At 58.6% G+C, this 51,241-nt stretch carries 74 protein-coding genes (1 of these 74 cut by a window edge); 56 read left to right on the forward strand and 18 right to left on the reverse strand.

The window, feature by feature from the left end; all coding sequences use genetic code 11:
- Positions 1–37 precede the first annotated feature (37 nt).
- Positions 38–685 (reverse strand): hypothetical protein, encoded by a 648-nt coding sequence (locus ACQ5BM_RS29750; protein WP_429819039.1) that lies wholly within the window; start codon positions 683–685, stop codon positions 38–40.
- A 452-nt stretch (positions 686–1,137) separates the two neighbouring features.
- Between ACQ5BM_RS29750 and ACQ5BM_RS29755 the strand changes: the two genes are divergently transcribed.
- From ACQ5BM_RS29755 to ACQ5BM_RS29815, 13 genes are all read left to right on the forward strand, one after another.
- A complete protein-coding gene (locus ACQ5BM_RS29755) occupies positions 1,138–1,941 on the forward strand; it encodes a hypothetical protein (RefSeq protein ID WP_429819041.1) in 804 nt (267 codons plus the stop codon).
- 4 nt (positions 1,942–1,945) lie between these two features.
- The gene (locus tag ACQ5BM_RS29760) at positions 1,946–4,432 is read left to right on the forward strand and encodes a type IV secretory system conjugative DNA transfer family protein (RefSeq protein ID WP_429819043.1); all 2,487 of its coding nucleotides are present in this window, start codon (positions 1,946–1,948) and stop codon (positions 4,430–4,432) included.
- Between the two features lie 378 nt (positions 4,433–4,810).
- Positions 4,811–5,629 carry a hypothetical protein gene (locus tag ACQ5BM_RS29765; RefSeq protein ID WP_429819045.1) on the forward strand — a complete coding sequence of 273 codons (819 nt, stop codon included), beginning with the start codon at positions 4,811–4,813 and terminating at the stop codon, positions 5,627–5,629.
- A 169-nt stretch (positions 5,630–5,798) separates the two neighbouring features.
- A complete protein-coding gene (locus ACQ5BM_RS29770; protein ID WP_429819047.1) occupies positions 5,799–8,021 on the forward strand; it encodes a hypothetical protein in 2,223 nt (740 codons plus the stop codon).
- Complete coding sequence (locus ACQ5BM_RS29775; RefSeq protein ID WP_429819049.1) at positions 8,018–8,413, forward strand: hypothetical protein; 396 nt, start codon at positions 8,018–8,020, stop codon at positions 8,411–8,413. Before ACQ5BM_RS29770 ends, ACQ5BM_RS29775 begins: the two co-directional genes overlap by 4 nt.
- A gap of 2 nt (positions 8,414–8,415) precedes the next feature.
- Complete coding sequence (locus ACQ5BM_RS29780) at positions 8,416–9,828, forward strand: hypothetical protein (protein WP_429819051.1); 1,413 nt, start codon at positions 8,416–8,418, stop codon at positions 9,826–9,828.
- Positions 9,829–10,133: 305 nt separating this feature from the next.
- On the forward strand, positions 10,134–10,433 hold the full coding sequence (locus ACQ5BM_RS29785) for a hypothetical protein (RefSeq protein ID WP_429819053.1): 300 nt from the start codon (positions 10,134–10,136) through the stop codon (positions 10,431–10,433).
- A 4-nt stretch (positions 10,434–10,437) separates the two neighbouring features.
- Positions 10,438–10,710 carry a hypothetical protein gene (locus ACQ5BM_RS29790; RefSeq protein WP_429819055.1) on the forward strand — a complete coding sequence of 91 codons (273 nt, stop codon included), beginning with the start codon at positions 10,438–10,440 and terminating at the stop codon, positions 10,708–10,710.
- Positions 10,711–10,855: 145 nt separating this feature from the next.
- Entirely contained in the window at positions 10,856–11,059 is a 204-nt protein-coding gene (locus tag ACQ5BM_RS29795) for a hypothetical protein (RefSeq protein ID WP_429819057.1), read from the forward strand.
- Positions 11,060–11,067: 8 nt separating this feature from the next.
- Positions 11,068–11,751 (forward strand): hypothetical protein, encoded by a 684-nt coding sequence (locus ACQ5BM_RS29800; RefSeq protein ID WP_429819059.1) that lies wholly within the window; start codon positions 11,068–11,070, stop codon positions 11,749–11,751.
- Positions 11,752–11,761: 10 nt separating this feature from the next.
- A complete protein-coding gene (locus tag ACQ5BM_RS29805; protein WP_429819061.1) occupies positions 11,762–11,959 on the forward strand; it encodes a hypothetical protein in 198 nt (65 codons plus the stop codon).
- Between the two features lies 1 nt (position 11,960).
- On the forward strand, positions 11,961–12,794 hold the full coding sequence (locus ACQ5BM_RS29810; RefSeq protein WP_429819064.1) for a metallophosphoesterase: 834 nt from the start codon (positions 11,961–11,963) through the stop codon (positions 12,792–12,794).
- Entirely contained in the window at positions 12,791–13,384 is a 594-nt protein-coding gene (locus ACQ5BM_RS29815; RefSeq protein ID WP_429819066.1) for a hypothetical protein, read from the forward strand. The genes ACQ5BM_RS29810 and ACQ5BM_RS29815 overlap by 4 nt, the downstream gene beginning before the upstream one ends.
- Before the next feature lie 62 nt (positions 13,385–13,446).
- Here ACQ5BM_RS29815 and ACQ5BM_RS29820 read toward each other — a convergent pair whose 3' ends face one another.
- Positions 13,447–13,800, reverse strand: a complete 354-nt coding sequence (locus ACQ5BM_RS29820; RefSeq protein ID WP_429819068.1) for a hypothetical protein — start codon at positions 13,798–13,800, stop codon at positions 13,447–13,449.
- Between the two features lie 728 nt (positions 13,801–14,528).
- Here ACQ5BM_RS29820 and ACQ5BM_RS29825 point away from each other — a divergent pair.
- The 7 genes from ACQ5BM_RS29825 (at position 14,529) to ACQ5BM_RS29855 (ending at position 21,115) form a co-directional block, all read left to right on the forward strand.
- Positions 14,529–15,332, forward strand: a complete 804-nt coding sequence (locus ACQ5BM_RS29825; protein WP_429819071.1) for a hypothetical protein — start codon at positions 14,529–14,531, stop codon at positions 15,330–15,332.
- A gap of 54 nt (positions 15,333–15,386) precedes the next feature.
- Positions 15,387–15,647 carry a hypothetical protein gene (locus ACQ5BM_RS29830; protein WP_429819073.1) on the forward strand — a complete coding sequence of 87 codons (261 nt, stop codon included), beginning with the start codon at positions 15,387–15,389 and terminating at the stop codon, positions 15,645–15,647.
- Between the two features lie 55 nt (positions 15,648–15,702).
- On the forward strand, positions 15,703–16,422 hold the full coding sequence (locus tag ACQ5BM_RS29835) for a hypothetical protein (protein ID WP_429819076.1): 720 nt from the start codon (positions 15,703–15,705) through the stop codon (positions 16,420–16,422).
- Positions 16,423–16,496: 74 nt separating this feature from the next.
- Positions 16,497–18,350, forward strand: a complete 1,854-nt coding sequence (locus ACQ5BM_RS29840) for a DUF4209 domain-containing protein (protein ID WP_429819078.1) — start codon at positions 16,497–16,499, stop codon at positions 18,348–18,350.
- Positions 18,347–19,195: a hypothetical protein gene (locus ACQ5BM_RS29845; protein ID WP_429819080.1), complete on the forward strand. Its 849-nt coding sequence runs from the start codon at positions 18,347–18,349 to the stop codon at positions 19,193–19,195. Before ACQ5BM_RS29840 ends, ACQ5BM_RS29845 begins: the two co-directional genes overlap by 4 nt.
- Before the next feature lie 199 nt (positions 19,196–19,394).
- Positions 19,395–19,835, forward strand: coding sequence for a LexA family protein (locus ACQ5BM_RS29850; RefSeq protein WP_429819082.1), 441 nt, complete (start codon positions 19,395–19,397; stop codon positions 19,833–19,835).
- The gene (locus tag ACQ5BM_RS29855; RefSeq protein WP_429819084.1) at positions 19,727–21,115 is read left to right on the forward strand and encodes a Y-family DNA polymerase; all 1,389 of its coding nucleotides are present in this window, start codon (positions 19,727–19,729) and stop codon (positions 21,113–21,115) included. The genes ACQ5BM_RS29850 and ACQ5BM_RS29855 overlap by 109 nt, the downstream gene beginning before the upstream one ends.
- Before the next feature lie 10 nt (positions 21,116–21,125).
- Here ACQ5BM_RS29855 and ACQ5BM_RS29860 read toward each other — a convergent pair whose 3' ends face one another.
- From ACQ5BM_RS29860 to ACQ5BM_RS29880, 5 genes are read right to left on the reverse strand one after another with little or no spacing between them, the layout of a single operon-like run.
- Complete coding sequence (locus tag ACQ5BM_RS29860; protein ID WP_429819086.1) at positions 21,126–21,305, reverse strand: hypothetical protein; 180 nt, start codon at positions 21,303–21,305, stop codon at positions 21,126–21,128.
- Between the two features lie 3 nt (positions 21,306–21,308).
- On the reverse strand, positions 21,309–21,710 hold the full coding sequence (locus ACQ5BM_RS29865; RefSeq protein ID WP_429819087.1) for a thermonuclease family protein: 402 nt from the start codon (positions 21,708–21,710) through the stop codon (positions 21,309–21,311).
- Entirely contained in the window at positions 21,710–22,339 is a 630-nt protein-coding gene (locus tag ACQ5BM_RS29870; protein ID WP_429819089.1) for a hypothetical protein, read from the reverse strand. The genes ACQ5BM_RS29865 and ACQ5BM_RS29870 overlap by 1 nt, the downstream gene beginning before the upstream one ends.
- Entirely contained in the window at positions 22,339–22,824 is a 486-nt protein-coding gene (locus ACQ5BM_RS29875) for a hypothetical protein (RefSeq protein ID WP_429819091.1), read from the reverse strand. Before ACQ5BM_RS29875 ends, ACQ5BM_RS29870 begins: the two co-directional genes overlap by 1 nt.
- Positions 22,824–23,459, reverse strand: coding sequence for a hypothetical protein (locus ACQ5BM_RS29880; RefSeq protein WP_429819093.1), 636 nt, complete (start codon positions 23,457–23,459; stop codon positions 22,824–22,826). The genes ACQ5BM_RS29875 and ACQ5BM_RS29880 overlap by 1 nt, the downstream gene beginning before the upstream one ends.
- Before the next feature lie 317 nt (positions 23,460–23,776).
- Here ACQ5BM_RS29880 and ACQ5BM_RS29885 point away from each other — a divergent pair, with 317 nt between their 5' ends.
- The 9 genes from ACQ5BM_RS29885 to ACQ5BM_RS29925 all read left to right on the forward strand — a co-directional run bounded on the left by ACQ5BM_RS29885 (position 23,777) and on the right by ACQ5BM_RS29925 (position 27,529).
- The gene (locus tag ACQ5BM_RS29885; RefSeq protein ID WP_429819095.1) at positions 23,777–24,667 is read left to right on the forward strand and encodes an ArdC family protein; all 891 of its coding nucleotides are present in this window, start codon (positions 23,777–23,779) and stop codon (positions 24,665–24,667) included.
- A 75-nt stretch (positions 24,668–24,742) separates the two neighbouring features.
- Positions 24,743–25,015 (forward strand): hypothetical protein, encoded by a 273-nt coding sequence (locus ACQ5BM_RS29890; protein WP_429819097.1) that lies wholly within the window; start codon positions 24,743–24,745, stop codon positions 25,013–25,015.
- A 44-nt stretch (positions 25,016–25,059) separates the two neighbouring features.
- Positions 25,060–25,356: a hypothetical protein gene (locus tag ACQ5BM_RS29895; RefSeq protein ID WP_429819099.1), complete on the forward strand. Its 297-nt coding sequence runs from the start codon at positions 25,060–25,062 to the stop codon at positions 25,354–25,356.
- Positions 25,353–25,739, forward strand: coding sequence for a hypothetical protein (locus tag ACQ5BM_RS29900; protein ID WP_429819102.1), 387 nt, complete (start codon positions 25,353–25,355; stop codon positions 25,737–25,739). The genes ACQ5BM_RS29895 and ACQ5BM_RS29900 overlap by 4 nt, the downstream gene beginning before the upstream one ends.
- A gap of 2 nt (positions 25,740–25,741) precedes the next feature.
- Positions 25,742–25,987, forward strand: coding sequence for a hypothetical protein (locus ACQ5BM_RS29905; RefSeq protein ID WP_429819104.1), 246 nt, complete (start codon positions 25,742–25,744; stop codon positions 25,985–25,987).
- Positions 25,953–26,324, forward strand: coding sequence for a hypothetical protein (locus ACQ5BM_RS29910; RefSeq protein WP_429819106.1), 372 nt, complete (start codon positions 25,953–25,955; stop codon positions 26,322–26,324). The genes ACQ5BM_RS29905 and ACQ5BM_RS29910 overlap by 35 nt, the downstream gene beginning before the upstream one ends.
- Complete coding sequence (locus ACQ5BM_RS29915) at positions 26,321–26,608, forward strand: hypothetical protein (protein WP_429819108.1); 288 nt, start codon at positions 26,321–26,323, stop codon at positions 26,606–26,608. Before ACQ5BM_RS29910 ends, ACQ5BM_RS29915 begins: the two co-directional genes overlap by 4 nt.
- A 139-nt stretch (positions 26,609–26,747) precedes the next feature.
- Positions 26,748–27,164, forward strand: coding sequence for a hypothetical protein (locus ACQ5BM_RS29920; protein ID WP_429819110.1), 417 nt, complete (start codon positions 26,748–26,750; stop codon positions 27,162–27,164).
- Between the two features lie 140 nt (positions 27,165–27,304).
- Complete coding sequence (locus ACQ5BM_RS29925) at positions 27,305–27,529, forward strand: hypothetical protein (protein WP_429819112.1); 225 nt, start codon at positions 27,305–27,307, stop codon at positions 27,527–27,529.
- Here ACQ5BM_RS29925 and ACQ5BM_RS29930 read toward each other — a convergent pair.
- Genes ACQ5BM_RS29930 through ACQ5BM_RS29940 form a run of 3 tightly spaced genes read right to left on the reverse strand, consistent with a single transcriptional unit; the run spans position 27,504 to position 29,517 of the window.
- Entirely contained in the window at positions 27,504–28,193 is a 690-nt protein-coding gene (locus ACQ5BM_RS29930) for a hypothetical protein (RefSeq protein ID WP_429819114.1), read from the reverse strand. The genes ACQ5BM_RS29925 and ACQ5BM_RS29930 overlap by 26 nt on opposite strands.
- 20 nt (positions 28,194–28,213) lie before the next feature.
- Positions 28,214–29,182, reverse strand: coding sequence for a hypothetical protein (locus ACQ5BM_RS29935; RefSeq protein WP_429819116.1), 969 nt, complete (start codon positions 29,180–29,182; stop codon positions 28,214–28,216).
- Positions 29,179–29,517, reverse strand: coding sequence for a hypothetical protein (locus ACQ5BM_RS29940; RefSeq protein ID WP_429819118.1), 339 nt, complete (start codon positions 29,515–29,517; stop codon positions 29,179–29,181). Before ACQ5BM_RS29940 ends, ACQ5BM_RS29935 begins: the two co-directional genes overlap by 4 nt.
- A 511-nt stretch (positions 29,518–30,028) precedes the next feature.
- On the opposite strand from ACQ5BM_RS29940, the gene ACQ5BM_RS29945 reads away from it, so the two are divergent.
- Positions 30,029–30,697, forward strand: a complete 669-nt coding sequence (locus tag ACQ5BM_RS29945; RefSeq protein WP_429819120.1) for a hypothetical protein — start codon at positions 30,029–30,031, stop codon at positions 30,695–30,697.
- A gap of 12 nt (positions 30,698–30,709) precedes the next feature.
- Here the strand turns inward: ACQ5BM_RS29945 and ligD are convergent, their stop codons facing one another.
- From ligD to ACQ5BM_RS29985, 8 genes are all read right to left on the reverse strand, one after another.
- A complete protein-coding gene (gene ligD, locus ACQ5BM_RS29950) occupies positions 30,710–31,777 on the reverse strand; it encodes a non-homologous end-joining DNA ligase (RefSeq protein WP_429819122.1) in 1,068 nt (355 codons plus the stop codon).
- Between the two features lie 62 nt (positions 31,778–31,839).
- Positions 31,840–32,184 (reverse strand): DUF3768 domain-containing protein, encoded by a 345-nt coding sequence (locus ACQ5BM_RS29955; RefSeq protein ID WP_429819124.1) that lies wholly within the window; start codon positions 32,182–32,184, stop codon positions 31,840–31,842.
- Positions 32,185–32,257: 73 nt separating this feature from the next.
- Positions 32,258–32,452, reverse strand: coding sequence for a hypothetical protein (locus ACQ5BM_RS29960; RefSeq protein ID WP_429819126.1), 195 nt, complete (start codon positions 32,450–32,452; stop codon positions 32,258–32,260).
- A gap of 29 nt (positions 32,453–32,481) precedes the next feature.
- Complete coding sequence (locus ACQ5BM_RS29965) at positions 32,482–32,754, reverse strand: hypothetical protein (RefSeq protein WP_429819128.1); 273 nt, start codon at positions 32,752–32,754, stop codon at positions 32,482–32,484.
- Between the two features lie 16 nt (positions 32,755–32,770).
- Positions 32,771–33,007, reverse strand: coding sequence for a hypothetical protein (locus tag ACQ5BM_RS29970; RefSeq protein WP_429819129.1), 237 nt, complete (start codon positions 33,005–33,007; stop codon positions 32,771–32,773).
- Positions 33,008–33,036: 29 nt separating this feature from the next.
- Positions 33,037–33,267: a hypothetical protein gene (locus tag ACQ5BM_RS29975; RefSeq protein WP_429819131.1), complete on the reverse strand. Its 231-nt coding sequence runs from the start codon at positions 33,265–33,267 to the stop codon at positions 33,037–33,039.
- Complete coding sequence (locus ACQ5BM_RS29980) at positions 33,267–33,497, reverse strand: hypothetical protein (RefSeq protein ID WP_429819133.1); 231 nt, start codon at positions 33,495–33,497, stop codon at positions 33,267–33,269. The genes ACQ5BM_RS29975 and ACQ5BM_RS29980 overlap by 1 nt, the downstream gene beginning before the upstream one ends.
- Positions 33,497–33,730, reverse strand: coding sequence for a hypothetical protein (locus tag ACQ5BM_RS29985; RefSeq protein ID WP_429819135.1), 234 nt, complete (start codon positions 33,728–33,730; stop codon positions 33,497–33,499). Before ACQ5BM_RS29985 ends, ACQ5BM_RS29980 begins: the two co-directional genes overlap by 1 nt.
- A gap of 280 nt (positions 33,731–34,010) precedes the next feature.
- On the opposite strand from ACQ5BM_RS29985, the gene ACQ5BM_RS29990 reads away from it, so the two are divergent.
- From ACQ5BM_RS29990 to repC, 26 genes are all read left to right on the forward strand, one after another.
- The gene (locus tag ACQ5BM_RS29990; protein WP_429819136.1) at positions 34,011–34,310 is read left to right on the forward strand and encodes a hypothetical protein; all 300 of its coding nucleotides are present in this window, start codon (positions 34,011–34,013) and stop codon (positions 34,308–34,310) included.
- A 13-nt stretch (positions 34,311–34,323) separates the two neighbouring features.
- Positions 34,324–34,686 carry a hypothetical protein gene (locus ACQ5BM_RS29995; protein WP_429819138.1) on the forward strand — a complete coding sequence of 121 codons (363 nt, stop codon included), beginning with the start codon at positions 34,324–34,326 and terminating at the stop codon, positions 34,684–34,686.
- 10 nt (positions 34,687–34,696) lie between these two features.
- Positions 34,697–35,023: a hypothetical protein gene (locus ACQ5BM_RS30000; protein WP_429819140.1), complete on the forward strand. Its 327-nt coding sequence runs from the start codon at positions 34,697–34,699 to the stop codon at positions 35,021–35,023.
- A 465-nt stretch (positions 35,024–35,488) separates the two neighbouring features.
- Positions 35,489–35,971: a hypothetical protein gene (locus ACQ5BM_RS30005; protein ID WP_429819142.1), complete on the forward strand. Its 483-nt coding sequence runs from the start codon at positions 35,489–35,491 to the stop codon at positions 35,969–35,971.
- Between the two features lie 76 nt (positions 35,972–36,047).
- Entirely contained in the window at positions 36,048–36,266 is a 219-nt protein-coding gene (locus ACQ5BM_RS30010; protein ID WP_429819144.1) for a hypothetical protein, read from the forward strand.
- 30 nt (positions 36,267–36,296) lie between these two features.
- Positions 36,297–36,761 (forward strand): hypothetical protein, encoded by a 465-nt coding sequence (locus ACQ5BM_RS30015; RefSeq protein ID WP_429819146.1) that lies wholly within the window; start codon positions 36,297–36,299, stop codon positions 36,759–36,761.
- A gap of 279 nt (positions 36,762–37,040) precedes the next feature.
- Positions 37,041–37,748, forward strand: a complete 708-nt coding sequence (locus tag ACQ5BM_RS30020; RefSeq protein ID WP_429819148.1) for a hypothetical protein — start codon at positions 37,041–37,043, stop codon at positions 37,746–37,748.
- A gap of 94 nt (positions 37,749–37,842) precedes the next feature.
- Entirely contained in the window at positions 37,843–38,361 is a 519-nt protein-coding gene (locus ACQ5BM_RS30025) for a hypothetical protein (protein WP_429819150.1), read from the forward strand.
- A 258-nt stretch (positions 38,362–38,619) separates the two neighbouring features.
- Entirely contained in the window at positions 38,620–39,039 is a 420-nt protein-coding gene (locus tag ACQ5BM_RS30030; RefSeq protein ID WP_429819152.1) for a hypothetical protein, read from the forward strand.
- 81 nt (positions 39,040–39,120) lie between these two features.
- Positions 39,121–39,522 carry a hypothetical protein gene (locus ACQ5BM_RS30035; RefSeq protein ID WP_429819154.1) on the forward strand — a complete coding sequence of 134 codons (402 nt, stop codon included), beginning with the start codon at positions 39,121–39,123 and terminating at the stop codon, positions 39,520–39,522.
- Positions 39,523–39,594: 72 nt separating this feature from the next.
- Positions 39,595–39,906, forward strand: coding sequence for a hypothetical protein (locus tag ACQ5BM_RS30040; RefSeq protein ID WP_429819156.1), 312 nt, complete (start codon positions 39,595–39,597; stop codon positions 39,904–39,906).
- A 349-nt stretch (positions 39,907–40,255) separates the two neighbouring features.
- Entirely contained in the window at positions 40,256–41,125 is an 870-nt protein-coding gene (locus tag ACQ5BM_RS30045) for a hypothetical protein (protein ID WP_429819157.1), read from the forward strand.
- 229 nt (positions 41,126–41,354) lie between these two features.
- Positions 41,355–41,684, forward strand: coding sequence for a hypothetical protein (locus ACQ5BM_RS30050; RefSeq protein ID WP_429819159.1), 330 nt, complete (start codon positions 41,355–41,357; stop codon positions 41,682–41,684).
- Between the two features lie 56 nt (positions 41,685–41,740).
- The gene (locus ACQ5BM_RS30055) at positions 41,741–42,205 is read left to right on the forward strand and encodes a hypothetical protein (RefSeq protein WP_429819160.1); all 465 of its coding nucleotides are present in this window, start codon (positions 41,741–41,743) and stop codon (positions 42,203–42,205) included.
- Between the two features lie 221 nt (positions 42,206–42,426).
- Positions 42,427–43,146, forward strand: a complete 720-nt coding sequence (locus tag ACQ5BM_RS30060; RefSeq protein ID WP_429819162.1) for a hypothetical protein — start codon at positions 42,427–42,429, stop codon at positions 43,144–43,146.
- Complete coding sequence (locus ACQ5BM_RS30065; protein WP_429819164.1) at positions 43,139–43,405, forward strand: hypothetical protein; 267 nt, start codon at positions 43,139–43,141, stop codon at positions 43,403–43,405. Before ACQ5BM_RS30060 ends, ACQ5BM_RS30065 begins: the two co-directional genes overlap by 8 nt.
- Before the next feature lie 241 nt (positions 43,406–43,646).
- On the forward strand, positions 43,647–44,030 hold the full coding sequence (locus tag ACQ5BM_RS30070) for a hypothetical protein (protein WP_429819166.1): 384 nt from the start codon (positions 43,647–43,649) through the stop codon (positions 44,028–44,030).
- Between the two features lie 10 nt (positions 44,031–44,040).
- Positions 44,041–44,343: a hypothetical protein gene (locus tag ACQ5BM_RS30075; RefSeq protein WP_429819168.1), complete on the forward strand. Its 303-nt coding sequence runs from the start codon at positions 44,041–44,043 to the stop codon at positions 44,341–44,343.
- A 69-nt stretch (positions 44,344–44,412) separates the two neighbouring features.
- Entirely contained in the window at positions 44,413–45,057 is a 645-nt protein-coding gene (locus ACQ5BM_RS30080; protein WP_429819170.1) for a hypothetical protein, read from the forward strand.
- Between the two features lie 211 nt (positions 45,058–45,268).
- A complete protein-coding gene (locus tag ACQ5BM_RS30085; protein WP_429819172.1) occupies positions 45,269–45,790 on the forward strand; it encodes a hypothetical protein in 522 nt (173 codons plus the stop codon).
- Positions 45,791–45,864: 74 nt separating this feature from the next.
- Positions 45,865–46,338 carry a hypothetical protein gene (locus ACQ5BM_RS30090; RefSeq protein WP_429819174.1) on the forward strand — a complete coding sequence of 158 codons (474 nt, stop codon included), beginning with the start codon at positions 45,865–45,867 and terminating at the stop codon, positions 46,336–46,338.
- Positions 46,335–46,763 carry a hypothetical protein gene (locus ACQ5BM_RS30095; protein ID WP_429819176.1) on the forward strand — a complete coding sequence of 143 codons (429 nt, stop codon included), beginning with the start codon at positions 46,335–46,337 and terminating at the stop codon, positions 46,761–46,763. The genes ACQ5BM_RS30090 and ACQ5BM_RS30095 overlap by 4 nt, the downstream gene beginning before the upstream one ends.
- A gap of 18 nt (positions 46,764–46,781) precedes the next feature.
- Positions 46,782–47,582 (forward strand): hypothetical protein, encoded by an 801-nt coding sequence (locus tag ACQ5BM_RS30100; protein ID WP_429819178.1) that lies wholly within the window; start codon positions 46,782–46,784, stop codon positions 47,580–47,582.
- 284 nt (positions 47,583–47,866) lie between these two features.
- Positions 47,867–49,063, forward strand: a complete 1,197-nt coding sequence (gene repA / locus ACQ5BM_RS30105) for a plasmid partitioning protein RepA (RefSeq protein ID WP_429819180.1) — start codon at positions 47,867–47,869, stop codon at positions 49,061–49,063.
- 77 nt (positions 49,064–49,140) lie between these two features.
- The gene (gene repB, locus ACQ5BM_RS30110) at positions 49,141–50,121 is read left to right on the forward strand and encodes a plasmid partitioning protein RepB (protein WP_429819182.1); all 981 of its coding nucleotides are present in this window, start codon (positions 49,141–49,143) and stop codon (positions 50,119–50,121) included.
- Between the two features lie 155 nt (positions 50,122–50,276).
- Positions 50,277–51,241, forward strand: the 5' portion of a protein-coding gene (repC, locus tag ACQ5BM_RS30115) for a plasmid replication protein RepC (protein WP_429819184.1). The gene runs 352 nt beyond the window's last position; 965 of the gene's 1,317 nt are visible here — the first part of the coding sequence; it begins with the start codon at positions 50,277–50,279; the stop codon falls past the right edge of the window.

Consider the following 51,241-nt stretch of genomic DNA (forward strand, 5'->3'; position numbering starts at 1 on the left):
GCAAGCGGCCCTGAGATTTACTCACAATGTTCGCGGCTCAATCCAGATAGTAGACCTTCGTGCGTTCCGGCTTATTGGCCTTGAGGCCATCCAGCTCGCAGCTGAAGACGGCTGCATATTGCCGGACCGAGAAGCCATCCTCCGCTCCTTCGACAACGAAGGAGATCGTTGTGATCGGATATTCCTTGTTGCTGATGCGGTCGAGGTTCCACGCCGTCGCATCGAAGTCGTAGTTGTCGAGAGCCGCGCTTGGATACCCACCCAACGGCATGTTGAGGGCGGTTCCCATGCCTGCGAACTTCTCGAGTTCGGTGGGCGAATAGTAGGGAAAGTTGCTGGCGAACGCGCTCTTCGATCGGATGTCCATCAGCTGGTCCTTGCAGGAATCGACCAGCTTCCGAAGCGTTTCCCGATCTGCGTTTTTGATCTGCTGACGTTTCTCGTCCGCGATCTTTTGTTGCTTGGCCTCTTGCGCGGCCCAATAGGCGGCAATCTCGTCTTGCCGTTTCTTCTCGGCTGCGATCTGACGCTCGCGGATCGCGCCGTAGAGTTTGGTTCCGCCGTAGCCGAGCGCCCCGAGCACGATCAGAGTGGTTATGATCGCTACAGCACCAGGCCCTTTCTCAGGCTCCTTGGACTGCTTTTCCTTGTTCTTGAGGAACTCTTCAACGCTGCTGTCAGTCACGGCAAGTTCTCGTTGTCGTTATGGAATGATTGTCATCTATTGGTGTTCGGGAATTCCGGCAAGTCGCCCAGACGACTGTGCATGCGACAGCACGCGAAATCTCTGAAATCCCAGCGCTCTTTACGATTGTTTCACTTTGAATCAAGGCCGCCCGACCCCGTTAAGGACCGAATAACTGCGTTCGGGCTCTTGTGGCATCGTGGGGATTGAGCTACTTCCAAAGTAGCCCATTGGGTCCCTATGTTGGCGGGGTAACAACTTACCAACGGGAAGCAAACAATGACGACAAGCCTTGTTTTGAAGCCCGATCAAGCCCGCCTCCTAAAGCAAGTTGCCGCCGCCCGCATGATGCGGGGAACGATGCAGACAGCATCGGTTTCGGAAGTCATCCGACAGCTCATCAATCAGAACGAACAGGCTTTGCGGGCAGAGATCGCAGGGAGCATAGACGGATGACTAAACACGAACGAAATCTACTGCCAGCCGGGGATGTCCCGGCACTCGATGGCGCGACGGCCGAAGCAATAACGCCCGCGGCGACAGACAGCCAGGTGCAGCAGCCCGAGGAATATCCGGGTGGCATCAATCCCCGGTGGGATGTGGCCCAAATTGCCACGCGCGGGCATGTGCTGGTCGGCCGCCTGGAATACATCTTCGAGAACCTGCGGGCCTTTATGCTGTGGCTCTGGCTGGTGTTTCTGGTCTTGCTGTGGCTGACGTTCAAGCAAGGCGAGGTCTGGGGACCGAATATCTTCGGCGCACTACAGCGTCCCCTCGCGGCAGCCCTTACCTTTGAGCCTGACGACTACTTCGACATTGGCGGCGGCCTCAAGAGTGGCCCCGAGATCGCTTGGCTCGGAGATTATGCCCCTACTCCCGAAAGCCTTTCTCTCGCGGACTACGAGGCACTGATCGTCGCCGTCGGCGCGGATAGCGCCAAATACGGCACGAACGTCGATGGGTGGGAGCATGTCGGCCCCCTGAAAGTCCAACCTCGTATCACGCGCCCGGCAAAAGTGTTCGACGACAAGGCGTCCGAACTCCGAAACGGTGTTGTCGCCGTTCCGGAAGAGGGCAGGGACATCATCATCGTGGCCTATGTCGAAGCCAAGTGGGCCTTTGCTATCGTTCGCAGCGGCCAGTGCGCTACGTTCGTCGGCCCCGCCGTGAAGGCTTGCAGCGACCAGACCCGCGACAACGGGCGATGGGACAGCATGGCCGTCGAATACATCAACGCCCTCAAGCCGAAGGAGTAGAACGATGGTCAAGACCGTTCTCACGTTGGTCATCTTTGCCTTTGCATACCCTATCCAAATGGTCTTCACGACCGTTCGCCGGGTGCTGAATTTCGTTCTCACGATCATTGCCCGCGCCCTGTTCCTCGATCGGATCGTGAACAAGCTGGCAGCATGGCTCGTCCGCCGTTCGGACCTCTTCTTTTCCCGCCACGGCGACCCGCTGCTGCGCGGCGATCTGCTGGCCTATGCCGAAGATGAATATCCCCGCGACCGTTTTCCGACGGCTTGGGAGGACATTCCCGACGATGTTCGCCACGAGCTCGTTTGGGACGGACGCTTGCTTAATGGCCGTCGCGTGGCCGAGCTGGCGAAGGCGAAAATTACCGATGAAGTCGTGGGGCAGGCGTTGGTCCGCTCCGGTATCCACGCGCTCGCGCTCACCTTCATCATCGCAGGCTTGCCGATGTATCTCTACGCAATCGACAGCGGCCAGGGGATAATGGGCCTCTTCGCAGGCAGGACCCCGTTCCCGTCGTGGGCTTGGGACAACGGCGCTATCGTGCCTGTCCTCGCGTGGGGTCTTCTGACCTTCCTCGAGCGCATTCTGTTCGTCATGCAGCTGTCGATCACGACTGGCTTGCTGTTCCTCGCCTTCCCGTTGTTCTGGTTTTTCGCCTTCGCGGCGGCCATGAATAGCGCTTGGGAGACGGCTTCGGCCAGCTATCGTGTGGCGACCCGAGATTCCGAGGTGTTCTGGAAGTCGAACATTCTCACCCGCCAAAACCAGTATAAGGCCTATTGCCGCGAGGTGGAAAACGCCTGCCACCGCCTCAAGGACCAGCCGATCATCCCAGTTGGCGAGGCCACGGGCCTGATCCGTGGACGCGGTGACATGGAAGCGCCAGATCGCGGCACCATCGTTTGCTACGACGGCGAAAGCATCCGACAGCATACCTTGATCCTCGGTGGCACGGGATCGGGTAAGACCCGCCTTGTGATCCGGCCGCTGTTCGAGCGCCTGATGAATGCCGCTTGGGGCGAGGGGCATCGCATCGGTGCCTACATCACCGACGGCAAAGGCACCCTTTGGAAAACACTCGCACCCGTGGTCGCCCATCGCAAAAAAGACATCGCGATCCTCGGCACGGCAGAGGGTCAGTCTGGTCTTGACCTCTGCCAAGGCATGACGCCGCTCGAAATCTCCACGACGTTCAAGGCCGTGGCGGGACAGATCAACGGAGAGAGAGAGGACAGCTTCTGGCCGGAATCTGCATCGCTCCTGCTAATGCACTCCGCCGCCGTTGCCCGCGCTCTCCATGTCCATAAGCCGACGCTCGAGGAATGGAAGCTCCGCCGTGGTCACGCTCCGTATTCCTTGATCGGTATTGCCCGCTTGGCGTCTGAAGAGCCATCTATGAAGGGTGCATTCGAACTGATCGGTGAATTCATCGACGCCGAACCCGACGGCTACTTCTCACCGGAAGAGCAGGCAATCCTTCTTTCGGCAAGGGAATCGAAAGAGTGGTTGGAGAATTCCCACTTCAAGCTTGGTGACATCACGAAGGGTTCGATCATCGCGAACGTGTCCTCCGTTCTCGGCAAGCTGTCTGGCGCTCCTGACGTTTCCATGCGGTTCTGCTCTGGGGCATTCGATCCCGAGATGACAGTGGACGTGGACCACGCTTTGAAGGGCGGCATTTTGTTTGTTGCCATCGGGGAAACGGAGCACGGCATGGCAGGCAAGGTCGTGAACTGCTGGCTCAAGACCCGCCTGTACATCCTGGCTAAGCGCCGCCTGCAGACGAACCCGGAAGGATGCCGGAACACCTCGTGCGCTCTCGTAGCCGACGAGTTCCAGATGCTCGCCACGGTCGGCCCTGACACCGACACCACTTTCTGGAACATCGCCCGCGAAACCGGGGTGTTCATGGTGGCAGCTACCCAGTCGGTCGCCGCGCTAAATCAGGCCATCGGAAAGGATGCCACAAGCAACCTGATGAACCTGCTGCGCTCGAAGATCGTCCTGAAAACGGAGGAAACCGAGACGCTGCAATATGTGAAGCAGCTGGCAGGCGAAGTTGCCCGAGGTTGGGAATACGAACCGAAGTTCTACGCGACACAGGCCATTCGCCAACTCGAGATCGGCAATGGCGGCCAGCCGACCATTTCCGTCGGTGGGTTTCAGGGCTTGTTTCCGACCCACTTCGAAGCCCTGACATATCAGGAGGAACCCTATTCGGCTGCCCACATCGGGGCCGTATGGGAAGCGGCTTCAAATCCCGTCGGCAATGGTACGGTTGACACCGGGGATGGAGGGGCGAGCCAAAACTTGCAACAAATGATGATGCGCGAGGAAGACCAGAACCGCCAGAGCTTCATCGGCTCGCTGCAAATGCGGCCCAAGATCGACACGGACGAACTTCTTGTCGGCTCGGGCATGGCATTCGCCATCATCCAGCGGGCAGGCGGCGATCGGATGGACATCATCGATCTCGATATTGCCGCCTGATCAGCGGTATCACCTAGACGACAAGAGAGGGGGCTTTGCGGCCCCCTTTTCAATGCTCGGGAATAGGGCCAAATGGCGTGGGCGGAAGGTCGAAATACGATTAACAAATTCACACCCGAATACGTCCAATTTTACTGCCCGCGTAAGAGCGGTTTTAACATCTGATCTTTTGGCGAAATATCTGATTTTAAAGCATTATTTTGTTTACATACGGACCCATTGGGCTATATATTATAGGGCGAAAAAACGTGTCTCTCAGGAGAGCAGAAAGACCCGCCTTAGGCAGCCAGAACGCAAACATTTGTTCACCGTATGCGTTAGCTGCTTCTTCCGATCCCTCCACTACGAATTGCGGAACAATCAAGGGAGTTCAGACAGATGAGAATGCCTATTGTGGTCGGCCGCTTCGACAACGACGCCCAGCGCAACAACGAACACGAGCAGCAAATCGAACATCAGCAGTCGGCTGCAGTGAGGCGCGGAAGCTTGAATCATACACTGGAAATGAAAGGCACTGCATTCCTCGGTGGCCAGTCCCAGCAGTCGGATATTCAGCAGGCCGAGGCTCATGCCGACAAATACGCTCATACTGTTCCGCAGGAAAGCAAGTCAGAGCGCGAACGTCGCGAGGGGTGGACCTCAAAGGCACAGGAACAGGGCAATCCCAGTCAGCAGAACGGCAACCAGGTATCGCAAGAGCAGCCCCGCCAGCAGGAGCCGCAAGCGCAGGAACGTGAGGGCCGCTTTCCTCATCAAAGTCCAGAGTACCTTCAGCGCGAAAGCGATTTTGCGGCCCGCGTTCGCGGTCGCATGGACGCCTTCGAGCGGATGGGGAAGGAACAGTTTGGAGAGCGCATGGGTTTCGATAACCAGCGCCAGTTCGACATTGCCAGCAAGTCCTACCATCAAACCAAGCAGGATTTGGCGACCGAGTTCAAGGCAGCTGGAACCAAACCCCGTGAAGGCCAGACCGTCGTGGAAGCACTCCGCGAGCGCCAGGCAGCGGGCAACTTCAAACCCATCGTGGACCCCAACGGCAACCAATACACCCTGCGCGATGACAAGCTCATTAAGTCCGACCGCAACGGCAAGGAATTGAGCGCGATGCCCGCCGAAGAAGTCCACCAGTGGGAAGCCAAAGCCAACAGGGCGAAGGCCCAGCAGGCCAATCAGGGTCACGGGATCGGCTCGTCCTGAGCCGCCCGTTTTCAGACAATGCCGCCGACCGCTCGGCCGACGGCCCCAAATGAAGTCCTCGATGCTGAGGCTACTTACTCCCCACGCCATGACGGCGGACAGTTCAGGATGACGGCTCCGATAAGTCCATCATCCCTATTCCCCGTATTGCGTAGCAGGAGAAACTATCATGTCCCAAGACAAGTCCGCGCAGGCTCGCCAGATTGCCGAACGTGTTGTCGATGAAGCTCTTTCCTCGGAACTCATCATCTGCGTCAGTAATGGTGGTCAGGAACCGAAATTACACGGCAGCACTGACAAAGCCAAAATCATGAACGCCCTGTTCGAAACGGACCTTAGCGTTCTTACGATCAGTATGCCGGACGGCGAAGAATATGGTGACGTGTTTATCAGGGAGAGCCTCGGTCATCAGGCAATTGTGGATTACAGAGGTCGCCACTATGGCGCGATCGAGGACATTGTCGCGCCCGCCGTTGAGCTTGCTAAGCAACTCGGGGCCGCCGAAGCCGAGCAGGTTGCAACCAAATCCCTCTACCAAATGATCGACGCTGGCGAAGAGCGTCCCGCCCATGTCTCCGTGGAAGACTGGAAGGCTGCCACGCGCGACTATTCCCACCAAATGACGCTCGAAAACACCCCGCAATGGTATATCAACGGTGGCTCGCCGGAAGACGAACGCTTTTATGAGGCGATGGAAAGCGGCGTCTCCTACGAAAGCCGCGAAGAGATTGTCGCCGCTTTGAGAGAGCTTAAAGCGAAGGGCGAACACCCGGAAGTCATTCAGGGCTGGAACACCTATACCTTGCAGGGCGACGAGGTTTTTCAAGAAAACCACGAATCCCATCCTGATCGTGGGGGGGAATGGGAGCGTTGGGATGCCAACAATCCAGAGAGGACTATCGATTCCCATTGGCTGGCTGATCAGCGGAATGAAGAGCGCGACAACGCCGAATGGGACGTTGCAGTCGAAGTTGCTTCCTACGAACAGCTGCATGGAGCGGAGCTGATCGCCACCCTTCGTGAAAAGGGTGGCCCGATCGAACACAACGGCTCCAGCTACAGCCTTGCTGAAAATATGGATTACTTCATCAAGACGGAGCTGGATGGCACCAGTCAGCAGTTTTCCTGCCGTAGTGTAGCGTTCGACGCAGCGGGAATCCGCGAGGATCAGGCAGCCGCGCAATCCGCTTCCGCGCCCGTCTCCGACGCCCAACTAGATGAAGTCTTCGAGCAATTTGCCGACGATCATATGCGCTCGGTCCACGGGATCGGCACGGGCGACGAACGTCCGACGCTGACGGCCGAGCAGACCAAGGCGATCCTTGCCAACAAGGAGATGGACGACTTCCAGAAGACCTTGCAGCTCGTGGAAGAGATCGAGAACGGTTTTCCGAACCAAGACCCGCTGTTCTCCGAACTGCACGCTGACATGGAAATCCAGCGCCGGATTTTCGGCGCGCCCTGGTCTCCGTCTTCGTCTACCTCGGTGAAGGTGAGCGAGATCGCCAAGCAGCCTGACCAGTCGAACGTCGTCAGCATCAAGGAAATGGCCGCATCCTTCCGCACCGTCGGGCAGGCCGAAACCTCCGAGAAGCCGAAGGCCGCCGGACAGGCTACCGACGTTTTCGCGGGCATGAGCGGAATGTCCGACACGCAGCGCCAAATCCTCGGAACTGACGCCGCGCCGTCTATTCCGGCAGCTCAGGGCAAGCCCGCTGTCGCCGCTCAATCGACCGAGCAGCCGTCGGCCCCTTCCTTCATGAAGGCCCGCCGTCCGGACTTTTCTACCACGCCGCCCAAGGCCGCCGCACAGGCCACGACGGCTCCCAAGCTGACGAGCGAGAGCCGGATTGTTCGTCTCGAGGACCGCGATGCCAAGCCGAAGCTGGCCTCCGACGAGTTGATGAAGCAGGGAGCAGGTGTTTCCGTCGAGCGCAAGGCCTTCACCCTCAGCGGCAAGGAGATCGTTGCCAGCTACGAAATGACGAAGGGCGGCAATGTCGTCTACACGGACTATGACGGCTCGAAGACGGAGATGTCCTTCGAACGGGCGAAGCGTCATGAGATCGCGCACCTCGCACAGCTCAACGCGAACGCCCTGATCGCGATCAACATGATGGCGACCGATCCCAAGTTCACCCTCCGCCAGGGCGATGCCACGTATTCCGTCCAAAACGGCTTCTTCTGCCAGCGGCTGGATAACGGCTCGTTCAAGAAGGAACCGCTTGCCCGAACGCAACAGCGTTGGATGGAGCGTGGTCGCGAGATAGAAGCCATGATGCCCGCGAAGTCCAGGGTGACTTCGGAACTGGCAGCATCCTTCCGATCCGTCACGCCGCCCCAGGGCGGCAATTCGAAGACCAAGTCCGTAGAGCAGGGGATGACGCAATGAAGGGCGATGCGGAACTCGCAGCCAGCGCCATCGGGGCCGAAGGCATCAACCAGTCAGCCTATGGCATCACGATCAGCGCTCCTGGCGCAGCGTCAGGTGGCGGCGCGGCCGGGACGGCCAAGGCTCCTGAAGGCAAGATGACCCGCCTCGGTGACATCAGCGCCGACGGGAAGGTGACCGTCGCCTCGGGTGGCGGTGGCACAGCCGAAGTCACGCCGGAAAACACGGTGGAGAAGGGCCTCAGGGCGGAGGCGGCAGCCGCGAGAACCCTCAAGCAGGAGGCCGCCGCAAGGTCGCAGCAAATCTTCTCCGCTATGGGCTCGTCGCAGTCATGGAGGGCGGCGGCACAGCCTGTAGCCCGTAAATCCCAATCATCCGGCAGGGAAATGTGATCATGAAGAAGACCATCACCACGACCATCGCAGCCCTGCTTATTTCGACCTCGGTTGTCGGCCCCGCAGCTGCCAACGATGACCTGATCCGTCTCGGTATCGGCCTCGGGGCGACCCTCCTTGGTGAGGCCATGAAGGGCGGCGGAAACAGCCAGGCGCGGCCCCGTAATGGCGACAAGCTCGAGGGCCGCGTAGACGGCAAGCCGATCCGTCAGGGATCGAACCAGACGGCCAAAACCAAGAAGCAGAGGGAGGAAGCCGAGAAAGCCGAATGGGCTGCGCGTTTCCCTGTTCCTAATGTCGGCCCTGTCCCGGAGGCGAAGCCAACGCCAGAACAGATGACGGCATGGCTCGCAGCGGCTCCCGAGCGTGAAGCACAGGATGCAGCGGCCGAAGCTGAAATGGCGGCTGGTCCGGTTGTCGCGACCGACGCCACCACCACGGCTGCCGTCGAAACCACGCAGGCCAGCCAGCTTGAGGAAGCCACGGTCGAGCTGTTCGACAACACAAACCAGTCATGGGGCAAGGTAACACCGACCCAAGCCGCCAAGGCGGACGAGTTCGCCCGCCTTGGAATGTCGCGTGCGGACAGCTACCGCGCTATCGGACGTCGCGGACCGATGGCCGCTTACCCCGAGTGGGACGGCAAACGCGAATTGCGCGACGAGAACGGCCGCGTATGGGGTCGCGTTGACGTCGATGTTATGGAACGCGTGGCCAAGGCCGTTGAAATGGGTATGCCCGCGTCCAAGGCCATTCCCGCGATCGCCAACCTTGTTGACCCCGATGTGATCGCGGCTAAGGCGAAGGCAGAGGCCGAGGCTTCCGACGCGACCAAGGCCGAGTGCCTTGAACGAGCAAAGAACGGCGACCTCCTTCATGCGGGCATTCGCCATTTGAAATGCGGGGAGTTTCAGGCAGAGATTGCGGAGATCGAGGCGCAGGTTAAGGCCGAGGAAACGGCCGACCAAATGGCAGATGGTGACGAGCAGCTTGCCGCCTGTATTGATAAGCGCATCAATCCCCGCACGAAGGATGAGCGCTTCAAGGAGTGCGAGCCGTTCGAAGCGGAAGTAGCTCATGCCATCGAGGAAGAAGAGCGGTGGAAAGGCATGACGCCGACGCAGGCCTTCAACGCATCCAAAGATATGGCGAGAGCCGACAAGGAAAAGCAATGGCGTGAAACAGCCAAAGACAAGCGGGAAGCGGCTGTTCTGGCTGCGAAGGAGCGGGAAGAACTGGACGCCGTCCTCGGGACCGCACCATCAACGGAGAACCAGACCACCGCGGCTCCGATCGACAAAGGCGACAAGCCAGCGATCGACGAGGCGAACAAGACCGGAGCGATCGAGGCCGATCCCAAGCCTGCCGAACAGCAGCCCGCGAAGATCAAGCCCAAGAAGCTCGACCTCTGATCCGGCTTTTCATCGACAACGGAAGGCGGCTCGCGAGGCCGCCTTTTCTATGCCGTCGCCTCAATCTGTTCTGCCGAATCCGGAACAATTGTGCCCGTTTTCGGAAACATCTTTCCGAGGTTTCACGCTTCGATCCTCTTGCGTTCACGGCACGGAAAGAGAGGGCGGGGACTAGGGCCGAGGCTAATTAAAATTGCCCGGATTTCGAGCGACAAATAATTAAGGAAACCGTTGAGATTCAATAGTAATTCATTGACGTAGTAACCCATTGGGTCCTATAAAGAAGTGAGTGAAAACGGAGTGCGATGATGCCCGAGAAATCCATGCCGTTCCCGCAGTTCGATCCCCTTGCCCGCTTTCCGGTGGCCGAGCGTCCCCGCGAGCTTGCCAAGGCGAAGTTCAATGCAGCCACGGCCTTCGAAATCGCGCTCCAGGTATGCCCGTATCCGGCCGAGGCCATCGCCGTGCAGGCGAATATCGACCCAGATGCCATCCAGCGGATCAAGGACGACTGCCTGTCGGTTGATCTCGACACCATCCAGAAGGCGCTCGAAGCCGTCCGCTGGATCAATGACACGCAGGAGGCGAGCCGTGCCGGAGGATGAGGATATGCAGTTCATCGAATTCGATCACCTCGCTCGCTTCGTGACCGAGGACCAGCCCCGCGAGCTTGTGCGGGCAAAGTTTCTTGCATCTGGCGAGTTGGCGCAGCTGCTCGAGGAAAACCCGTATTCCGTGGAAGCTGTCGCAGCACATGCGAACATCGACCCGGAAACCATCGAGCGTCTGCTGCTGGAAAGCGCCCTTGATGTCGATCTCGAAATCATCCAGCGGGCCGTCGCCGCCGTCCGCTTCATGAACGACGCCGCGCCCAAGGAGTGAGCATGTCCCGTAGCTCGAACCAGACCGCCGCAAGCCTGCTCGTGATCGGACTTGTCGCCGCCGCCTTCCATATTGCTCGAGGCGGGCATGAGGAAGGGGCGAGGACCGTCATTTGCGAAGATCGGATTTCGACAAAGGAGCCTTCATGAGCAAGGAAGCGAAAGAAGCCATCCGTCAGCACTACATCGACCGCCAGGCCGCCCGCGAAGCTGCCCGTTTGGCCGAGTGCGCGGCCGAGATCGAAGATGCAATCGCGAACACCGTCGTTGAGACGCGGATGCCGATCGAGGAAGGTTTGGCCTTCCTTCGTGCTGGCGGCGAGCGCCACGACGTCTTCCGCAAGCACTAGGAGCCGACATGAGCAACGTCGTTCAGTTTCCCTCGCTCGATGATGAGCGGCCCAAGGCACACCAGGTCGATGTCGCCGCCCTTATCCGCGAGGTCGAAGGTGAGCAGCCGTGCGCAGAGGATCAGTTGACCGACCTGTTGGAGAGCCTGAACGAGCTCGACTTCTCGGAAGCCCGCAAGCAGCGGATTGACCTCGATTACGCAGCCCGCGAACGCTTTCCCGGTGAAGCGGACGAGCCGCCGTTTTGGGCCGAGCAGTTCCGTGCCGCCGGTTCGGAGATCGAGGAAGCCGCCGACCTGATCAGGAGGGCAAAGACACGCCTTGCGTTCACCCTCTGGCACGCGTTCCCCATCTCGAAGCCTATTAAGGCCGACTGGATGGATGCCCATGTTGGCGCAGCCCACAAGGCGATCATGTTCCAGACCTTCTGGACCCGCGAGGGCGACTACTTCGCATCCGCCTGCAAGCTGTATGATGGCCGCTGGATCGAATACTCGGACGCCGACATGGCGCTGATCGGCCTCGTTCTCAAAGACAACGGCTTCCAGCGCTACGATAGCGACGGCGAGAACGGTCCCCAATGGTTTATCCGGGGCGAGATCAGCGATGCCCTCAAGGAGAAGATCATCAAGGACCTCGAGCAATTCGACTTCCTTGCGATCACCTGGGAAGACGTAACAGGTCGATATTAGGAGATCACCGATGCGCTATTGGGAAGCCGTTGAGGCGAACGTGACGGCGGCCGAGGCCTTTGCCGAGTGCAAACGCCATGAGATCGCCGCCCACGTTCGCGAGGCGGATCACGCCCTCGTAGACACTGAAACAGGCGACTTGATTGCCACTCCCGACGACGCCGGCGAATATTGCGGCGGCGATGTCATCGGCTTCTTGGGATACTAAGATGGGCACCCTGAAAGCCGCCGTCTTCTCGGACCTGCATCTAAAATATAATCGGGTGCTCGATTTCGAACTCGAGGTCCCGAATGATGTCGATGTCATTATAGTCGCGGGCGACATTTCCTCGCCCGTAGCTCACAGCCTTTGGTGGCTAGATGATCTGTTTCCAGAGCGGGAGGTCGTCTTCGTGGCCGGAAACCACGAACACTATGGCGAGGTCTACGAGGAGAGCATGGCGGAAGGGATGCATGAGCGAAGCAGGTATCCGCACATCCATTTCCTCGAAAACGAAGCCGTCGTCATCAAGGGCGTCCGGTTTCTCGGTGCGACCCTGTGGACGGACTTCGAGCTGTTCGGTGATCCATCGGCCGCTATGGTCACGGCCTTCGAGGTGATGAATGATTACAAGGTCGTTCAGACCACCAAGGACGGCAAGTTCTACCGTTTCCGGCCGACGCAGACCAAGGCATTCCACGCCGAGAGCCGCGAATGGCTGCGGGCTGCCCTTGCGGTCCCACATGATGGCCCTACCGTCGTGGTGACGCACACCGCGCCGCATCCCCTGTCGGTCAGCCCGGAATACGCCACCGATCCGCTGACGCCCGCCTTCGTGTCGGACCTGTCGGCCGAGATCGCGGATTTCCAGCCCGAGCTATGGGTGCATGGACACACGCACTCGAGCTTCGATTACGTGGTGCCAGGAACGCACACCCGTGTCGTCTGCAATCCGCTCGGCTACATCGAAGGCGGTTACATCGGGAACCGCCGATACGAGAACACCCAGTTCGACCGATCGATGATCGTTGAAATCCCGCTCACGTCTACGAGGGAACCATGACTACCTTTGCCGAGATCAAAGCAGCCCATCCGTCCCTATTCCCGGAATCCGCCCGCGTGGAGTGCGGGGAGGGCTGGGCCGGGATCGTCGGCCGCCTGCTGGACGACATCGCCTCGGTCCGCAACCTTGCGGAGATGAGCCGCTTCCGCATTCTGTCCGTCAGGCAGGACTTGGGCTTCATGAAGATCGACGCCGGATACGACGGCTTCTACGAGGACGGTTTCCGGCCATCCCTGCTGCTTGCCGAGTTCAGATCGCGGGTTACCTGCGAAGAATGCGGCCGACCTGGACACATGCGGACGTCCGACGGCTGGAAGCGTTGCCGCTGCGACGAGCATTGCACGCTCGAGGAACGGGCGCAGCCACCACGGCCAGCATGGACCCTCGGCCGCGAAACCCTGCGCGGCTACCTCTGGTATGATCCAGCCGCCGACGAGGTGCGGATCGTCGAAGACCTCGCCAGTATCGGGATGCCCGCCGACCACATCGAGCGGATCATGAAGAACCGGGACTACCAGCCCGAGGCCGCGGAGGTTTTGAAGGACATGCCGCCGCCGAGGAAGCGGCCCGACGGCTTCGATACGGAATAATTCGAGGGACTAGATAGCTGCGCTTCGTCTGGGCGCAGCTATCGCCTCGGGAGCCACAGGGTTTAATCCAGTGGCATCTTTTCGCGATTAACGCCGCCCGCCTTTTCCCATGCCTTGAAGCGGTGGTCAGCAGCCCCGAAGCTAATGTCCATAAGCTCTTTCACTGCATACCGCGTCTTGCCCGCATCAAAGAGGCGATAGCAAATCTCAATGCCGCGATCCGTCAGCTTCATGAGCCCTCCGATTTCATACTTGTTCCGAGGGTCTTTAGGATCGAAGTCCGATTCTTGCTTCTTATCATCCGGGGAGAAGAGCGAGCGAAGCGTCGTGATCCCGGCCAGCGCACGCTCCAGCGCAGAAGCGATGTCGTCCAGCGCCTTGCAGACCTGAGCGGTTTCAGTGGTGGTTGTGGTCATCTTGAGTGGCCTCTTTCTGGTCTCCTTAACCAATTTAAGGAGAGAGCCTATCTATAACCACGTTAGGGATATGACGTCAAGCCCTCCTTAACCACATTAGTAATAGGGGCGAGAGAGGTTCTCGGAGCCGCCGCGGATATGATGGCTTCTATGAGGGCGGTTTCGGGCCGTCCCTTCTCCTAGCCGAGTTCAGATCGCGGGTTACCTGCCAAAAAGTGTGGCGCACCCGGACACATGCGGACGACGAACGGCTGGAAGCGTTGCCGCTGCGACGAACATTCGACGCCCGAAGAGCGGACGCAGCCACCGAGGCCCGCACGGACGCTCGGCCGGGAAACCTCGAAGGGTTTCCTTTGGTATGATCAGACGGACGATACCCTGCGGCTCGTGGACGACCTGGCCGAGATCGGGATGCCCCGCCGACCACATCGAGCGGATCAGGAAGAACCGGGATTATCAGCCCGAGGCCGCCGAAGTCCCCAAGGACATGCCGCCGAGAGCCTTCTCATTGTGGGGTCTACCGTGCTGATCGCTGGGCTCCCAGCTTTCTCACGACCGAGGCTTGTGTTGCCCCGAATCTTTCCCTTAGATTGAAACGAAAAAAGACGCCCCGAAGAGCGCCTTTTTCCATTTTTGGGAAGTCGAGGATTCGTAATGCCCGAGGGCAAACTGCCAATCTGATCTCGACTTTTCGAGGCTGAATATAGGTATTTATTACGGGAGCGTCAATGCCGATTGAGGATGCCGATCTCGCGGAGATCACCAAACTTCTATCGCCCGAGAGACTGGGCAAGCTGCACGAGCTGACTGGCAACTCCCGGGCCGCGATCGAGTTTCATCAAAAGACGCTGCGCCTCGGCGCTGACTTGATGAACATCATCGCCGTGATCGAGATCGCGTTGCGGAACTCGATCTGCGACAATCTCGGACAGCATTTTGGCCAGCCCGGATGGCTTCTGGACCCACCCGCGCCCTTCAGATGGAAGGACAGCGAGGAGAGCAAGATCGCGCAGGCTCTCGATAGTGCCCGTCGAGCCGAATACTCCAAGCTCGCGCAGGCCGACAAACACGCGCTCGACGCGCACGCGTTTCCCAATGGTCGCCCCGCCAACCTGCCGCATACGCGACGTTCAAAGCTACGCCGCGCGCATCTCCAGGTCACCGATGGCAAAATCATCGCCGAGCTGACCTTTTACATCTGGAAGCGTTTATGCGGCCCGGATTACGAACACACGCTTTGGCGGCCGACCCTCAAGAAGGTGTTCCCCAATAAGCGGGTGAAGCGCTCGGACGTGGCCGACAATCTCGAGATCGTCTACCAGTCGCGCAACCGCCTCGCGCACCACGAACCCGTTCTGCACAATCGGTTTGAGGAAACCATCGCGGCGATCAAGTATGTCGCGCAGCACCTTGAGGCGCGCACCCCCGGCGACCAGACCCCGCTCTATCGGTTAATCGCTGACGACATCGCCGCCATCGAGGCGAGTGCCGCGACGCTGCATGCGGAACTCGACGCCTACAGGACGCCTTAGGCGCATCTCGCGCCTTATCGACCCACCACACAACTTTGACGGCGCGAGGGACCAATGATCGTCATTATTTTTTGGACCGTTTATGTAGTGGCGGCATTTGCGGGTCCTCCGACGGTGATGCGGATACTCCTACAGGATCATGGCAAGATGGGAGATTTCGCTGAGATCGGGACAGCAATCTACATATTCGTGCTGCTGTTTGTCGGCGCTGTGCTGAACGCAGGTGCAATCTTGGTCGCTTTCATCACCTTTGCTGTCGGCACGCTGCTCTGGATCGTCAGCCTACGCTACAACTGGGACCTCGAGAATCGGTGAGAATTCAAGACCGACGACGGGAAAGGTGAGCGTTCATCGTCACCCTAGACAGCATTTGAGCCTTCAACTTGACGGCGAGGCCGTGGTCGCGCTCATTGGGCCAGAAAACCGCACGGATTCGCCCATGACCCTTAAAGCTGTCTCCGAAATAATTTCCGAATGGCAAACGCTCATCAGCGCTGTCCTCGCGCTGGGTGCAGCCTTGTGGACCGTCCACGAGATGCGCAAGCAGACCCGTGGAGACGAGACGCGTCACCAGAATGAGCTGCTTCGCAAGAAGTTGGCGGCCCGAGCGCAAATGCCCGACGCCCTGAGCGAAATGAGCAAATACGTCCGCGAATCTTGCAGCCATCTCGTATCCAGCGAGGACAAGCCCACCGCGCCCGTCGGTGCGACCAACACGCTCAAGGCCGTCATCGAACATATCGACACCAAGGAGGCCGAAAAGACCTTCGACCTTGTTTCCTGGTATCAAGTGCAGCATGCGCGTCTCATAGGGGCCAAGAAGCCCAAGCCGATCGAGACGGCCGAGATGCTCTATGACGCCGCGCTTCTGCAGGCGAAGGTAAACCGCCTTTTCGATTACGCCCGCAACGAGCCGGAGGAAGTGAGACCCGAAGAGCCGTCGCAAGAGGAAATGATCGGCAGCCTCAAGAATGCCGTGACGGTCGAAGTCTGGGCAATGAAGAACGGCGACTTCTCGGAGGTCGTGAGTATCATCAAAAGGCGGCACGTGTCTGAAAAAGAAAAATCGGCGGCACTGCCTGCTGGTTGATGATTTATACGGCCGAGACCGCCGAGGTCCGCAAACTACACATAAACCCGAGGGGCTGAGGACGGAGACAGAGGATGCAGGTGCCGGAAAGTATCGAAGTGGTCATCGTCGAGTTCGATCAGCAGATGGAACCACTTGACACCCACACGGTGCAGGCGGCGCTCTCCAGCGCTCGCACCAAGCTTGAAGAGAAGACGCCTAGCGGGGACGCTTGGGCTGATCTCGTAGCGTTCGCTCTCCAGGCAGAGCAGGAAGACCACCTGCCTTGGAATACCTATTTTGGCCCGATGGGCTCGTGGAAGTACAAAGATGGGAATGTCTCTTACTCGCCTGACCCCAGAGACATCACGCCCGACATCGTCGATCACTGGGAACAGCGTGCCGACAACCTGACGAACCCCGTATTGAAGGCCCGCTATGCGGACCTAGTCTGGGACCTGAGCCGCAAGGCAGCCGATCGGCGTGCGGACATTCGCTTCGCTCACATCGCCATCGACAGCTATCTCGCCAGTGTTTCTGATCGTCGCAACGCAGATGATCACGATGACGTCGAGGCGCTGAAGCGTGCGCTTCAACTGTCTACGTCGATCCGCGACAATGATAGGACTGCGACTGCCAAAGGAATGATGATCGAGCGCTTCCATGTGGAAGTCGATCAGGATGGGTGGTGGATTCAACTTTACGAAGCACTCACCACCAATCGGAAATGCGGTCTAACGGGCGACGATAAAAACGGGATGATCGCAGGGCTGGAGAAGCTCTTCGCTCGGTGCACCGCCGAGGAGACGCTCGATCCGCACAGCGCGGAACGGGTCGCGTGCCGCCTTCTGCCATTTTATTCATCAGGTGAGGATTTTGGCAGCGTAAAACGCGTTGGGATCGCGGTCAGCGAAGCTTTCGAGAAGATTGCGAGCACCGGGTCGCGTATGCAGGCCATGGCTTGGTTGCAGACTGCCGCCGAGTTCGCTCGGCGCGCGGGCGAAGCTGACCGCCTGAATAGATTAAAGGTGGAGCGTGAGGAAGCCATCCGGGACTCCGCATCCGAGATGAAGTCCTTCAGCTTTTCGCACGAATTCAAAAAGTCGGAGGTTAAGGAATACGTCGAGGCAATTCTCGACGAAGCAAACTGGCAGCAGTCCCTCTTCAACATAGCCGCCCATTTTATAGTCCCGAAACAGGAGCTGAGGCACCAAGCCGAGCGAAGCGCTGAGACATCGCCGCTCATGGCGGCAATCATGATGTCGGTCATCGCAGACGATCACGTCGCGGCTCAAGTCGGCGGTGACGACGACGCAGACGGGCCACTCTATCGTCACGCCGACTTTTCGCGGCAATTCAACAGGCTGCACCTTTGCAAAGCATTGGAAGAAGCCGTCGAAAGACATTCTCTTTCTGCAGAGGAAATCGCCGCCTTCATGCAGCGGTCATCCCTTTTCTCCGACTTCCCTCTATTGGTTGCGGGCGTGAAAGCTTGGCTCGATGGCGATTACGTGAAGAGCATCTTCGTTCTGGTCCCGCAGGTCGAAGACGCCTTTCGAAATGTCGCGCGGAGACTCGGCGAGTCCGTGACCAAGGAAAAGCGTGGACAGTCGGGCTGGGAAGTCTCCATGAACCTCGGCGATCTACTCTCCATGGAGAAGGTGAGGGCCGAAGTGGGCGAGGATATCCATTTCTGGATACGCGCGATCTTCGCGGATGCGCGCGGCATGAACCTTCGCAACCAGATCGCGCATGGTCTGGTGGGTCGTGAGGCTGCAACATACTACAACTGCGAAATGGTTATCCATTGCATGTTGATCCTCGGGGCATACAAAGATGTAGCGATCGCCTGCGCTCGAAGAGCAGAAGCTATGGAAGGAAAACGGGAACCAGCGGTCGCTGATTCTCCCTTGTCGTCTGCCTCACACCGATACCGTTCTTCGTCATGACGATAACGATTGCATGGGAGCGAAGACTACCGAGCGGCTCAGAACTTGTATTCTGTTCCGATAGCCGCCTTTCCGGGGGAGGCAACATCGACGTCTGCCAAAAAGTCTTCCCGCTTCCACGAGAAGATGCTGCAGTCGGCTTTTGCGGTAGCACCCTCTTAGCTTACCCGATCATTCATCAGTTTGTCGGCTATGTGCGCCAATACAAGAAGAATATCGATCGAGCCATTGACGGGTCAGAGTTGCCGCGGCGTTTCGCAGCGCTAACGAACCGCTTTCTTGAAGCCTACATCAATCCAGTCGATCTTCGAAACGAACTGATGGAAACGTCGTTTTTGATCGGTGCTTACTCCTGGATTCTCAAACGCCCAGTGATTAGCCGCATCAAATATGATGGCGGTGCTAAGGGCTTTGTAGCGGCGTCGGCCCGCTTCCCTAAGAAATACAGTCCTAGCCTACATAGAGCAGGTCAATTCGCAATCATCGGTGATCTGCGGCCCCAATTCTTTGAACGCCTCTCCAATTTCATCGACTACGGTGGCGCGGAACGGTTTGACATGCAGCCTTTCAGCGCGCTTGCGAGCATGCTCGGCGACCATTCATTCACAGATCGTCATGGAATATTCAAAGGCCCAATAGGTGGAGCACCGCAACTCTTAAAAATTTACCCATTTTTTAGAACGCTGGAGTTTGGAGTTTTCTGGCCAAACCGTAAGATGGGGGCGCTGCATCTAAATGGCAGGGCACTTTTCGATTACGAACAGCTCGTCCTCCCGCAGATTGACGGCGAAACCCTCGAAACGTTTTATCCGCTGGCCGACCTTAACAAGGTCGACGCTTGGTGACCGTTGCCGTGAAGTCAATCACCGCGATGGCCTGTCGCATGATGCTTGGATGCACTGCCTGGCGCAACGTCGGCCTCAGGCGGGGCGTTTCGCTGCTTTGGCAATCTCCCTAGCTTATGGCGGTGGAGAGTCCTGTTGACTCGGTAGCGGGCGAGAACATAATGAGAACAAAAATAGCTTCCTAACGCCGAGCCGTCCAATGACATATGCCCTGTCGGCAGTCGAACCTGTATCCGTCGATTACATCATGCGCGAAGTGCGGACGGCCGGATTACGCATATCAGCAGGCTTTCCCTCTCCTGCAGGCGATGACCTCGAAGACCCGATAGACCTGATTGCTTGGATGGTGCGCCACGAGACGGCGACATTTTGGTATCGAGTTTCCGGCAACTCCTTGAATCGCGCAGGCATCCTCGACGGCGATTTCGTCGCCATAGATCGGGCCGGAAAGGTAGTGCCAGGTCGCACCGTTCTTGCCCTCCATAACGGCGAGATGACCCTGAAAGTGCTCACCCGCCGCGAGGGGCGTCTATGGCTCGAGGCGCGATCCGACGAAAACTATCCGCCGATCCCCGTTCTCGAAAGCACCGAGATTTGGGGCGTCGTCGCCGGGATCGCCCGCCGCTATCCCGTGGAATAGCCATGGCCGAGCCAATTGCCCTTATCGACTGCAACAATTTTTACGTCAGTTGCGAGCAGCTTTTCGACCCGCGCCTACGGGGCAAGCCTGTCGTCGTCCTCAGCAACAACGACGGCTGCGCTGTGGCCCGCAGCCCGGAGGCGAAAGCCCTTGGGATCGGCATGGGCGAGCCTGCTCACCACTTCAAGGACAAAACTCGAGAGCATGGCATTCGGCTGTTCTCTTCGAATTATTCCCTATACGGCGACATCTCCCGGCGCGTGGCTGCCACCATTGCCGACTTCTCCCCACGAACGGAAATCTACTCGATCGATGAGACGTTCGTTGACCTGTCCGGCTTTGGCGGCCGGATGCTCGACCACGCGGCCGAGATGCGGGCGACGGTGCGCAGGAATGTCGGCATCCCGACCTGCGTTGGGATCGGGCCGACAAAGACCATGGCGAAGTTCGCCAACTTCATTGCGAAGAAAAACCCCGTCTTCAACGGCGTGGCCGACCTGATGAACACGGAGATCGCTGCCTACTGCATGGCCCGCACCGATGTTTCCGAGGTTTGGGGCGTTGGATCGAGGACGACGGCCAAGCTACGCGAGATCGGCATCAATACCGTGGCGCAGCTGCGGGACATGCCCCTGCCGCTTGCACGGAAGATCGGAACTGTTGTGCTCGAGCGCACCGTGTCCGAGTTGAACGGCTTGCGCTGCATCGAGCTCGTGGACGTGGAGCCTACTCGGAAGGGCATGGCCGTCACCAGATCGGCAGGAGCGCCGATGACGACCCTTGCCGTCCTTCAGCAGGCGGTCACGGCCCACGCGACGAGGGCGGCCGAGAAGCTGCGCAACCATGGCCTTGTCGCCAGCCACATGACCGTCTTTTTCCACACCAATCCGTTCAACAACACGCCTCGGGACAGTGCCTCGAGGACGGCCAGATTGTCCCCGCCGTCGAACTCTACGATGGCTCTTGTTCAGGCCGCGCTCGCCTGTGCGGCGAAAGCGTGGAAGGGTGATAGGGACGGCAATGGTTTTGCCTACACGAAATCCGGCGTGATCCTTGACGACCTAGTGCCGCAGGAGCTTGCCCCTGTGGACCTGTTCGCCCACGAGCAAGAGCGTTCCGGCAGGCTGTCGGCCGCGCTGGATGCCGTGAACGATCGATGGGGGAGGAAGACGCTCATTCTCGCGTCAGAAGGCTTCAAGCGCCCCTTCGAGACGAAAGCCAGCATGAGATCGCCTCGATATACGACACGGCTAGCCGATTTGCCGATCGTTCACGCATGAAATACCGAGCTTAGGGCTTGCCGCCGTCGGTTTTCGCCAGCTCCTTGTCGAAGTCCTGCCAGCGCTGCACGAATGCCTCCACGGCCATGGACGTCTCGCCGTCGAAATGGGCCTCACCCTTGACGACCGCATCCAGTTGCCCGTGAGCCAGGTCCATCAGTTCCTCGAGCGAGAGCTTCTTGTCAGTCATCATTTAGTTCCACGCTTTCAGGGCTTGGCCCACATCAGCCTGACACCATGGCTCCTGCTGGCCGTTGTAATGCTGCACCCATTTTCGGGCGAGGCCTTCACGCATGAGGACATCACCCACGGCCGAGCCGCCGACGGTGACAGAGGCAAGTGTCCGACGGTATCGGTCGGAGCCGTTGCGCTCGATGTCGATCTTGGCCGCCTCGATCAATTCCATGAGACGGGAACGAGCTCGGCGGGCGAGGACGCTTTCCTCGTGGCACTTGCCCTTGAGTTCCGGCGCATTGATGCCCTCGATACGGATACGCTCCCCCCGCACGATGATCGTGTCACCGTCCACGACGACAACCTTCTGCGGCATGCAGGCGAAGGCCGAAAAACAAACGATGGCTGCGACAGTCGGCATTATTCAGTTCCCTCGCCATAGCGCCCTTGTCGGCCGTCTTTGTAGATCGGCCCACCAGTCGGAGGCAGATCGATGATTTCCCCGTCGGTATCCCGGAAGGGAGCCGCGAGGTGGGCATGTCGGTCGCACGTCGTCTTTGCAATCGAGACGCCCATTCGCAGGCGGCCGCGATCGCCGCATTCTTCGCAGAACCTGAGGGACTGCTTGCGGGCGGCCTCAACCAGCACCCGGACATCCTCGCGCTGATCGTCCTCGCAGCTGACGAAGGCGATAAACGAGCCGAACTTCTCCTTGCCGCCCGAAAAACGCGGAGGCGGGCCGGGGATCGCACTCAATTCCGTGGCCAGTTTGCGGATCACGCGCTCCCAACCCTTGCCGCAGGCAAACTTGGCATCGGTCGGGACGACAAAGCCGTGTTGCTCGAATACATGATGGAAGCGGCGCTCCCTGATCTCGGCCGCAAAGGCTTCGAGATCGGATTCCGAAAACTGGATTTCCGTTTCCTTGTGCCACAGCTCGCCCTCGTGGAGCCGAAGGACCGACGGCACCACATCGCCAACGTCGATGATCTTCCGCAGGTAGAGCGCAGACACACCGAGGCGTTCGGCAGCAGCTTCAATATCGATCATCACCAACCCTCCGGGGGATCGCACGGCACGAAAGCGTCCGTTTCGAAGTCATATCGACGCCAACCGCCGCTCTTGCCGCCGATCCTCGAAAAGCTTTCCGGCTCGATTGGGATTGCCAGGCGGCCATCTTCGTCGGCATGTTCTTCGCAGACGACGGTATAGTAGCCGCCACGATTGCTCATGCGGCCACGCTTTCCGCAGGTTTCGCAGATATGCTCGCTGCGGGCTTCTGCGCGAAGATTGGCTTCCCCGACTTCTGCCCAAACATCGTCCGGAACAACACTGTCGATGCCATAATAAATCCGCAGACCACCGAACTTCTCCTTTACTTGCTGGAGCCGAAAGGAGGCATCGGCCGGGAGGACGCGATCCACGACGCGAAGGAAGTCCTCGATCAGCTCGAGCCATCCTGCCTTGCATTCAAAGACGAAGGGATCGGGGACAAGGCGGGGATACTTCGCTCTCAAGTCGCTTGCGTCCATCATCATTCCGCTCCCTTGATGGCGGCCAGAACCACCCGCAGCGTGCCGATCTCGACCGTCTGAACGTCGGTATCGAGAAGGCGATCCAGCTCGGCTTCCGACATCCGGCAGAGGCGGGCGAGGGCGGGGCGCTCAATCGACTTGTCTTCCATCAGCACGGCGATCTCGTTGCTGATCAGGTGTTTCTCACGGCCCTCGAGTTCCATCATCCCCTTGATCAGCTGCTCGAAGCGACGAGGCCCGAAATTCATATCCGGGCAGTCGATCCCGACATCACGGGAGCGGCCGACATTCGGGATCGCCCCGTGGCTATGCCCGTAGAAGTGAAAGCTGCCGTAGTGCCCGGCAGGCCAGACGCGGTGGGCGTAGTGGCTCATATACAGCCGCTGACCGCCGTCCTTCGTCTCGATCGCATGAACGGGCGGCACGTCCCACGGCAGGCCCGCGAGGGCAGCCTTCAAGCTCCCCTTCTTATCGAGGTCGTGGTTGCCGAGGATCAACACCTTCCGACCGCGCAGCGAGTGGAAGACATGGGCGACATACTCGGGATCGTTCGACACGGCGAAGTCCCCGAGGATGAAGAGCAGATCGCTCTCAGCGACGCGCTCGTTGACCCGATCGATGATGGCCTTGTCCATCTCTTCCGTCGATCCGAAATGCCGCGGAGTGTTTTCCCAATGCAGGGCAGCGTCATGGCCGAAGTGAGGATCGGCCATATACCATTTCGATGTGAAACCCATGCGCTGCGCTCCTGGTATGCGTCGGTATTAGGGATAAGCTGTGCCGGGCTCGATTCCGGCCGTCAATAGCCCAGCAGCCTAATAATTCACTGGCTAATCAGTCTGTTAACCAAGCGATCGAAGATACTTTTCAGGTAATCTAAAAACGTTGACAAGGGACCCAATGGGTCCTATTTTATAGCGGCATTCGAAATATCTGTTCGGAGTTACCGCGCATGAGCAACGGCTTCAAATCACCCTACCAACTCATCACAGACCGCATCCTTGCCGACCTCGCGCGCGGTGTGGCCGCATGGGCGAAGCCGTGGAATTCCGATGCTCCTGCCGTGGCATCGCGGCCGATGAACTTCTCCAACTCCGCCGTCTACCGGGGCGTCAATACGATCATGCTGCACATCGCTTGCGTGGAGCGTGGCTGGCCCGTTCCGGCGTTCGCCACCTTCAATCAGGTGCGGAAGCTGAAAGGCTCGATCATCAAGGGCAGCAAGGGCGAGCATGTGTTCTTCAAGTCGCAGGTCGAAGCCAATCCCAAGACGGCCGAGGAAGAGGGCAGGGCCAACGCCGACGGCAAGATCAAGCGCACAGTGTTGAAGGGCTACACGGTTTTCAATCTGGCTCAGGTCGAAGGCATCGAGATCGATCTGCCGGGGCTGGCGAAGCCGTCGGAAATCCCGAGCGAGATTGTCGATCTCGCGCAGCTCGTCGGCGTGACGCTGCGCCACGGAGGCGACAAGGCGATCTATCGTCCGGACATCGACGCAGTGACGATGCCCGTCCCCGAATCTTTCGAGAGTCTGGCGCATTACAAGGCGACGGCGTTTCACGAGATCGGCGGCCACGGCACGGGCCACGAGAGCCGACTTAACCGCCAGTTCGGCCGGAAGTTCGGAGACGATGCTTACATTTTCGAAGAGATGATTGCCGAGCTTTGCGCAGCCTTCCTCGCACTGGAATTCGGCGTGCAAGGCGACCTTCGTCATCCGGAATATATCGCCTCGTGGATCAAGGTTTTGAAGTCGGACAACCGGGCTTTCTACCGTGCGGCGGCCGAGGCGCAGCGGGCCATGGACTGGATCAGAGAGCGGGCAGGCGGGCCGTCACCCTAGTCGGCATTTGAGCTTCCCCGTTTCCAGCCCCGAAAGACCTTCTCCCCTAATACCGAGAACAGAGGACAGCAGAGCATGACGACGACGAAGTTCCCCCGGCAGCACATCGCAGAACAGCTTTCCGACCTTCGCCAGATGCGCGGCGCGATGGCCGACATCATCAGCACGGCTTGCGGACTGCTTTCGCAGGCACAGGCGGCCGACGTTCCCGAAACTGTCCGCCTCGAGCTGCTGGCCGCGCTGTCCCACGCCGAGAAAGCCGACCAGATCGCAAAGGATCGCATGCGCGAGCTTTACGGAGTGCCGAAGCAGAACGCCGCCAACGATGACACGGACGCGGCGGCTTAGGCCGTCCCACGTCAACACACCGATAATCAGGCAGGAGCCACGAAATGACGAACAACCCTTTCCGCCAGATCAAAGAGTATCCGGCGCTTGTCGAAAGGGCCGCGGGTGCGGCTACGCAGCTGGAAGAGCTTGCGGTTCAGCTCAAGCAGGAGCAGGCCGTTAGCGCGGCGTTGCGTGGGCAGATTGAGAAGATCAACAATGCCGCCGCCGCAGATCGCCTCAACCACCAAGGCGAACTCAACACGGTAATGTCGGTTCTTGAGGCGGTCTATAGAGGAGATATCCCCGCATGGATGGCGATTGCGACCGTCGACAAAATTATGAAGGGCGGCGTTCATTGAAAGCGCTCCCCATCCTCGCAGCCCTCGCCCTCTTCCCCTCGCTTGCCTTCGCAGGCGGGGGAGATCGCATCGAGACGGCCTTCGACGGCTCCTGGACGACCAATTGCTCGGGGCCCTATCAGTGCAGCCTCGAAATCTTCGACAGGCCGCAGATCGGGAAGCGCTTTGCCGCCTTCATCGTGGCGACCTACGACACCAAAGACGATCGTGTTTGCAGCTACGTTTTCCCGGTCATCCTCAACAACGACGGCCAGCTGATCACGGCGACCCGCGATCTCGTCCTCAAGATCGCGCTTGTCGAAAACGGCCTCTATGTCGAAGGTGTCCCCGACAGGCTTTGCGGGATCGTCCTCGACGGCCACTATCGCGAGCTTGGAGACTGATCATGAAAACCGTTCATCTCGATTGGTCGGACACCGAAGACGTCGGATTCCTGCTTCGCACCAAGGGCTTCTGGGACTTCGAAATCGAAGAGATCACCATGGCGCTCGAGAAGGCCGGATACACGGCCCACACGCCGGATCACTTCGTCAGCGCCGAGCAGCCGCGTCCAGACGGCCGGGATCGTATCACCGACGAGCTCGAGAAGATCGGCTATGGCGTCGATCACGGAGATTCTGATGTCGCGTAAGCCTTTCGATCCGACTCCCGAGCAGATCGTTGCGGATGCCGTCGCCAACTCGCGCCCATCCGGCTACGAGGTCCCCGAGGACGTGCAGGAGGTCATGTTGCGGATCGCCCGCGGCGAAATGTCGGCCGACCAGGCGGCGGCATGGGAGCAAGAGCAAGCCTCCCGAATTCCGCCGAACGAAGGTATGCCCTCCGAAGAGGTTTTTGAGCAACTTATGGAATGGGATCGCGCGCAGACGATGCGGATCGCCCGGATCAGGGCGGAACACGGATTGCCACCCGAAGAAGACATCACCGCAGCGATCGAGCGCGAGAAAATCGGAAGGAAGCCAGAATGAACATCACCGAGCTTTCTTGGGCCGAGCAGGGCGGCGGCCGATACCTTCTTGCTGTCACCACTCCCGAGAACATGGAGCAGGATCGCGCCGACGAGATCGCCCGTGTCATTCATGATTCCGGCTTCTCGTCTGAGGGTGCAGGCCGCTGGCTTTCTCCCGACGATCCGAATGCCCCGGCCGAGCTGTGGGCCGCCTTGGGAGAGATCGGGGTGGCGCTCGAGATGGATGCGGCTGTCCTGCCGCCGTCGTTGTTGCTGATCGTGGCCGACCTGCAATTTGCCTGATGGCGTAAGAGGGCATTTTATCAGCGTAGATAAGCATTTGGTTACCCCGCTAACCAATTTCCCCGTCGATCGGCAGAATCATTAAGTGTCCGCCCACTCCGGGCCTGCTTAATGCATTCACGTGTTTCGGGGCTCGCAAATGATATTAGTTGTCTACTTGGTCATGGGGATCGGGATCATCACGATTTCGCTCGCCGTCTTGATCGCCATGGGTATTCTTAATTTCACAGGCGGACTTCTGGGCCAGCTTTTTCTAGGCCGCCCAGTCACCGCCCATGAGATAATCACCAAGGCCATTGCCGGGGTTATTGTGATCGGCGGTTACGGCCTAATTGTACTCGCTGCCCACAGCTACCTTCGAGTGCCGCTTTGGATGGGAGGTATCCTTCCAGCCTTGGTCATCTTCGGCTGGTTTTGCACGTGGCGAGACAGCCGACGTGCACGCCTCGAAGAGAGGAAGGTTGAACGGGCAAAGCTTCAACTTCTGCTGATGCAGCAGAGGATGGAAGATCATCAGCGCGAAGCTGCTAAGCTGCGATCAGTGAAAAATGCATGAGTGACTCGCATTCAAGGTGCCGCCTCTGGCTCGATGTCGACTTCGCCCCATGCAAACCGATCCTTCGCGCTCTCCAGCTCCAGACGAGCTGGATGTTTCCGATCTCATAATGGCCGTTGCTGTCGATCGCCGAAGCGAGCATGTCGAAGTCGATGTTCTCGTTGCCATCGAGATGCATTGGCAGCCTCGTGATGGCGCATGTCCGCCCCGTTAGAGCGCTTCCTGAAAGCCCGGATGAAGTCGAGCTGAAGGCCGCACGCCAGCAATCCGAGGCCGTTTTGTCCAGCCGAAATATCCCTGAGGATCAGCAGCCAACCGTATTGATCTTCCTGCACTACTTTAGAGATGTCGCAACTGCTTTGTGACAGCGAGCCAGTCTTCAACGTTTTTGCCGCCACCCCCGACGTCGTAGAGCAATCGGAGCTCCGCAGCCGACAGCGTTCGGGGGTTTGTCAGGTCGGCGAAGAATGGCGGCTCAAGCGTAGCGCGCGCGGCGATTTCGTAAGGGCGCGAGCCCAAGACGGCGGTCCCTGAAGAATGCCTGACGACCGCGGTAACCTGCGAGGAGCCGACGGGCCGCCCACTCTCTCCGATGTTGATCAGCTTCGCTGCGTCGATCCTCCCGCCACCATTCATTAGAATCGACGAAGGGCTTGCACAGACGAGCGCATGGTAGCGCGTCTTAGGCGTGCCGTTTCTAGTGCCTCCGGAGATCACGATGACATGAGGCGGCAAGGGACGCTCGCCCTGCGGTGTTCGGAACGATTGCCAGAGAAACACTTCTCCTGGCTCGCGCGATTGGGGACTGGGACGCGAAGGCATCAGGCTGAACAGCGCTTCTGGATGAGAGACCGTGCGACGCATCGTTTCGATCGCACGCCCCTTTGACTCGCCGATGCCCCACCAGAAGGTGCCGCCCGCCATCCGCTCCAGTTCCTTGCGGTTACGGATAGCGTGGATATCCTCACCCGCGTCGGTCTGCATTTTGGTGAAGACGAACTGGTCCGGAATACCTTTATTATTGTTCATGCCTTCCTCCTCTTCGATCGTTATTCCTCTGTCTGTTCAATCAGGCTTTCAATTTCCTGCCGTGTCTTCCTGTCCCAATGGGCTGCGGGTTTCAGGTACCATTGGCCGGCTTCGTTAAGGCAGCGCCATCGCGGCGAGGCCGCCCGGCTGAGGAAGCGAAGTGCTTCCCAGTAGTCCTCAAACGTTTCCTCCCCCTTGTGTTTGGCGCAGGTGACGTAGAAGAGTCCGTCAGGCATTGCATGCTCCGGCGAAAACCATGTTCCGTCCTTCGCCACCGGGACCCAAACGGGTATGCCGTCGATGAAATCCTCCTCATCGGGACGCCGGAGAGCGAGTTCTTCCTGAAGGTGCCATACTGACGGCCGAAAGTCGGGCCGCTGTTCCAGCCAAAGCCGAGCGCTCTCCACACCTATGCTGCCGTCTGCTCTAGTGTCGAAAGTCCCACCGCCTTTGGGCGCTAGCAAATTCAGGACGCTCTTGCGGCTCACGCCCGCCAGCGCAGCGAGTTCGTCTGCCGTAAGGCCTACTGGCCATTCCGGGTGATCCAGCTTTTGGCGAGCCCGCACTGCCGCAAAGGACCGTTTGAAGTCCTCATCCCGCAGCCACTGTGGAGGGAGCATTGCCAAATCTTCTTGCTCGACGAATGCTTCCCAATCTTGGGGTTCGAGATCGGCGTCGTCCAGTTTCAGGCCGTAAAATGCGTAGGCGCGCAAAGCCAGATAATTGCGGTAAATCGGCAGCTTCGCCAGCGAAGTGACCGGCAGCTCATCCACGCTTAGACCGTCGATATCAGATGGAAGCTCAGCCCCGCTTTCTTTCACCATGCTTATGAGGCCTTCTCGCACGGCGTCATAGTCAAACACGAATGGCAAGCGTTCCAATAGGTCGTGCAAGATAGCTCGGACGCAAGGCGGGTCGAAATCCCTGTGATCATCCCAGAACTGTCGCCAGCGTTTTTCGACTTCGGCCCTGCTCAAATTGTCGTTCATTGGCGTCCCTTTCTTTTATACGAACGACCGGCGCTATACCGACCGTGGAGCAGGTGTTTGCACTTTCGCGCGCACGGGCGATACACGGACGCGGCGCAGCCGTCTGTAGTCATCGGAACGAAGGTGCCGGCGAGCTTGATTGCCCGCTCTGCGAGCCTCTTGCTCGGCAGCTCCTTGCGCTGAATCATCGACTGGACGTCTTTCTCACGAAGAAAGAAGCCGTCCGGCACCTCAGTGCCATGCTCGATCACGAACGTGATGTCGTGTCGGCTGTAACCGCGCTGGCGTGCGCGTATTACGGCATGCTTCGAAATGGTGCTCCAAGTCTCGCTCATAGGAAGCTCCTCTCGACCACAGCTCTTGTGGCCTGGATAGAAATCTATGCTCAGCCCCGGGCGATTTCAACTCCCATAATGAAGAAAATCCTGACGGGACAAATAATGTCCCGTGGTTGAAGTTTGTCGATGCGGTTCGTTGGCCATGGCGGAAGGCGAGTTCCTGGAAATGGATACTGCTGTCCTGCCGCCTTCATTGCTTCTGATCGTGGCCGAGTTGCAATTTGCCTGATGGCGAAAATATCGATTGCCGCCGGCAGAGCCGATGAGCACACTTTGATTGTGGGTTGAGTTTTCCTCTCCTCCCCACATCCCCCAAGGTCGTTCGGACGGCCAACCTCAAACCCGCGCTGTCTTGATCTCCGGCGCGGGTTTCTTTTTTGGTGTCGCACTGGCGTTTTTGGTGCTTTGGATTTAACTTCGCCTTCGTCGGCGGAATCGCTAACTTGTTGAAAATGTTCCATAATCCGCGTTATGCGATTTCCGCGGCGGCAGCAACAGGTGTATAGAAATGGAAAACTCACCGCCAGTAATTTGGGAAGACGACAAATATGTTTACGTCCCCGAAGAGCTCTTCAAACATCTGCCACCAGAGTATCTCGAAGCCGTTGAAGCCCGTAAGCAGCAGGGTAGCAATATCTTGCAGATCGCAGACAACGACATCAAAGGCCTGATCAGGCTGGTTAACGCTATCCCGACTACGGCAAGCCTTAGCTACATCTACCATCGCCTACGGAATGCCAATTTCGATGTGACGACCGAGGCTCTGATGGAGCAAGAAATGCTGACGACCGCGTTTGTTGTCACTTACTCTCGTCTATTCGTAAGCGGGAATGGCGCGAGTGGCGTCGCAGAGGACCAGATACCTGCCCACCTAAAGGCTGTTCACGACGATCTCATCGAGATGCGCCACCAGCGTTATGCTCACAACGGCGGTCATGACACGATCAGCAGTGGCGTCCGGTTTGATTTTGACGACACCGAAATTCGCATCAATTTGCAGATGAGCTTAGGTCTTTACGTGGGTGGAAGAGACGAGTGGGGCGAACTGGTGACCTTCCTCGACGCACACATGCACGAACGCCTCCAGAAAATACTCGGTCGGCTCAGAGCCAAAACGGGCTATGAATGGAAGTTCCCTGTCGGTCCAGGGCCTGATTGGGTCAGCAAGTCTAATTGAGCAAAGAGACTCCTACTCTTTGATCTCGAAGACATCCGCGTTTTCTTGCCGTTCCCGCAGTCCTTTATAAGACGAGTGGCGCAGCTTGTTGTCGGCCGTCCACCCACGATATTCGATCTCGGCAATGAGTGTCGGCTGCTGCCAGACCACCTTGCGCTTGCCGGAATACGGGACGGGCGGGGCCTTCCGTTTCCATGGCAGCTTGTCCATCTGCACCCGGAGGCGTTCGGCGTCCCGTTGTTTGAAGCCTGTGCCGACACTCCCGACATACACCAGGTCGTCGCCCTTCCTCGCAGCCAGCAGCAGCGACGCGAAGCCGCCGAAGGCTCCCATGGACGGCTCGTAGCCGACGATCATGAAGGCGTCGGATTGGATGCACTTGATCTTCAACCAATCCCCGAGGCGGCCAGATCGGTAGATCGAATTCCGATCCTTGGCGATTATGCCCTCAAGGCCATGAAGGCAGGCCACGGTGAAGAGGTCGTCGGCATCGACCTCGCCGGGGACGATCTCAAAATCCTCGGAGAAGCGGATCACCGGATCGTCGGCCGGGATCAGCTCCCGCAGTTTGTGTCGGCGGACTTCCAATTCCGTCGTTCGGAGGTCCTGGCCGTCCAAATATAGCAGGTCGAACGCGACGAAGGCGACATCGGTTGCCGGATGCTTGCCGCCGCGGCCGCCAAGAGATTGCTGCAGGAGGCTGAAATCCGACCTCCCCTGCTCATCGAATCGGACGATCTCGCCGTCAATGATCGCGGAGGCAAGACCAAGCCCCCTCGCCCCTTCCGCGATAGTAGGGAAACGGCGTGTCCAATCGTGGCCGCTCCTCGTGAGGATGCGGACCACGCCCGACGGCTCGATGTGGATCGCTCCCCGCCAGCCATCCCATTTGATTTCGTAGGACCACCTCGGACCATGCGGCGGCTTTGGCTTGAGCAGGGCGAGGCAGGGTTCCACCCGGGCGGGCATCGGATCGAGCAATAAACGGGGTTGCGCCGGATCGCGTGGCTTGCGCGGCCGGGAGCGGATCGGCGCGTCGGTGTCCCGCAGCAGTGGCTTCGATCTCGGGGTTTTGGCCATGGCGCTACTCGATACTGTCAGCGCCACCGAATATATGTCGGCCGTGGTCAGATTCCGAATCCTCAGTAGTCTTCCGCATACATGAGCGTCAGCACCCTGATCGTCACGTTGGCGTCCTCCGGATGCTCAGAGCCATGGGCCTCGTCTCCGATAGCGTAGTAGTCGATCTTCCAGATGAAAGCTTCACCTTCGACCTCCACCTTGCCGAAATCGTGCTCGCCATAGGGATCGTCCCCCGTCGTCCATGCGTCGAACTTGGCGACGGCTTCGAAGACGCGGTGATGCTTCTCGCGGTCATCATTGGTGAGGCCGCCCATGACGACGACCCGTCCGTTGAGCGCTCGGCCCTTGGTCCGCAGCTCGTCGTTCAATTCTCTGATCCGGGCTGTCTTCTCGTCGTCGGTCATGTTGTCGCTCCAAGAATCGAAAACCCGCCGTCGTCGGGCGGGTTTCAGGTGGTGGTAGGGCCGTGCGGCGGGACTACGAGTTCTTTTCCGCTTCGGCGGCAAGGAGGGCGAGGCCCTCTTCAATGGGAAGGTCGTGGGTCACCTCGGCATTGGCGAGTTCGGCCGCGAGCGAGGCTGCCGCAAGAGACGCCATGCGGGCCGTCTGCGCCTCGAAACGAGGGCGGAACTTCTCCTGAAGCGCCTTGATGTTGTCGGGAAGTTCGGACATTTGCCACCCTTTCGTTTCGAGGTTTGCCCTTAGAGGCGGTGCTTGTAATCCGCGCACCAGCCATTGCCGAAGTGCCGGGGGCTCGTCCAACGCTCGAGATACGAAGCATTGTAGTAGTCCGTGCAGAGGGTGCGGAAATACCGCTCATGGGCTTCTTCAACACCCTGCTCCTGAAACTTCGCGTTGGCGACGTAGCCGCCCATCCAGCCCGTAACGAGCGGATTCAGGACGACCGCGCCCGTGAGGATCGCGAGAGCGCCGAGGGCGGCGGTGCCACGGATCAGATTGCCGACTGCGTTCATCTTCGATGCCCTTCCCTTACATGCGGTGCAGGTAGTCTTCGCACCAACCGAATTTCCAATAGACCGGAGTGGTCCAACGCTCCCAAGTCGTCGCCTCCTTGTAGCTGGTGCAGGCCGTCACGAAGATGCGCTCCTGCACCTCAACGACGGCCCGGTGCTGCAAGTCGTTCGTCGCGATCATGCCAGCCACGATGGGCGTGGAGATCAGCGCGAAGAACCCGAGAACGACGACGCCTTCTGCATTGGTTGCCATGATGAGACCCCTTCCCTTCTGCGGCTCGCTTACACGCGATCCAGATAATCTTCGCACCAGCCGATCAGGCGGATGTTGCCGTCAAACCAGCGATCCCATGTGGACGCCGCTTTGTATTCCGGGCAGACCCGAGCGTAGTTCCGCTCGGCGTAGCCCTTGGCAAGCGAGGCGTCGAAATCACGCTGCCAACTGACACCGCCGACGACGCCCAAGGTGATCGGGTTGAAGGCCAGCAGGGCGACCATGATCAGAGTTCTCATCAGATGCGCTCCAGGTAGTCTTCGCACCAACCGAGATTGTTGACGCGGGGATCGGTCCACCGTTCCCACGTGGACGCCGCCTTGTAGCGCGGGCATTCCTCACGGAAGTTCCGGTCGGCATACGCCTTCGCCAGCGAAGCGTTGAAGTCGTTCCGCCACGCTACGCCGCCCCACACACCCATGGAGATCGGATTGAAGGCCAGCAGGCCGAGCATGATCAGTGTTCTCATCACAGGCGCTCCTTGTAATCTTCGCACCAGCTGGCTTCCCACCAGCGCGGCGTTGTCCAACGCTCCCACAGGGAGGTGTCGAAATACGCACCACAGACGACGGGATAGTTCCGCTCCCGCGCTTCCTTGACGCCCTGCGCCTGCCATTCGGCGTTCGCCTTGAAGCCACCATACCAACCCCATGCAAGCGGGTTGATTGCGACAAGACCGAGGACCATCAGCAGTCTGGTCATGTCATTTCTCCCTTCTCTGCTCCGCAATCCATCGGGATTAGGGAGGGCCAAGGCCTATAAAAACGGGTTTTACCGTGCCGGGCTCGATTCCACTCGTCAACGGTTTTCGGCTGGTCCTGATTCAATTTTTCCGGGTATCTGCAAATTCAGTTAACGAAAGCCTGAATTTGTGATTTTTTCCAGCCAGTTAGTGGGTTTGGCTTGCAAAAATCACAGTTGACTAGATAACCCGTTGGGTCCTATTTTATAGGGGCTGCGAGTATTGAGTTGGAAGGCGCTGATGAGGGTTCTCGAAGTCATTTTCTATCAGACCCGTGAAGGCGCTTTTGAGTTCCGTGCGATCGTCGATGGGAAGGCTTTCGAGAGCCTTGGTGGAACGCCGAATGAGACGACCATTCGCACGATTGCGAGGCAATTCGGCGGCTTCACCTACAACGACAGCCGGAAGGCTTTTGAAACGCAGTCGGCAACGACTGGTGGAGAGCCTCTGAAACTGAACTCGGAATTCGAGAAACAGGGTTTCGCCGTCATTATGCGCGGCAGCCTCGCACACATCGACAATCTCCTGAATGCAGCCTGAAAAGGGACCGCCTATGGAAAGCAATGTCATCAACCTGGCAGACCGATTGCACGCCCGTCAGGTGGCCGTGGCGACTTGGACCGGGCTTGCCCACGCAACCGAGATCGAGACGATGATGCACGAGATCGGGAAGACCAGTCTCGAAGTGATCATCTCCACCGAGCAGGTCCATAACTACGCAGTGGGCAACCTGGACACCATCGACGCGGACACCTATCGCCTGATGCTCGACGCCAATGCGAAGCTCAATCAGGCCGTCGGTCTGATCATGCAGGCCACGTGCGCCCTCGACTTGGCGGCTAAGAACGAAAACCGGGGAGGCGACAACTGCGTTGATCTCGTCGAGCTGCCGGACTTCCACGACTTCCCGGCATAGGAGCCTCCCCATGATGACGGTTGTCGATATGGAAAAATGGAAGCAGGATCGAGAGCTTGCCCGATTGGATCGCGGCGAACTTTCTTCTTTGCTCGTTCAGCAGGCCGACGAGTTGGCGCAGCTGCTCCACAAGGCCACAGAGGCCGCTAGGCGTATGTCTGCAATTGGATTGGAGCTTTCCAGCAAGGACGGCGTTCAGGCGGACCACGCTCAATCCTACGTGCTGTTCTCAGCTCCTTTGCTGGATCACCTCATTGCATCTCATGAACTCGCTTGGAATCTCGTCGTGGTGGCGAGGGATATTTCCAAGGGGCTTGGCGACGAGCCGAAGGCGTAGCTTTTAGATACGCTACCCTACGATCTGCTTTTTTAGGGTATTAGGGAAAGGCTGCGGGGATGTGGCGGATGTTTTGCCGCACCGCCTGCGCCGCGCCTGGACTGTTCGTCCCTATTCCCCCGCCTCTTCCGTCCGCGCCAGAGCCGCAAGGCCGGAGCGTGGGGCCGTTTCCTTCGTTCGGCTAAAGCCTCACAGTCGGGCGCAAGTGCAAGGATCGCCCTGCCCGCCCGTCATTCGATCTTCCACCGCGCCCTGCCAAATCATGCGGTTTTCTATGCCGTCATGCCCCTTCCTTTGGCAGAAAAAATTATATGTTTACATCTGCTGAATTGGCGCGGGAAATCCCTTTAAGTCTCTGAATTGTAAACAGATTTTGCGATATTCTGATTGCCGCCGATCAGGCCGCATGAGAAGATAAGAACAGTTAAGGAGATCAACGACTTAACGCCAAATAGGGGATCAGAAATGACCGACATCAAGACCTACTCAGACGCCCTCTTCGACTTCAAGGGATACGTTTCGCCCTGCGTGTTCACCGTTCACTTCGACAAGACGACCCGCCTCCATGTCAGACAGGGTGGCGTCGGCAAGATGGCGATCCACTCGATTGCCGATGCGATGCACAAGGCCAAGGCCCGCGTCCAATCCCACACCGCAGACGGTGAACTCAAGGCGATCGCCGCCGAACTGCTGACCGCCTATAGAATGGAAGTAACTCACAACATCGGACCCGACGACAAGTGGGCGATCGAGATCAAAGCGCTCCGCCACCCCGAAGGCGAGACCGTGCGGGCAACCATGTCCGGCATGACGACGGACGACAATACCTGGAAGGTTCTGGCCTACGGCGACGCCGATCAGATGGCTGAGATCGCGAACGCATATCGCGAGAACATGTGGTTCGATTACCTCAACAGCAAGAGGAAGCGGAGGAAGAAAGCCGCCTAAGCCGCCAACACCCGGGGAGGACGTCAAGCCCTCCCCACTGCCGCCGACAAAAAGAACACCGGGAGAGAACCACCAGATGACCCACGAAGAGAAAATCAACGAGATTGTTGCCGCCCTTGAGGGCTTTCCAGTGAAGACGATCAAAGCCCTCATTCGAAGCGCTCGCTCCGACAAAGGCACCCGAGCTGCCTACGAGTTGGCCGCTGCATGGCGCGTTCTCGACACCTTCGTCACGGAGGACGAAGCGGAAGCCTTTCTCGAAGAACTGGAAGCCGAGAGCCGACGGGCCGCCTAATTGTCAACACTCACCCGAACAGGATCACCAATGACCATCGCATTCGCCCGCAAGATCGCCGCCATTGAAGCCCGCCTGACGAAGGCCGGGATCACCGCCTTGGAAACCGTGGGCGCGCTCGCCTACTGGACGGCCCCCGACACCCACACCGAAGGCCGCGGCATTTTCGTGAAGGCCCGCCGAGACGCTGACGGTTGGAAACTGGAAGCCGCCAACCCGACGACAACGATCGACGAGGGAGACGGCAATCCGATTATCGGCCTCCCTCCCCTCGTCCTCAAGGCCGCCCGACTACGCGGCGACGACCTGGACGGTTTCGCGATCTATGCCGACTGGATGACGCAGACCCCCGGAGGCGACCCAATCTTCGTCAACGAATTTGAGCTGCCACGGTTTGCCGAGCTGCCGACCATGGCTGAGATCATCGACGCCTGGACACCACCCCAGCCGTCCAAGGCGATGACGGCCCGAGAGCTCCGCGCCCTCGCTGCCTGAAACCCGGATTTCGGGACTAGGGACGAAGACCAGACCCCGCCTCGCAAGCGGGGTTTTTGTTTATCTGCTGGCAACATAAAGAAATAAATCAGCGATAAAAAAATTTGTTACCAAGTTTAGTGTTTGCGACGACTTCGGATTTTGTCAATTTATTAGAGTATTGCCGCCCGTAAATACTTATGAGAAGATAGGTTTAGTTAAGGAGATCAACTGGTTACACAGTTTCCTGGCTGAGAAGAAAAAGTCAAAATACGGGGAAAAGACACCATGGAAATTCTGATGAACAACACCGCTCTGACCGTCCTTGCCGCAGATGTTACCGCCAAGCTGACCGCAATTCATGCCGACCTTGCAGAACTTGCCGAGATCACGAAGTCGGTCGCGGATACTGCCGAAGAGGCCTACTACGCAGATAGCGCCAACCGCGAAATTCCGTTTTGCATGGTGAGCGGAGACTACTGGCTCGCCAAGGCACTTGCCGACAGCATCGAAGGCATCCGTGAAAAGATCATCCATCCTCGGGCTGAGTGGTCTGGTGCCGTCCGCGACATCGCCAAGAAGATTGAAAGCCGCGAGTTCGAATACTCCCGCGCCGAGAAAGAGATAGCCGAGAAGGCGGCCGCCCGCGCCCTCTCTGCCAACCGCGAAGCGGCCAAGACCGCCGAGCGCGTCGAGTCCGGTTTCCAACTGATCGAGACGTTCACGAAGGTTGTCGGGAAAAGCAAGAGCAAAGAGCATATCGCCCACGTCCTCTTCAAGTTGGACGGCGAGCTCTATCAGGAATACGCGACATACGACCCCAAGAGCGGCGAAATCCCTCGCGACCCAAACTGGATCGGCGTCCGGCTCTTGGACATCGAAAAGAAATCCGTTGACCTGTTCAAAGCCGAGATGACGGTCGAAGAAATCGGGAAGGCCGCGCACGTTCAGGACAGCATCCGGGCGGCACTCCGCGAAGAGGTCGGCCCTTTGAAGGCTGCCGCCTAAGTCGCCAACACCGGGGAGGGCTTGCTGTCCTCCCCACCCTCCAGATTGTCAACACTCAGTCCAAAGACCAGAACACCCGGAGAGGAATTCCCCGATGACGACCGAAGCCCGCATAATGACCCGCTCGACTGCCGATGGCACGATCACACACAGCTACGAGTTCTCCGCCATCAACTTGTGCGTGGCGTCGTTCGACGCATCCATGCTCACCTTCTCGGAAATCTTGATCCGGATCGACGGTAAGACCGTCCGGACCATCTCGAAAACCGAGCGGGAAGCCCTTGCGGTTAGAGACCGGGATGTCGCCTACGAAATCCGCGACGAGATCAACGACTTCGTTTCCAAACTTGCTGACGGCAAGGAATATCTCGAATCCCGTTGGGATCGGATGACCGCCGCTCAGCGCGAGGACGCAAAGGCCACTTGGGTAATCCCAGGCATCAGCGGGGGGAGCATCTTCGCAACGATTGGCCGCTTGAGCGGCAACTGGCGGCTTCTTTCGACAACGCCGTTGCCCCACACAGAGGAAGGCAACGAGCTCCCGTCCTTGGGTTTCCGCCCTTGGGGGCTGCCCTCCACAAGGGAGGCGGCGCGAGCGCGGGCGGCCGCCTAATTGTCAACACTCAATCGAAGACGACAGACCCCGCCGCCGAGCGGGGTTTTTCTTTGTCGGCCGATAGCCAGGACGACCCCAAAACTAAATTTGTTTACAAGTGCAGATTTGGCGCGGTGAATTCCTTTAAGTATCTGATTTGTAAACAGATTTGACGATTTTTTGATAGACGCCGATCAGGGGCCGTGAGACACTGGTAACAGTTAAGGAGATCAAAGACTTAACTGCCTAGAAAACCAAAAATACGGGGAAGAATTCATGACCAAGAAGATAACCATCTCCATCTGCAAACAGATCGCCAAGCTGTCCTTCAAGATCGAAGAGATGAAGGACGAGGGCGTATACAACGAGATCAGCGCACTGGAAGAGAAGATCAGCGATCTGGAAAGCGAACTCGATGACACGATCGAGCAGCTCAACGATCAGCGAGACGAGGCCCTCGAAGATGAGGCAGTGACCGAAGCCGACAAAGAGAAAATCTCGAAATCCTTCGACAGCAAAATCGAGAAGGCCAAGGAAGCGACCGACCGGAAGATCGAGAAGATCAGGGAGGACATCGAAAAAGCCGAAGAGCTCCAATCCTACCTCGACGACACCATGTCCGCGCTGATGACTGCCGCCGAGGAGCTCGCGGGCAACATGGACTACGAGTTCGACGCCTACTCTTGCGCCGCCTAAGTCGCCAACACCGGGGAGGGCCAAAGCCTCCCTCCCCTACCCCATAAGAAAACCACCCCAGAGGGAAGAGGAACCCGAGATATGAAAATCAGCATCACAGAACCCAATCGAGAGAAGATCGAAGCAGCATTCACGGCGGCCAACGGCAAAGCCCGGGCTAACACGCTCCGGGCATTCGCCGCCTACGAAGTCGCCAAGGAGGCCGAGCAGTTGCTCGAGGCCCGCGGCATTCCCAAGAGCCACCGGAAGGGAGCCGCGGCGTTCTACTGCCCGAGCGGACCCGCGATGTCCTACCGATACCCGATGACAACGACAGCCATTCGGATCGAACGCGGGGCTGCAGGTTGGCACCTTGTCCATGTCAACCGCGTGGGTATCCGTGCCGGACACAGTGGCGGCACGCAACTGATCGTCACCGAGAAGCAAGCCGAGATCATCACCAAGGCCGCACTGTCCGGCCTTCACGTGAAGAGGGCTGCCTAAGTCGCGAATCCCGGGGAGGACGGCAAGCCCTCCCCACCTCCGGTTATCGTTCCCCCATTGAGGGATGCCGACTTGATCGGCCATCAACACCGAAAGGAACCGGATATGACGTTGACTCTTACCCCAGACACCTGGCTTCACTACGAAGGCTTTGCCGTCGAAAGAGGAGCCGGAGGCGAATTCTTCCTTCATGCCAGCTTGAGCGAGGACGGCCGAAGCGTCCGGGCTTTCGCTATCTTCGACACTGAGGACGAGAACGATCGAGAGCTTATTCTTGACGAACGAGACGGCTTAGACCCTCGGATCGCCGAATGGTATCGGGACACCCAACGGGTCGCTGAAGATGCGGACGAGCGAGTTGCCGAGGCCCGCGCCGCCTCCTGATTGTCAACACTCAACCGAAGACCGAAACCCCGCCGACCACGCGGGGTTTTTGCTGTCCGACGCGGGGGCGCTTCGCGCCCGGTGGGACGATGACCAATGCGGGAATAGGGCGACGATGGGTTTGCGGAAGCTGCCCCGATCCGCCTCCCCTGTCCGCCTAAATCGCATAAGGCGGCAGAATGTCCATCAGGATCGCATAAGCACCAGAATCCCGCGGACCAAGCGTGGTCTTCTTTGTCGGCCGATCACCAGGACGACCCCACAAAAAAATGTGTTTACAACGCGATATTCTGCGCGGGCAATTAGCTCAAGGCTTTGAATACAAATAACTATCGGCATTTTCCCGTTTGTGGCCGATCGGTTTTCGTGGGATTCTGACAATAGGCAAGGAGATCAACGAGCTGCCAATCCAGAGAGGAACAAAATGCCTAAGAAAACCAAAGTATTCACCCCCGAGAACATGAAGATCATCGCGGACCTCCGCGCCAAGAAGGTGCCCGCCGTCCAGATCGCGAAAATCCTCGGTGTCAGCCTGTCGGCGCTGGCCCGCAATGTCGCCAAGCACGACCTTCCGCGTCAGAAGAAGAAGACCAAGGCAAAGCCATTTGTGGTCGCTCAATACGTTCACCATACCGGAACCGCCCCGATTTCTCTCGAAGAGATGGCCGCCCGACCGAAGGCCCAGACGATCACGGAAAGGCGGGCCGTCGCCTACGTGCCGCCGAAGGCAGCAGACATTCCCCTTTCCGATGACATGGTTATGGCATCGGATGCCAGGACACTTCGCACCGATCCCGTCACGGGAAACCGCATTGTCTCGTTCGTGCCGACCCCGCGCCATGTGGTCGAAGAGGCGAAACGCGGACGCATGGAAGAACAGCGTTGGAAGCATCCCCGGTTGCGGGATCGCACCGACAACCCCTTCCGTCTCAAGGCCCGCGTCTCCGAATTCAACCGTGATCGCCGTGCCATCCTCGAAGACATCGAGGGCGAGATCGACAAGGCATTCCGGAAGTTCCGCACCCTTGCTGGCCCTAATACCCGAATCCAGGACGACGAGGTTTTCAGCCTCCTGTCGGCCGAGGCGAAAGCCGCCCTCGACCACCTGCAGGCGCAGATTGACGCGGCTCGTATTCTTAGGGATGCGAACGGAGTGATCATTGAGGCGGCCATTTGTCTCCACAACGCCGGCGCAGCGGCGACACGGGCGACAGCCTAATTGTCAACACTCAAAGGGGAGCGGCGGAAGCCCTCCCCTGATCGGCCGACAGCCAGGCGATCACAAGAAAAAAGTTTGTTTACAAGGCTCGCTTTTGCGGGCCTTTATCTTTCAACTATCTGATTACATTCACTTTTCTATTGTCGGCCTGTTGTGGCCGATGGGTTCCCGTGAGATTCTGAGAATACGCAAGCGAGATCAACAACTTGCGGTCCAGAAGGGAACTAAAATGCAGAAAATCGTAATCGAAGTCGCCCGCTATAACGAACAGAAATCCGAGTTCGTCATCAGCAACTGGCATCATTTCCCATGCAACGCCAAAGGGCTGGCCCTCGCCATCATCGCGGCCGACCGCATGATGCAGATCGACGCTCACCACACCGCCTTTGCAGACATCGCCATCAAGTTTGAGGGCGGCTTCGTTCCCGAACTCGAATACCTGGACGCTGGCAAGATGTTCGAACTGATCGGCCGCCACAAGGCAGGCTTCCCGATCATCAAGGACTGTCTCGAGATCATCGTTGAGCTGTCCGAAGAGGCAGCCCGCTTGGCTGCCTAAGCCGCCAACATCGGGGAGCGGCGCGAAGCCCTCCCCTACCCTTCGGGAGCCGATCGATGACCGCATACACTACACACCAGCAGATGATCCTCGCGGAACTCGGCAAGCAGTCCACTCAGCCACGGGTGGCGGCCTTCCTCTCGAGCATCCGTGGCCAATCCCCGGCCGACAAGTTCAGCGATCCGGCCAGCCTCCTTGCCGTCGTCAGCCGAGACGGAGAAGAACAGCTCGAGAGCAAGGGGATCGCACCCGAAGATCGCGCCGGCGCAATTCTCGAAATTTGGTCGGGCGGCCCGAGAAGCAAGTGGGCGACCCAACCGTCCTATGGTGCCATCACATATTGGAAGCGCACCGAAGACCGATGGATTTTGACCGGAGGCAGACGTCAGAAGATGTTGGGCAGCAGTCGAATTTGCGGCAAGCTCACGCTTACGACAGAACAGGAAGCCCTCCGATACAACAAGGCGGCCATCACCGCCTACGCGATCCGCGCCCGGTTCTCAGGGGATCGAGACGACTGATCCCCTCCACCTGGACGACTTCGACCCGCCTAACGGCGGGTTTTTTCGTGCCGACGGGGAATAGGGCAAAAGTGGCTTTGGCTAAATTTGCTGACAAGCACCGAAGGTGCCATTGAAAGCCTTTCGACATTCGTCATGTATCTGATTTCACATCGTTTTCCCTTTGTCTGTGGTTCCGCCGACAGGCAGAATCTTGGTAGGCACCTATTGGGAGAGATCAGATGACACAAGCCGCCGCGAAACATTACTACGACCTCGATTTCTGGCAGGAGAAAATCAAGCAGAAGCTAGAACTCGAAAAGAAGAACGCGGGAGCGACTGCATGGCTCAAGGGCGAGACACGTCCTGAGTATGAGGCCCGCGTTGCTGCCGAGGCAAAGACCGCCGACCCCTTCAAAATCTACATGCACCCGCAGACCGTCGCCCGGAAGACCGAGCGGGACATGGAAGCCTTCGGCGCGAAGACCTACGCGGAGCTTGCTGCCGCCCTGCCCCGCCATGTCCGCCTCAAGCCCGTGAAGCCGAACGGCCACAGCGTCGAAAACATGCCCCATCTCGGCTATACCGTCGTCGGCACCCTCGACCGTCAGAACGGCGACGGCTCGATCACGCGAGTTGCGATCTGCGCCTCCAATTTCCGCGCAAACCCGACGCTCAAGGACGGTAAGCAGGTTTTCGAGAAAATCCCGCCGCAGCCGGACGGCGTGAAGAACGCCCCCATGTTCTACGCCTACGCACTCGATAAGGACGGCAAACTGGATCGTCGTTTTGGCTCCGATGAGATGCCAGGTGTCCTCTTCCGTCAGGGTGAAGTCCGTGGTGTTGCCGAGGCTTGCGTCCGGATCGCACCGCCTGCGCCGTCGGCACAGAGACAGCAGACCATGCAGCAGTCGATGGCTCCGCGTCCGTCGATGCAGTCCCGAGGGTTGGCCTATGCCTGATTTCTCGTCCCTAGCCCCCATGGATCGCGATCACAGGTTTCGTGCCTTAATCGCGGCGGCCGAGGTGGAAGCAATAAAGGCGAACGGCAGTGCGTCGGCCTCGTTCTTTGCGGGCTACCTCTCGGGCATCCGAGCTGGCGCGGACACCTTCGGTTCCCTTCGCTTCGACATGCTCGAACAGGAAGCCAAGACCGTGCCTGGGGATTTCGGGAGCGGGTTCAGGGCTGGCCTTATGAATATCGAAATCGCGTTGGCATAGCGTCCCCTCATCCGCTGTTCGGCCGACCGATAGACCCCCGGCAACTCGACCTGCCGAGGGTTTCATTCTTAGCGGGAGACTAAATTTGTTTACGCCCGTCGAACAGGCGCGGGGAATTCCTTCAACTATTTGATTACTCAACATATTTGACGATTTTTGTGTTGCCGCCGTTAGGTTGGTGCATGGGATTCTCTCAATAGGCAAACGAGTTCAACTATTTGCCGCAGATAAGGGGATGAAAATGCCAGAGATGAAACCACCACGGGATCACGTGGAGATCGCCGTGAGTGCGGTCGAGCACAAACTGGAATCCGTGATTGGCGAGCTCCGCGGCCTCATGCAAGCCGCAGACTTCGCAATGGGCGATGCGTTCGACCGCGCCGCAGCCATCCATGACTACGACAAGCCCCCCGAAAACCAAGGGGAGCACTTCGTCCGGATTGGCGAGGAATACCAAGTCCACAACTTCGCCTTCCGCAAACTGAAAGAGGTCGTCCAGGCGGCAGAGATTGCCCACGAAGGCGTTCAGGCCGCCCGAGAGCGATACCGGGTAACACGCGAACGAGCCGAGCTGGCGAAGCTGCTTGGCCTCTTCGAAGCCGAAGACAACAAGACCGAGGAATAGGGAGAGAACAATGTTTTTTGAAAGACCCCAGCCCATAGAGGCCGTCAACTACTACGACGTGAACGCAGACGGGAACATCGTAATCGTTCCAGTCCCCGATTTCGATGAGCCGACTGTTCACTTCGAACCGCTCTATGAGCACGTCGTCTCACCCGCCTTCATTTGGGGCATGGCACAGGCAGAGGCCCGGAGGCGATCAGAGCCAAAGCCCCACCTCCACAACATCCTCTTCAACATCGGCCTTCGCCCACGCGAACCAGTCCTGCCACTCGCAGGCACGGTTTTCGATCCACGCCGCTACCGCAGGCCATAATTCCACCCAACCGCATCCAGCGAGGCCGCAGCGCGCCCGCTAAAGCACCGAAATAGAAAGGAACTACCCATGACCACCCACTACTTCAACGGACTTGACCGCAACAGCCGCGAAGTTCTCACGTGGACTTCTGCCAACATCTCCCCAAACATGGACGCCGCCGAGCAGCGCCTTATCGGCTGCATGGTGCCACCCGAACGCCGGAACGGAGCTATCGCATTCTGGACGATCCCGGTTCTCCCCGAGGAAGGACAGGGCCACGCTATCGTCGTAACCGTCCGCCGTTACCCGGATGCTCCCGAGGACACCATTGCAGGCGAGCATTGGAAAGTGATCAACACGCAGGGCAAGATCGGGTTCTTCGATCCCGACGGTCCCCGTGTCGTCGTCGGACTTCCGATTGTTGACCTCAAGGCGCTGCGCGCCGGCGGCCTCGACTTGGATGGCATCTTTGTCCCCTACGAAGAGACGATCGAACAAGACGACGAAGGGCGGCCCTACTTCGTGAACAAGATCGACCTCGAATTGCTCCCGCTGATCGGCGTCAACGATTTCGTGGACACTTGGGAGCCTGAGACACCCGAGGCGAAAGCCGAATCCGATCGGATCACGTGGGAAAGGACGCTCTGGATCGACTGGAACGCCGGACCCGATGACGCGCCTATCGCGCACCCGCCTATCGGTGGGAAATGGGGATACAACGCCCCCATCTGATCCCTGACAGACCCCGCCTCGCAAGCGGGGTTTTTCTTTGCCGTCTACCCGAAAAAAGATTGTTTACAGCCGCTGATTTGGCGCGGGGAATTCCTGCAAGTATTTGATTAGTCAACAGATTTTAAGATTTTTCGTTGGACGCCGATGAGTCGGCATGGGATTCTAAGATTAGGCAAGCGAGATCAACAACTTGCCTCAGAAAGGAAACGAAATGCAGACTACCTTCGCAATCAGCGCCGCCAACATCGAAATCCTGCAAACCATCATCAACGCCGCCAGGGCGACGGGAGAGATCGAAGCAGGCGTGCTCCGAACAATGGCAGACACGATCGTTCGTGAAGTCCGGATGCACGAGACAGCCGACTACCTTGCCACGAAGTCGATCCGCCCGATCGAGAAAGCCCGCGTCGGTAAACTCATGAAGTCGATGACAGTGCGGAGCAGGCACCAGCTGGACGAGCTGGCCGACCGCTACAAGCGTGGCGACCTCCCGCAGATGATCGCCGCCCTCAATGGGCTGCCACTCTCCGACGGGGAAGCCCGGTTGGTGAAAGCCGTTGTCCAGGAGATGAACGCCGGACGTGATCCAGCGCCGCTCCGTTGGGGCAACCTGTCCCGCATCCTCGCCAAGCATGGCGTCAACCCGGAACTCAAGACCGTTAGGGTCGAACTCCCCGAAGAGGGCATGAGCGACCGCACTAGCCTCGTCAACTTCCTGCCGATGCCAGCCTGAGCGATCTGACTACCGGGGAGGCCATGAGGCTCCCTCCCCTACCCCATAAGAAAACCCCAGAGAGGAAATCACCCATGCAGACCATGTTTGCAATCACCCCGGCCAACGCCGCAGCGCTCGAAGCGATCGTCGATGTTGCCAAGGTGTCCGGCGAGATCGACCGGGACGCCCTAGTATCCATGGCCGAAACCGTTCGGCGCGAATCGTGGATGAAGGAATGTGCGGCATACCTCGCGACGAAGAACACCACCACCGATGAGAAGGCCAAGATCGGCAGCCTCATGAAGACCATGTCGAGGAACGACGCACGGGCTTTGAGCGAGATCGCGGACCCCTACAAGCGCGGCGACCTCAGGCAAATGATCGACGCCCTGCAGCAACAGACGCTTTCCAAGGTGGAGCAGAAGGTGGTCAAAGGTGCCGCGGAGGAAGTCACTCGTTTCTTTCTGCCGATCACCGACGACCGGATAAAGCGGATCGCGGGCATGCTCGAACGGAAGGGCATCTCGCTCGAACTCAAGACCGTTCGCATCGGGAGGCGGTCATGATCACCCCTCGCCTGCACCCCGATCACGAGGAAATGCGACCTGTCCGCATGTCGGCCGTCGCGGAGTTCCTCGCAACAAAGCAGCTGTCCGAGTTCGAACGGGCCACGGTCGCCCGGTGTATGTCGAAGCCATATGCCGCGAACGAGGACACCCTGAACAAGCTGGCCGAGCCTTACTATCGCGGTGACCTGGTGCAGCTGCTCGAAGTCCTCGACGGAATACCGCTCGACGCGCAGGGAAACCACGAGATCGGCAAAGCCGCCCAAGCTGTCGGCCCGTTCGGGTCGCCCAAGATGCACCTCGGCTTCCTAATGGCCGCCTGCCGCAGAAACCGGATCGCCCTACAACCTTTCGAAACCCGAAGGATCGAGCGGCCGACACCAAAAATTCATGTGAACGCGGGGCGCTTCGCGCCCGGGAATTGACGACTAGGGAGAGAGACTATGCAAACGCTACTGAACCAGATCGATAACTCGAACGTATTCCCGGCCTTCGCCTATTGGATGAACGGCATGGGAAGCAGCAACGACACGGTTTCCACGGAAACGGAAGTGATCACCCTGCCCATCAAGCAGCCAGACTTCGAAATTGTCGCAGGCGACGAACACCCGGAAGCCCCTTCGTTCGTTCGAGATTACGCGATCATGGTCCGGACGATGGCCCCCGCTTGCCAGATGCTCGCAGGCGCAAGGATCATCCTCGAAGACCAGGACGGCCTCTATGCCTCCCCTTCATGGCTTGGGTTCGGACGAGGCAAGCGGGCAGGATCGAACCTCGCCTACAGTATCCCGCACATTCTGATTTCCACCGAACTCACCCCGAGGCGGCCGAGCGCGACAGTCCTACGCCGCCAGGTCGATCCGACCGTGGACGAATACGGCCGGAAGATCACGGCGCTTATCGGTGAGGAAGAGCTGCTGCGCCAGATCGCTGTCTGGGTCATCCACGAGGCTGACCGTCTTTGGCCGGGAGACGGCGAGGAAGGATCGTGGAGCCACCGGGTTTGGGAGTCCATCAGGGCCGACCAAGACCCCAGCAGGCTCAACGAGCAGCTCAGTCCAATGGACTACATCCTCGACGCCTTCGTGGAATTCGCAATCAGCTACCTCAGGAATTCACACTTCCAGCTGTTCGCACACATGGAAGGGGTCATGTATCACACGCAGGAATTCGCGCGTATCTGTTCAGGCGAGCTTGGTGCAGAGATCATGGAGCAGGGCAACCGACTGTGGTCGAAGCGATGAGTTCATGTCCCTTAGACAAGGAGGGAAATGTTGTCCCCTCCTGATATTAGCTCCCGGAAATTGCTGCAGAATTCCGAATTTTGACGGCAGTCAATACTACCGTGCAAAAGCTGCCTGCCCTATTCCCATGACCCTCAGAATCGGCGTCTTCTGTCCCTCCGAGGACACCTAAAGCCGTTAACCTTTTGTTAACTCTATTTTCCTTGCCGGATTGAGAGAATCGGAGATAATGACGGCATATTACGCAAATCGGTGATTTTACCGACAGAATGGCCCGAGGCACAATGAACGCGTTCAGTCCGCTCCCGTCTTTTGAGCTCGACGACAAGATTTTGAGGCAAGGAGCCGAAATCTCCCGCAAGCTCAATCAGCTGCGGTTGGAGAACTTCCCGCCCAGCGCAAAGAAGACCCTGCGCCAGTTTTCGGTGGCGGAAGTCGCCCACTATCTCGGAGTGACGCCAAGTAACCTCAAGCGGCTCTATCTGGACGGCAAAGGACCGATCCCGACCACGATGTCCGGAAACCGGAAATACTACACGGCCGAGCAGATGTGGGAGCTGCGGCACTACCTCGCGGAAACCGGGAAGAGCGAAGCCAAGAAATACGTCCCGCAGCGAAAGCCGGGCGACAAGCTCCAGGTTATCGCAGTCGTGAACTTCAAGGGTGGGAGCGGCAAAACGACCACGGCCGCCCACCTCGCGCAGCACCTTGCCCTCACGGGGCATCGCGTCATCGCCATCGATCTTGACCCGCAGGCGTCGCTCTCGGCACTTCACGGTTTTCAGCCCGAGCTCGATCAGAATCCCTCACTCTACGATACGATCCGCTACGACGACCAGCGGAAGCCAATCGAGGACATCATCCTGCCGACGAACTTCCCCGGCCTCGACATCATCCCCGCGAACCTCGAGCTGCAAGAATACGAATATGACACCCCGCTTGCGATGCAAAACGGCAACGAGGGCAAGCGGTTTTTCACCCGGCTCGGCAAAGCCCTGCTTGATGTAGATGACCGTTACGATGTGGTGATCATCGATTGCCCGCCACAGCTCGGCTATCTATCGTTGACGGCTCTGACGGCCTCGACATCGGTGCTGATAACCGTCCACCCGCAGATGCTCGACCTGATGTCGATGTCGCAGTTCCTTCTCATGCTCGGGAACATCGTCAAAACGATCCGACAGGCTGGCGCTGACGTCCGGTTGGACTGGCTCCGCTACCTGATCACCCGCTTTGAGCCTCAAGACGTCCCACAGGTGCAGATGCTTGGCTTTATGCAGTCGATGCTCGCCGAGGAAATCCTGAAAACTCCGATGGTGAAGACGACCGCGATCTCCGATGCAGGCCTGACCAAACGCAGCCTCTATGAGCTGGATCGCTCGAACTTCACCCGCGAGACATACGACCGCGCGATAGAGTGCATGGATGCCGTGAACTTCGAAATCCAAGGCCTGATCCATCGAGCATGGGGGAGGATGTGATGATTTTGACTGCCGTAAAAATCGGCCATCCCACCAAAACTATCAAGCATTTAAGTAAATTTCGAGGATAGCAAACTATGGCTCGGAAGAACCCGTTTATGAACGTCATGAGCGAGGAAGCCCCGGATAACTCCAAGGCTATCCTCGAATACACGAACAAAGGTGCCTCGAAGTCGCTCATTCATTCCCTTGACGAGCTGGCCGCCCAGGCGGATCGGCTGCTGGAAGGGGAGGCCGTTGTCGATCTCGATCCCGGCATCATCGACGGCTCATTCGTTCGTGACCGCCTCGAAGACGATGAAGAGGACTTCAACGACCTCCTGACGGCTATTCGGGATCGCGGGCAAGACACCCCGATTTTGGTCCGGCCGCATCCGTCCGAAACGGGCCGCTACATGGTTGTCTTTGGACACCGCCGCCTCCGAGCTGCCAAGGCGCTCGAGCGGAAGGTCCGTGCAGTCGTCAAAGACCTCAAGGACAGCGATCATGTCGTCGCCCAGGGGCAGGAGAATACAGCGCGGGCGAACTTGTCGTTCCTTGAGAAGGCGCTGTTCGCCGCCGAGATCGCCCGCCGCCAATATGACGGTGACAACGCGATTGCGCTTTCCGCGCTGTCCATCGACCGAGCAACCTTCTCGAAGATGCTGGCCGTTTCGACAATTCCGAAGGAAGTCCTAGATGCCGTCGGCGCTGCCAAGGGCATCGGCCGCGACCGCTGGTATGAGCTCAAGAACCTCTTGGAGCGGCCATCGACGCTCGAGCAGGCGACAACCTTCATCCAGTCCGACGACTTCAAGGCGAAAGTCGGGGACGACCGCTTCAATTCGTTGCTGGCTTACGTGAAGGGCCTCGGAAAGCAAACCCGTCTCAAGACGGCGAAAACCCAGAAGTGGGCCTCGGACGACAAGGCCGTGTCCGCCGACATCAAGGCGGACGGCCGGACATACACGTTTGCCCTGAAAGCAAAGGATGCCGCGGGCTTTGGCGATTTCATCGCTGACAACCTGGGCGACCTGTATCGGGCATATCGGAACAAGTTGGATCAACAAGGAGAGTAGACGGCAAAAAGAAAAAGGCCCCAATCGGTTACCCGTGGAAGCCTCTCTCGTATTCCGTGACAAGAGCGAGAATCGCATTTCCACGAATCGCAGTCAAGAGTCTTTGGCACCGTTTTGGTGAGCGGATTTCTTTTGCCTAAACACGGGTGAAGGAAATGGACAACGCATCATATGTGACGACGCCCTTTGGGCGGCGGGCGATGTCGCTCGGCATGTTGGCGAGCCAACAGCTCGCCGAAACGATCGAGCCCGGAATAACGCGGAACAAGTGGAAGCTGTTCAGGGCGATTTGCGAAGCACGGCCAGCGCTGGGCGTGACGGATCGCGCCCTGACGGTCCTAGACGCCTTGCTGACGTTCTACCCGGACAATGAGCTGTCCGAGGAACGCGGCCTGATCGTCTTCCCGTCGAATGCTCAGCTGTCGATCCGCGCGAGAGGGATGACCGCCGCGACACTACGACGGCACCTGGCGGGCCTCGTGGACGCCGGATTGATCCTGCGGAAGGACAGCGCCAACGGGAAGCGCTACGCGCGCCGGGGCAGGGCAGGGGAGGTTGAGGAGGCCTTCGGCTTCTCGCTTGCCCCGCTATTGGCACGGGCGGCCGAGATCGAGGCGTTGGCAGCCCAAGCGGTTGCTGACCGCGAACACCTGCGGGTCACCAAGCAGCGCCTTACCATTTGCCGTCGCGATATAGCGAAGCTGATCGCCGCAGCGATCGACGAGGGTGTTAGGGGCGAATGGGAGCGGATTACGCTCATGTTCCGATCGATGACAGCCCGACTTATCCGCGCACCTGGTATCGAACAGCTGGTTTCCGTGCTGGACGAGCTGGAACTCCTGCGCGAAGAGATCGTCAACACACTGGAAAAGAACACGAAAACGCAAAAAATCGACTCCAATGAGTCTCAATTTGAGCGCCACAAACAGAATTCAAACCCCGACTCCATTTATGAACTTGAACCGGGCTTCGAGACGAAGCTGGGGGCAAACTCTGCGGATCACATCGGACGGCCGAGCGTGCCGCTGACCGAGGAGAAGAATATTTCGGATTCCGCCGGCGACGCCGGGGGAGGGAAGGGACGCACCAGAACGCCGAAAGCGCCGACAGGCGAGGGCGG

Origin of the sequence: Ensifer sp. B1-9 (assembly GCF_050474445.1) — a bacterium.
In the GTDB taxonomy this organism is placed as follows: domain Bacteria; phylum Pseudomonadota; class Alphaproteobacteria; order Rhizobiales; family Rhizobiaceae; genus Ensifer.

What these genes read in the sequence shown, in the direction of transcription:
- ACQ5BM_RS29985 (WP_429819135.1), bottom strand. Translation starts at nt 33,730, where the DNA reads ATGACCAGACTGCTGATGGTCCTCGGTCTTGTCGCAATCAACCCGCTT.
- ACQ5BM_RS30065 (WP_429819164.1), top strand. Translation starts at nt 43,139, where the DNA reads ATGCCTGATTTCTCGTCCCTAGCCCCCATGGATCGCGATCACAGGTTT.
- ACQ5BM_RS30100 (WP_429819178.1), top strand. Translation starts at nt 46,782, where the DNA reads ATGCAAACGCTACTGAACCAGATCGATAACTCGAACGTATTCCCGGCC.
- ACQ5BM_RS29935 (WP_429819116.1), bottom strand. Translation starts at nt 29,182, where the DNA reads ATGAACGACAATTTGAGCAGGGCCGAAGTCGAAAAACGCTGGCGACAG.
- ACQ5BM_RS30060 (WP_429819162.1), top strand. Translation starts at nt 42,427, where the DNA reads ATGACACAAGCCGCCGCGAAACATTACTACGACCTCGATTTCTGGCAG.
- ACQ5BM_RS30010 (WP_429819144.1), top strand. Translation starts at nt 36,048, where the DNA reads ATGACCCACGAAGAGAAAATCAACGAGATTGTTGCCGCCCTTGAGGGC.
- repA (WP_429819180.1), top strand. Translation starts at nt 47,867, where the DNA reads ATGAACGCGTTCAGTCCGCTCCCGTCTTTTGAGCTCGACGACAAGATT.
- ACQ5BM_RS29965 (WP_429819128.1), bottom strand. Translation starts at nt 32,754, where the DNA reads ATGAACGCAGTCGGCAATCTGATCCGTGGCACCGCCGCCCTCGGCGCT.
- ACQ5BM_RS29755 (WP_429819041.1), top strand. Translation starts at nt 1,138, where the DNA reads ATGACTAAACACGAACGAAATCTACTGCCAGCCGGGGATGTCCCGGCA.
- ACQ5BM_RS29795 (WP_429819057.1), top strand. Translation starts at nt 10,856, where the DNA reads ATGAGCAAGGAAGCGAAAGAAGCCATCCGTCAGCACTACATCGACCGC.
- ACQ5BM_RS30000 (WP_429819140.1), top strand. Translation starts at nt 34,697, where the DNA reads ATGATGACGGTTGTCGATATGGAAAAATGGAAGCAGGATCGAGAGCTT.
- ACQ5BM_RS29955 (WP_429819124.1), bottom strand. Translation starts at nt 32,184, where the DNA reads ATGACCGACGACGAGAAGACAGCCCGGATCAGAGAATTGAACGACGAG.
- ACQ5BM_RS30095 (WP_429819176.1), top strand. Translation starts at nt 46,335, where the DNA reads ATGATCACCCCTCGCCTGCACCCCGATCACGAGGAAATGCGACCTGTC.
- ACQ5BM_RS29885 (WP_429819095.1), top strand. Translation starts at nt 23,777, where the DNA reads ATGAGCAACGGCTTCAAATCACCCTACCAACTCATCACAGACCGCATC.
- ACQ5BM_RS29775 (WP_429819049.1), top strand. Translation starts at nt 8,018, where the DNA reads ATGAAGGGCGATGCGGAACTCGCAGCCAGCGCCATCGGGGCCGAAGGC.
- ACQ5BM_RS29865 (WP_429819087.1), bottom strand. Translation starts at nt 21,710, where the DNA reads ATGCCGACTGTCGCAGCCATCGTTTGTTTTTCGGCCTTCGCCTGCATG.
- ACQ5BM_RS30055 (WP_429819160.1), top strand. Translation starts at nt 41,741, where the DNA reads ATGACCGCATACACTACACACCAGCAGATGATCCTCGCGGAACTCGGC.
- ACQ5BM_RS29790 (WP_429819055.1), top strand. Translation starts at nt 10,438, where the DNA reads ATGCAGTTCATCGAATTCGATCACCTCGCTCGCTTCGTGACCGAGGAC.
- ACQ5BM_RS30015 (WP_429819146.1), top strand. Translation starts at nt 36,297, where the DNA reads ATGACCATCGCATTCGCCCGCAAGATCGCCGCCATTGAAGCCCGCCTG.
- ACQ5BM_RS29825 (WP_429819071.1), top strand. Translation starts at nt 14,529, where the DNA reads ATGCCGATTGAGGATGCCGATCTCGCGGAGATCACCAAACTTCTATCG.
- ACQ5BM_RS30035 (WP_429819154.1), top strand. Translation starts at nt 39,121, where the DNA reads ATGAAAATCAGCATCACAGAACCCAATCGAGAGAAGATCGAAGCAGCA.
- ACQ5BM_RS29785 (WP_429819053.1), top strand. Translation starts at nt 10,134, where the DNA reads ATGATGCCCGAGAAATCCATGCCGTTCCCGCAGTTCGATCCCCTTGCC.
- ACQ5BM_RS29870 (WP_429819089.1), bottom strand. Translation starts at nt 22,339, where the DNA reads ATGATCGATATTGAAGCTGCTGCCGAACGCCTCGGTGTGTCTGCGCTC.
- ACQ5BM_RS29990 (WP_429819136.1), top strand. Translation starts at nt 34,011, where the DNA reads ATGAGGGTTCTCGAAGTCATTTTCTATCAGACCCGTGAAGGCGCTTTT.
- ACQ5BM_RS29890 (WP_429819097.1), top strand. Translation starts at nt 24,743, where the DNA reads ATGACGACGACGAAGTTCCCCCGGCAGCACATCGCAGAACAGCTTTCC.
- ACQ5BM_RS29855 (WP_429819084.1), top strand. Translation starts at nt 19,727, where the DNA reads ATGGCTCGAGGCGCGATCCGACGAAAACTATCCGCCGATCCCCGTTCT.
- ACQ5BM_RS30025 (WP_429819150.1), top strand. Translation starts at nt 37,843, where the DNA reads ATGACGACCGAAGCCCGCATAATGACCCGCTCGACTGCCGATGGCACG.
- ACQ5BM_RS29875 (WP_429819091.1), bottom strand. Translation starts at nt 22,824, where the DNA reads ATGATGGACGCAAGCGACTTGAGAGCGAAGTATCCCCGCCTTGTCCCC.
- ACQ5BM_RS29915 (WP_429819108.1), top strand. Translation starts at nt 26,321, where the DNA reads ATGAACATCACCGAGCTTTCTTGGGCCGAGCAGGGCGGCGGCCGATAC.
- ACQ5BM_RS29880 (WP_429819093.1), bottom strand. Translation starts at nt 23,459, where the DNA reads ATGGACAAGGCCATCATCGATCGGGTCAACGAGCGCGTCGCTGAGAGC.
- ACQ5BM_RS29970 (WP_429819129.1), bottom strand. Translation starts at nt 33,007, where the DNA reads ATGGCAACCAATGCAGAAGGCGTCGTCGTTCTCGGGTTCTTCGCGCTG.
- ACQ5BM_RS29760 (WP_429819043.1), top strand. Translation starts at nt 1,946, where the DNA reads ATGGTCAAGACCGTTCTCACGTTGGTCATCTTTGCCTTTGCATACCCT.
- ACQ5BM_RS30050 (WP_429819159.1), top strand. Translation starts at nt 41,355, where the DNA reads ATGCAGAAAATCGTAATCGAAGTCGCCCGCTATAACGAACAGAAATCC.
- ACQ5BM_RS30080 (WP_429819170.1), top strand. Translation starts at nt 44,413, where the DNA reads ATGACCACCCACTACTTCAACGGACTTGACCGCAACAGCCGCGAAGTT.
- ACQ5BM_RS29860 (WP_429819086.1), bottom strand. Translation starts at nt 21,305, where the DNA reads ATGACTGACAAGAAGCTCTCGCTCGAGGAACTGATGGACCTGGCTCAC.
- ACQ5BM_RS29920 (WP_429819110.1), top strand. Translation starts at nt 26,748, where the DNA reads ATGATATTAGTTGTCTACTTGGTCATGGGGATCGGGATCATCACGATT.
- ACQ5BM_RS29780 (WP_429819051.1), top strand. Translation starts at nt 8,416, where the DNA reads ATGAAGAAGACCATCACCACGACCATCGCAGCCCTGCTTATTTCGACC.
- ACQ5BM_RS30005 (WP_429819142.1), top strand. Translation starts at nt 35,489, where the DNA reads ATGACCGACATCAAGACCTACTCAGACGCCCTCTTCGACTTCAAGGGA.
- repB (WP_429819182.1), top strand. Translation starts at nt 49,141, where the DNA reads ATGGCTCGGAAGAACCCGTTTATGAACGTCATGAGCGAGGAAGCCCCG.
- ACQ5BM_RS29820 (WP_429819068.1), bottom strand. Translation starts at nt 13,800, where the DNA reads ATGACCACAACCACCACTGAAACCGCTCAGGTCTGCAAGGCGCTGGAC.
- ACQ5BM_RS29980 (WP_429819133.1), bottom strand. Translation starts at nt 33,497, where the DNA reads ATGAGAACACTGATCATGCTCGGCCTGCTGGCCTTCAATCCGATCTCC.
- ACQ5BM_RS29995 (WP_429819138.1), top strand. Translation starts at nt 34,324, where the DNA reads ATGGAAAGCAATGTCATCAACCTGGCAGACCGATTGCACGCCCGTCAG.
- ACQ5BM_RS29945 (WP_429819120.1), top strand. Translation starts at nt 30,029, where the DNA reads ATGGAAAACTCACCGCCAGTAATTTGGGAAGACGACAAATATGTTTAC.
- ACQ5BM_RS29815 (WP_429819066.1), top strand. Translation starts at nt 12,791, where the DNA reads ATGACTACCTTTGCCGAGATCAAAGCAGCCCATCCGTCCCTATTCCCG.
- ACQ5BM_RS29840 (WP_429819078.1), top strand. Translation starts at nt 16,497, where the DNA reads ATGCAGGTGCCGGAAAGTATCGAAGTGGTCATCGTCGAGTTCGATCAG.
- ACQ5BM_RS30085 (WP_429819172.1), top strand. Translation starts at nt 45,269, where the DNA reads ATGCAGACTACCTTCGCAATCAGCGCCGCCAACATCGAAATCCTGCAA.
- ACQ5BM_RS30075 (WP_429819168.1), top strand. Translation starts at nt 44,041, where the DNA reads ATGTTTTTTGAAAGACCCCAGCCCATAGAGGCCGTCAACTACTACGAC.
- ACQ5BM_RS29910 (WP_429819106.1), top strand. Translation starts at nt 25,953, where the DNA reads ATGGCGTCGATCACGGAGATTCTGATGTCGCGTAAGCCTTTCGATCCG.
- ACQ5BM_RS29830 (WP_429819073.1), top strand. Translation starts at nt 15,387, where the DNA reads ATGATCGTCATTATTTTTTGGACCGTTTATGTAGTGGCGGCATTTGCG.
- ACQ5BM_RS29930 (WP_429819114.1), bottom strand. Translation starts at nt 28,193, where the DNA reads ATGAACAATAATAAAGGTATTCCGGACCAGTTCGTCTTCACCAAAATG.
- ACQ5BM_RS29905 (WP_429819104.1), top strand. Translation starts at nt 25,742, where the DNA reads ATGAAAACCGTTCATCTCGATTGGTCGGACACCGAAGACGTCGGATTC.
- ACQ5BM_RS30030 (WP_429819152.1), top strand. Translation starts at nt 38,620, where the DNA reads ATGACCAAGAAGATAACCATCTCCATCTGCAAACAGATCGCCAAGCTG.
- ACQ5BM_RS29960 (WP_429819126.1), bottom strand. Translation starts at nt 32,452, where the DNA reads ATGTCCGAACTTCCCGACAACATCAAGGCGCTTCAGGAGAAGTTCCGC.
- ACQ5BM_RS29975 (WP_429819131.1), bottom strand. Translation starts at nt 33,267, where the DNA reads ATGAGAACTCTGATCATGGTCGCCCTGCTGGCCTTCAACCCGATCACC.
- ACQ5BM_RS29895 (WP_429819099.1), top strand. Translation starts at nt 25,060, where the DNA reads ATGACGAACAACCCTTTCCGCCAGATCAAAGAGTATCCGGCGCTTGTC.
- ACQ5BM_RS29800 (WP_429819059.1), top strand. Translation starts at nt 11,068, where the DNA reads ATGAGCAACGTCGTTCAGTTTCCCTCGCTCGATGATGAGCGGCCCAAG.
- ligD (WP_429819122.1), bottom strand. Translation starts at nt 31,777, where the DNA reads ATGGCCAAAACCCCGAGATCGAAGCCACTGCTGCGGGACACCGACGCG.
- ACQ5BM_RS29810 (WP_429819064.1), top strand. Translation starts at nt 11,961, where the DNA reads ATGGGCACCCTGAAAGCCGCCGTCTTCTCGGACCTGCATCTAAAATAT.
- ACQ5BM_RS29940 (WP_429819118.1), bottom strand. Translation starts at nt 29,517, where the DNA reads ATGAGCGAGACTTGGAGCACCATTTCGAAGCATGCCGTAATACGCGCA.
- ACQ5BM_RS30090 (WP_429819174.1), top strand. Translation starts at nt 45,865, where the DNA reads ATGCAGACCATGTTTGCAATCACCCCGGCCAACGCCGCAGCGCTCGAA.
- ACQ5BM_RS30020 (WP_429819148.1), top strand. Translation starts at nt 37,041, where the DNA reads ATGAACAACACCGCTCTGACCGTCCTTGCCGCAGATGTTACCGCCAAG.
- ACQ5BM_RS29770 (WP_429819047.1), top strand. Translation starts at nt 5,799, where the DNA reads ATGTCCCAAGACAAGTCCGCGCAGGCTCGCCAGATTGCCGAACGTGTT.
- ACQ5BM_RS29805 (WP_429819061.1), top strand. Translation starts at nt 11,762, where the DNA reads ATGCGCTATTGGGAAGCCGTTGAGGCGAACGTGACGGCGGCCGAGGCC.
- ACQ5BM_RS29850 (WP_429819082.1), top strand. Translation starts at nt 19,395, where the DNA reads ATGACATATGCCCTGTCGGCAGTCGAACCTGTATCCGTCGATTACATC.
- ACQ5BM_RS29765 (WP_429819045.1), top strand. Translation starts at nt 4,811, where the DNA reads ATGAGAATGCCTATTGTGGTCGGCCGCTTCGACAACGACGCCCAGCGC.
- ACQ5BM_RS29845 (WP_429819080.1), top strand. Translation starts at nt 18,347, where the DNA reads ATGACGATAACGATTGCATGGGAGCGAAGACTACCGAGCGGCTCAGAA.
- ACQ5BM_RS29925 (WP_429819112.1), top strand. Translation starts at nt 27,305, where the DNA reads ATGTCGAAGTCGATGTTCTCGTTGCCATCGAGATGCATTGGCAGCCTC.
- ACQ5BM_RS30070 (WP_429819166.1), top strand. Translation starts at nt 43,647, where the DNA reads ATGCCAGAGATGAAACCACCACGGGATCACGTGGAGATCGCCGTGAGT.